Annotated in this window: 55 protein-coding genes (1 of these 55 running past the window's edge); 41 read left to right on the top strand and 14 right to left on the bottom strand. The window is 62.6% G+C overall.

Annotation, left to right across the window (positions count from 1 at the left end; all coding sequences use genetic code 11):
• Positions 1–133, bottom strand: the beginning of a protein-coding gene (locus tag AC0VX3_RS18480) for a fumarylacetoacetate hydrolase family protein (RefSeq protein WP_475521737.1). Its footprint begins 737 nt before the window's first position; the window shows 133 of its 870 coding nt (coding positions 1–133); its start codon is at positions 131–133; its stop codon lies beyond the left edge, outside the window.
• 106 nt (positions 134–239) lie between these two features.
• On the opposite strand from AC0VX3_RS18480, the gene AC0VX3_RS18475 reads away from it, so the two are divergent.
• From AC0VX3_RS18475 to AC0VX3_RS18400, 16 genes are all read left to right on the top strand, one after another.
• Positions 240–1,007 carry an FCD domain-containing protein gene (locus AC0VX3_RS18475; RefSeq protein WP_475521736.1) on the top strand — a complete coding sequence of 256 codons (768 nt, stop codon included), beginning with the start codon at positions 240–242 and terminating at the stop codon, positions 1,005–1,007.
• Positions 1,004–1,750: a sulfite exporter TauE/SafE family protein gene (locus tag AC0VX3_RS18470; protein ID WP_475521735.1), complete on the top strand. Its 747-nt coding sequence runs from the start codon at positions 1,004–1,006 to the stop codon at positions 1,748–1,750. Before AC0VX3_RS18475 ends, AC0VX3_RS18470 begins: the two co-directional genes overlap by 4 nt.
• Before the next feature lie 175 nt (positions 1,751–1,925).
• Complete coding sequence (locus AC0VX3_RS18465; RefSeq protein ID WP_475521734.1) at positions 1,926–2,342, top strand: VOC family protein; 417 nt, start codon at positions 1,926–1,928, stop codon at positions 2,340–2,342.
• Positions 2,343–2,752: 410 nt separating this feature from the next.
• Positions 2,753–3,742, top strand: coding sequence for a sugar-binding transcriptional regulator (locus AC0VX3_RS18460; RefSeq protein ID WP_475521733.1), 990 nt, complete (start codon positions 2,753–2,755; stop codon positions 3,740–3,742).
• 27 nt (positions 3,743–3,769) lie between these two features.
• On the top strand, positions 3,770–5,209 hold the full coding sequence (locus AC0VX3_RS18455) for an extracellular solute-binding protein (RefSeq protein ID WP_475521732.1): 1,440 nt from the start codon (positions 3,770–3,772) through the stop codon (positions 5,207–5,209).
• Between the two features lie 75 nt (positions 5,210–5,284).
• The gene (locus AC0VX3_RS18450; RefSeq protein ID WP_475525203.1) at positions 5,285–6,193 is read left to right on the top strand and encodes a carbohydrate ABC transporter permease; all 909 of its coding nucleotides are present in this window, start codon (positions 5,285–5,287) and stop codon (positions 6,191–6,193) included.
• A gap of 3 nt (positions 6,194–6,196) precedes the next feature.
• A complete protein-coding gene (locus AC0VX3_RS18445) occupies positions 6,197–7,054 on the top strand; it encodes a carbohydrate ABC transporter permease (RefSeq protein WP_475521731.1) in 858 nt (285 codons plus the stop codon).
• A 4-nt stretch (positions 7,055–7,058) separates the two neighbouring features.
• Complete coding sequence (locus AC0VX3_RS18440; RefSeq protein ID WP_475521730.1) at positions 7,059–8,156, top strand: ABC transporter ATP-binding protein; 1,098 nt, start codon at positions 7,059–7,061, stop codon at positions 8,154–8,156.
• The gene (locus AC0VX3_RS18435) at positions 8,153–9,262 is read left to right on the top strand and encodes an ABC transporter ATP-binding protein (protein ID WP_475521729.1); all 1,110 of its coding nucleotides are present in this window, start codon (positions 8,153–8,155) and stop codon (positions 9,260–9,262) included. The genes AC0VX3_RS18440 and AC0VX3_RS18435 overlap by 4 nt, the downstream gene beginning before the upstream one ends.
• Positions 9,259–10,812, top strand: a complete 1,554-nt coding sequence (locus AC0VX3_RS18430; RefSeq protein ID WP_475521728.1) for an FGGY family carbohydrate kinase — start codon at positions 9,259–9,261, stop codon at positions 10,810–10,812. Before AC0VX3_RS18435 ends, AC0VX3_RS18430 begins: the two co-directional genes overlap by 4 nt.
• Positions 10,809–11,849 carry a 2-hydroxyacid dehydrogenase gene (locus AC0VX3_RS18425; RefSeq protein ID WP_475521727.1) on the top strand — a complete coding sequence of 347 codons (1,041 nt, stop codon included), beginning with the start codon at positions 10,809–10,811 and terminating at the stop codon, positions 11,847–11,849. Before AC0VX3_RS18430 ends, AC0VX3_RS18425 begins: the two co-directional genes overlap by 4 nt.
• Before the next feature lie 9 nt (positions 11,850–11,858).
• Positions 11,859–12,569: a class II aldolase/adducin family protein gene (locus AC0VX3_RS18420; RefSeq protein ID WP_475521726.1), complete on the top strand. Its 711-nt coding sequence runs from the start codon at positions 11,859–11,861 to the stop codon at positions 12,567–12,569.
• Between the two features lie 2 nt (positions 12,570–12,571).
• Positions 12,572–14,071, top strand: a complete 1,500-nt coding sequence (locus tag AC0VX3_RS18415; protein ID WP_475521725.1) for a glycerol-3-phosphate dehydrogenase — start codon at positions 12,572–12,574, stop codon at positions 14,069–14,071.
• The gene (locus AC0VX3_RS18410; RefSeq protein WP_475521724.1) at positions 14,068–15,093 is read left to right on the top strand and encodes a class II aldolase/adducin family protein; all 1,026 of its coding nucleotides are present in this window, start codon (positions 14,068–14,070) and stop codon (positions 15,091–15,093) included. The genes AC0VX3_RS18415 and AC0VX3_RS18410 overlap by 4 nt, the downstream gene beginning before the upstream one ends.
• Complete coding sequence (locus AC0VX3_RS18405; protein ID WP_475521723.1) at positions 15,090–16,343, top strand: FGGY-family carbohydrate kinase; 1,254 nt, start codon at positions 15,090–15,092, stop codon at positions 16,341–16,343. Before AC0VX3_RS18410 ends, AC0VX3_RS18405 begins: the two co-directional genes overlap by 4 nt.
• The gene (locus AC0VX3_RS18400; protein ID WP_475521722.1) at positions 16,340–17,131 is read left to right on the top strand and encodes a TIGR01459 family HAD-type hydrolase; all 792 of its coding nucleotides are present in this window, start codon (positions 16,340–16,342) and stop codon (positions 17,129–17,131) included. The genes AC0VX3_RS18405 and AC0VX3_RS18400 overlap by 4 nt, the downstream gene beginning before the upstream one ends.
• 48 nt (positions 17,132–17,179) lie before the next feature.
• Here AC0VX3_RS18400 and AC0VX3_RS18395 read toward each other — a convergent pair whose 3' ends face one another.
• The 7 genes from AC0VX3_RS18395 to AC0VX3_RS18365 all read right to left on the bottom strand — a co-directional run bounded on the left by AC0VX3_RS18395 (position 17,180) and on the right by AC0VX3_RS18365 (position 24,537).
• Positions 17,180–18,595, bottom strand: a complete 1,416-nt coding sequence (locus AC0VX3_RS18395; RefSeq protein ID WP_475521721.1) for an FGGY-family carbohydrate kinase — start codon at positions 18,593–18,595, stop codon at positions 17,180–17,182.
• A 6-nt stretch (positions 18,596–18,601) separates the two neighbouring features.
• The gene (gene rhaM, locus AC0VX3_RS18390; RefSeq protein WP_475521720.1) at positions 18,602–18,916 is read right to left on the bottom strand and encodes an L-rhamnose mutarotase; all 315 of its coding nucleotides are present in this window, start codon (positions 18,914–18,916) and stop codon (positions 18,602–18,604) included.
• 3 nt (positions 18,917–18,919) lie between these two features.
• Positions 18,920–19,960, bottom strand: coding sequence for an ABC transporter permease (locus AC0VX3_RS18385; protein WP_475521719.1), 1,041 nt, complete (start codon positions 19,958–19,960; stop codon positions 18,920–18,922).
• Positions 19,957–20,940, bottom strand: a complete 984-nt coding sequence (locus tag AC0VX3_RS18380) for an ABC transporter permease (protein WP_475521718.1) — start codon at positions 20,938–20,940, stop codon at positions 19,957–19,959. The genes AC0VX3_RS18385 and AC0VX3_RS18380 overlap by 4 nt, the downstream gene beginning before the upstream one ends.
• Entirely contained in the window at positions 20,937–22,490 is a 1,554-nt protein-coding gene (locus tag AC0VX3_RS18375; protein WP_475521717.1) for a sugar ABC transporter ATP-binding protein, read from the bottom strand. Before AC0VX3_RS18375 ends, AC0VX3_RS18380 begins: the two co-directional genes overlap by 4 nt.
• Positions 22,491–22,583: 93 nt before the next feature.
• Positions 22,584–23,576, bottom strand: a complete 993-nt coding sequence (rhaS, locus tag AC0VX3_RS18370; RefSeq protein ID WP_475521716.1) for a rhamnose ABC transporter substrate-binding protein — start codon at positions 23,574–23,576, stop codon at positions 22,584–22,586.
• 154 nt (positions 23,577–23,730) lie between these two features.
• On the bottom strand, positions 23,731–24,537 hold the full coding sequence (locus AC0VX3_RS18365; protein WP_475521715.1) for a DeoR/GlpR family DNA-binding transcription regulator: 807 nt from the start codon (positions 24,535–24,537) through the stop codon (positions 23,731–23,733).
• 184 nt (positions 24,538–24,721) lie between these two features.
• Here AC0VX3_RS18365 and AC0VX3_RS18360 point away from each other — a divergent pair, with 184 nt between their 5' ends.
• The 3 genes from AC0VX3_RS18360 (at position 24,722) to AC0VX3_RS18350 (ending at position 29,034) form a co-directional block, all read left to right on the top strand.
• Positions 24,722–26,824: a bifunctional rhamnulose-1-phosphate aldolase/short-chain dehydrogenase gene (locus tag AC0VX3_RS18360; protein ID WP_475521714.1), complete on the top strand. Its 2,103-nt coding sequence runs from the start codon at positions 24,722–24,724 to the stop codon at positions 26,822–26,824.
• A 150-nt stretch (positions 26,825–26,974) separates the two neighbouring features.
• On the top strand, positions 26,975–28,273 hold the full coding sequence (gene rhaI, locus AC0VX3_RS18355) for an L-rhamnose catabolism isomerase (protein WP_475521713.1): 1,299 nt from the start codon (positions 26,975–26,977) through the stop codon (positions 28,271–28,273).
• 164 nt (positions 28,274–28,437) lie between these two features.
• The gene (locus tag AC0VX3_RS18350; RefSeq protein WP_475521712.1) at positions 28,438–29,034 is read left to right on the top strand and encodes an SAM-dependent methyltransferase; all 597 of its coding nucleotides are present in this window, start codon (positions 28,438–28,440) and stop codon (positions 29,032–29,034) included.
• Positions 29,035–29,065: 31 nt separating this feature from the next.
• Here the strand turns inward: AC0VX3_RS18350 and AC0VX3_RS18345 are convergent, their stop codons facing one another.
• From AC0VX3_RS18345 to hemB, 3 genes are all read right to left on the bottom strand, one after another.
• Positions 29,066–29,569, bottom strand: a complete 504-nt coding sequence (locus AC0VX3_RS18345; RefSeq protein ID WP_475521711.1) for an RDD family protein — start codon at positions 29,567–29,569, stop codon at positions 29,066–29,068.
• A gap of 101 nt (positions 29,570–29,670) precedes the next feature.
• Positions 29,671–30,921 (bottom strand): threonine ammonia-lyase, encoded by a 1,251-nt coding sequence (locus AC0VX3_RS18340; RefSeq protein ID WP_475521710.1) that lies wholly within the window; start codon positions 30,919–30,921, stop codon positions 29,671–29,673.
• Positions 30,918–31,913: a porphobilinogen synthase gene (hemB, locus tag AC0VX3_RS18335; protein ID WP_475525202.1), complete on the bottom strand. Its 996-nt coding sequence runs from the start codon at positions 31,911–31,913 to the stop codon at positions 30,918–30,920. Before hemB ends, AC0VX3_RS18340 begins: the two co-directional genes overlap by 4 nt.
• 258 nt (positions 31,914–32,171) lie before the next feature.
• On the opposite strand from hemB, the gene AC0VX3_RS18330 reads away from it, so the two are divergent.
• The 16 genes from AC0VX3_RS18330 to AC0VX3_RS18255 all read left to right on the top strand — a co-directional run bounded on the left by AC0VX3_RS18330 (position 32,172) and on the right by AC0VX3_RS18255 (position 48,423).
• Entirely contained in the window at positions 32,172–33,311 is a 1,140-nt protein-coding gene (locus tag AC0VX3_RS18330; RefSeq protein ID WP_475521709.1) for an isobutyryl-CoA dehydrogenase, read from the top strand.
• A gap of 54 nt (positions 33,312–33,365) precedes the next feature.
• Positions 33,366–34,403 (top strand): enoyl-CoA hydratase/isomerase family protein, encoded by a 1,038-nt coding sequence (locus AC0VX3_RS18325; RefSeq protein ID WP_475521708.1) that lies wholly within the window; start codon positions 33,366–33,368, stop codon positions 34,401–34,403.
• Between the two features lie 25 nt (positions 34,404–34,428).
• Entirely contained in the window at positions 34,429–34,848 is a 420-nt protein-coding gene (locus AC0VX3_RS18320; RefSeq protein ID WP_342894074.1) for a DUF6163 family protein, read from the top strand.
• Positions 34,849–34,942: 94 nt separating this feature from the next.
• Complete coding sequence (mmsB, locus tag AC0VX3_RS18315; RefSeq protein WP_475521707.1) at positions 34,943–35,836, top strand: 3-hydroxyisobutyrate dehydrogenase; 894 nt, start codon at positions 34,943–34,945, stop codon at positions 35,834–35,836.
• 153 nt (positions 35,837–35,989) lie between these two features.
• Entirely contained in the window at positions 35,990–36,505 is a 516-nt protein-coding gene (gene ldtR / locus AC0VX3_RS18310; protein WP_342894076.1) for a transcriptional regulator LdtR, read from the top strand.
• A gap of 427 nt (positions 36,506–36,932) precedes the next feature.
• Complete coding sequence (locus AC0VX3_RS18305; RefSeq protein WP_475521706.1) at positions 36,933–38,180, top strand: L,D-transpeptidase family protein; 1,248 nt, start codon at positions 36,933–36,935, stop codon at positions 38,178–38,180.
• Between the two features lie 174 nt (positions 38,181–38,354).
• The gene (locus tag AC0VX3_RS18300) at positions 38,355–38,582 is read left to right on the top strand and encodes a DUF6898 family protein (protein ID WP_342894078.1); all 228 of its coding nucleotides are present in this window, start codon (positions 38,355–38,357) and stop codon (positions 38,580–38,582) included.
• A 279-nt stretch (positions 38,583–38,861) separates the two neighbouring features.
• On the top strand, positions 38,862–40,163 hold the full coding sequence (gene glyA, locus AC0VX3_RS18295) for a serine hydroxymethyltransferase (protein ID WP_342894370.1): 1,302 nt from the start codon (positions 38,862–38,864) through the stop codon (positions 40,161–40,163).
• A 28-nt stretch (positions 40,164–40,191) separates the two neighbouring features.
• Positions 40,192–40,668, top strand: coding sequence for a transcriptional regulator NrdR (nrdR, locus tag AC0VX3_RS18290; RefSeq protein ID WP_342894079.1), 477 nt, complete (start codon positions 40,192–40,194; stop codon positions 40,666–40,668).
• Between the two features lie 13 nt (positions 40,669–40,681).
• The gene (ribD, locus tag AC0VX3_RS18285; protein WP_475521705.1) at positions 40,682–41,806 is read left to right on the top strand and encodes a bifunctional diaminohydroxyphosphoribosylaminopyrimidine deaminase/5-amino-6-(5-phosphoribosylamino)uracil reductase RibD; all 1,125 of its coding nucleotides are present in this window, start codon (positions 40,682–40,684) and stop codon (positions 41,804–41,806) included.
• Between the two features lies 1 nt (position 41,807).
• A complete protein-coding gene (locus AC0VX3_RS18280; RefSeq protein WP_475521704.1) occupies positions 41,808–42,419 on the top strand; it encodes a riboflavin synthase in 612 nt (203 codons plus the stop codon).
• A 330-nt stretch (positions 42,420–42,749) separates the two neighbouring features.
• Positions 42,750–43,199: a 6,7-dimethyl-8-ribityllumazine synthase gene (gene ribH, locus AC0VX3_RS18275; protein WP_475521703.1), complete on the top strand. Its 450-nt coding sequence runs from the start codon at positions 42,750–42,752 to the stop codon at positions 43,197–43,199.
• A gap of 5 nt (positions 43,200–43,204) precedes the next feature.
• Positions 43,205–43,726: a transcription antitermination factor NusB gene (gene nusB, locus AC0VX3_RS18270; RefSeq protein ID WP_475521702.1), complete on the top strand. Its 522-nt coding sequence runs from the start codon at positions 43,205–43,207 to the stop codon at positions 43,724–43,726.
• A 2-nt stretch (positions 43,727–43,728) separates the two neighbouring features.
• Complete coding sequence (gene thiL / locus AC0VX3_RS18265) at positions 43,729–44,727, top strand: thiamine-phosphate kinase (protein WP_475521701.1); 999 nt, start codon at positions 43,729–43,731, stop codon at positions 44,725–44,727.
• Between the two features lie 119 nt (positions 44,728–44,846).
• A complete protein-coding gene (locus AC0VX3_RS18260) occupies positions 44,847–46,070 on the top strand; it encodes an MFS transporter (RefSeq protein ID WP_475521700.1) in 1,224 nt (407 codons plus the stop codon).
• Positions 46,071–46,287: 217 nt separating this feature from the next.
• Complete coding sequence (locus tag AC0VX3_RS18255) at positions 46,288–48,423, top strand: sodium-translocating pyrophosphatase (RefSeq protein WP_475521699.1); 2,136 nt, start codon at positions 46,288–46,290, stop codon at positions 48,421–48,423.
• 162 nt (positions 48,424–48,585) lie between these two features.
• On the opposite strand, the gene AC0VX3_RS18250 is transcribed toward AC0VX3_RS18255, so the two are convergent.
• Positions 48,586–49,023, bottom strand: coding sequence for an outer membrane protein assembly factor BamE (locus AC0VX3_RS18250; protein WP_342894087.1), 438 nt, complete (start codon positions 49,021–49,023; stop codon positions 48,586–48,588).
• 131 nt (positions 49,024–49,154) lie between these two features.
• Here AC0VX3_RS18250 and AC0VX3_RS18245 point away from each other — a divergent pair, with 131 nt between their 5' ends.
• From AC0VX3_RS18245 to AC0VX3_RS18220, 6 genes are all read left to right on the top strand, one after another.
• On the top strand, positions 49,155–49,703 hold the full coding sequence (locus AC0VX3_RS18245; protein WP_348148382.1) for a ubiquinol-cytochrome C chaperone family protein: 549 nt from the start codon (positions 49,155–49,157) through the stop codon (positions 49,701–49,703).
• Positions 49,704–49,745: 42 nt separating this feature from the next.
• Positions 49,746–50,336, top strand: a complete 591-nt coding sequence (locus AC0VX3_RS18240; RefSeq protein WP_475521698.1) for a YceD family protein — start codon at positions 49,746–49,748, stop codon at positions 50,334–50,336.
• A 222-nt stretch (positions 50,337–50,558) separates the two neighbouring features.
• The gene (gene plsX, locus AC0VX3_RS18235) at positions 50,559–51,623 is read left to right on the top strand and encodes a phosphate acyltransferase PlsX (protein ID WP_348148376.1); all 1,065 of its coding nucleotides are present in this window, start codon (positions 50,559–50,561) and stop codon (positions 51,621–51,623) included.
• Positions 51,620–52,597 (top strand): beta-ketoacyl-ACP synthase III, encoded by a 978-nt coding sequence (locus tag AC0VX3_RS18230; RefSeq protein WP_475521697.1) that lies wholly within the window; start codon positions 51,620–51,622, stop codon positions 52,595–52,597. Before plsX ends, AC0VX3_RS18230 begins: the two co-directional genes overlap by 4 nt.
• A 144-nt stretch (positions 52,598–52,741) precedes the next feature.
• Entirely contained in the window at positions 52,742–53,056 is a 315-nt protein-coding gene (locus tag AC0VX3_RS18225) for an integration host factor subunit alpha (protein WP_342894371.1), read from the top strand.
• A 9-nt stretch (positions 53,057–53,065) separates the two neighbouring features.
• Entirely contained in the window at positions 53,066–53,677 is a 612-nt protein-coding gene (locus tag AC0VX3_RS18220) for a MerR family transcriptional regulator (RefSeq protein WP_475521696.1), read from the top strand.
• Positions 53,678–53,820: 143 nt separating this feature from the next.
• Here the strand turns inward: AC0VX3_RS18220 and AC0VX3_RS18215 are convergent, their stop codons facing one another.
• Positions 53,821–55,020, bottom strand: a complete 1,200-nt coding sequence (locus tag AC0VX3_RS18215) for a glycerophosphodiester phosphodiesterase family protein (protein ID WP_475521695.1) — start codon at positions 55,018–55,020, stop codon at positions 53,821–53,823.
• A 66-nt stretch (positions 55,021–55,086) separates the two neighbouring features.
• Positions 55,087–56,322 (bottom strand): cytochrome P450, encoded by a 1,236-nt coding sequence (locus tag AC0VX3_RS18210; protein ID WP_475521694.1) that lies wholly within the window; start codon positions 56,320–56,322, stop codon positions 55,087–55,089.
• Positions 56,323–56,442: the final 120 nt, after the last annotated feature.

The raw sequence follows: 56,442 nt of genomic DNA, 5'->3' as shown, positions 1-56,442 counted from the left end.
CTGCGTCTCCTCCGGCGATCACGTCAAGAACGGCGTGCCGGGCGGTCTCGCCCTCGGCGCATATTACGGCCTCGCCGCCGTCCACATACCCGGCGGCCAGTGTGCCGGCGGTCTCAAAGGTGATGATCTTCATTTTCTCGACACTATCAATTTTTATCGATAATAATTACCATCATAGAAAATCACGACTGTCAAACGGACATCTTCCCATTCGAAATTTCCCCGTTTAAGAAATGCCGATGAACACACAAGCCAGAACAGAAAGCCCGGATGACGGCTCCCTCGACGGGGAGACCCTTGTCGATGCCGCCTACCGCCGGCTGCGCCGCGACATCATCACCTCGGCGCGCCTGCCCGGAGAACGCCTCAGGATCGAGAAGCTGAAGGCGATCTACGGCATCGGGCCGACGCCCTTGCGCGAGGCGATGCAGAAGCTCGCCCAGGACGGACTTGTGGTCGGCGGCGGCAATCGCGGTTTTGCCGTGGCACCGCTCGATCCGGCGGAGTTCCGGGACCTGAACCTGGCCCGCACCGTGATCGAGAAGGAGGCCCTGCGCCTGGCGATCGAAAACGGTGGCGACGACTGGGAGGCCGGGATCGTGGCCGCAGCCTACCTGATGGCCAAGGAAGACACGGCGCTGGCGCAGGCACAGGGCCAGGTGCCCGACAGTTGGGAGCGGGCGAATTCCGGTCTTCACCTGGCGCTGGTCTCCGCCTGCGGCTCGAACTGGCTGTTGAAGATGCGCGGCGGCCTGCACGACCTGTGCGAGCGCTACCGCCGGGCCTCGGTCTATCGCAGGATCGGTGACCGCGACCTGAAGGCCGAGCACGCCGCCATCGCCGATGCGGCGCTGGCCCGGGATGCAGACCTCGCCTGCCGCCTGATCGTGGATCATTTCGCGCTGACCGCCGAAGCACTGACAACCGGGCAGACGAGTTGCAAGGCGGACGGTGAGGCGAGGGGCGATGCACCGGACAGCGAAAATCGGCCGGGCGGCATCGCATGACCATGGACGTGCTTCTGTTTCTGGCTGCCGGCCTTGTCGGCGGCGCTATCAACGCGGCTGCGGGCGGCGCCAAGCTGTTCGTGTTTCCAATGCTGCTGGCCACCGGTCTGCCGCCGATCGCCGCCAATGTGACGCAAGGGGTCGCCCTGTGGCCGGCGCAGCTTCCGGCAATCTGGATCTACCGGCGGGAACTTGCCGGCGACATGAAGCGCCTGTGGCGCCAGATGATCCCGGCGCTCGCCGGTGCGCTCATCGGCGCTCTGGTGATGGTCAATTCCAGCAACGAGGCCTTCGTCAAGGTGGTGCCGTTCCTCCTGATTGTCGCCGTCGTCGCCATTGTGCTCGGGCCACGCACCACGGTGCTGATGCGCCGGGCCTTTCCCGGCGAGAGGCTCGACACCGCCGTTGCCGTGCTTCTGGCCGTGTTCGGCTTTTACGGTGGTTTCTTTGGCGCCGGCCTCGGCTTCATGCTGCTCGCCGTCCTGTCGGTTTCCTCCGGCCTCGGCGTTTCGCAGGTCAACGGCGCCAAGAACCTCTTCGCCTTCGCCATCCAGTCGGTTGCCGTGGTGCCGATGGTGCTGTCCGGCCTCGTCGACTGGCTCGCTGCCTCCTGCGTGCTGGCCGGCGGCATCGCCGGCGGTTACGTCGGCGCCAGCCTCGTCCGCAAACTGCCGGAAAAGCTGGTACGGATCGGCGTGGCCGGTCTGGGGCTGGTGCTGACGCTGTCGTTCTTGTTGAGGTGACGGGGGTAGGGGGGGGCTGGGGCGCGTGAAAACCTTGAGCCCCTGGCCGCAATGCACCCGAATGATCGTTGCTGCGCCTTAGGGTTCAGGTTGGATCGAGCCGAATGGCGTGTTGATCTGTTGTTAGGCAGCAGGTGCGCCGCAATGATCGAGATCCCGGAAAGGAAACCGCTGCATGATTGCCTATGTCACCGTCGGCGCTGACGACATCGCGCGTGCAAGGCGATTTTACTGTGCATTCCTGCCGGCTCTCGGTTACAGGCTGGAGGAGGGGCCCGAGGGCCTGAGTTACGTGTTGCCCGAACAACCGGGTCAGTCCGCCGCTCTGCCGGATTTCTATGTCAAGCCAACCTTCGACGGACATCCGGCCTCGGCCGGCAACGGTACCATGATCGCATTCCAGGCCAGCCGTCAAAAACAGGTTCGCGACCTTCACGCCGCCGCGCTCGCGGCAGGCGGCCTTGACGAGGGCCTGCCCGGCTTCCGTGTTTCCTACGGACCTCATTTTTATGTCGGTTACCTTCGAGACCCTCAAGGCAACAAGATCGCTCTGTTTTCCGAAGATCCGGACGAACCCGGGCGGGAAGGATAAGACGGACGACCCCAACGCATTGTCCGCATGCCGGAGCCAGGTAGCGGGAGCGGCCTCAAGAAGGCCCGACATGCCGCTGCAGCCGGTTTGTCCGCGAGCCCTGTTCGCTAATTTTTCAGGCTGATGCCAAGCCGGTTCTTCATTGAGGCGAGTGAAAAACTGCTTTGCAATCCGGTGCGGCCGATCTCACCTATTACGTTATGACATCAGTCGTTTAGCGGATGGTTCCAGACTGCAGCCCGCGGCTCGTTCACTCTCGAAATGACGGAAACCCTGGGTATTTAAGGTCCCGGTCGGCAAGGCTGCACGTGCGGTGCACAACGGAAAAATATTGACGCACGACCAATTTTGCAATTAATTTCACTTATGGATTAATTTGCAAAAGCAAGCAGAGCGCTCGGGAGGAGCCCTTGGCAAAAGGTGCGTCGCACTTAAAACTTCAGGAAGAAATCGAGCTCACCGCAAGGGCGGCGTGGCTGCATTTCATCGGTGGTCTGACTCAGTCGGAAGTCGCCGTGCGTCTTGGTGTCTCGGGGACGCGTGCGCACAGGCTGATCGCGAAGGCTCAGGACCTGGGTCTTGTGCATATTTCCGTCGATGCAACCGCTGCCCCGTGCGTTGAGCTGGAAAACACCCTGATCAAGGCTTTCGGCCTGTCCATGTGCCGGGTCGCGATGGACCTCGGCGAGCCGGGGCCGATCCCGCTGCGTGCATTGGGAGCGCTCGGTGGGCACTGGCTGGGCCACCTGCTGGAGACCGGAGCCCACAAGGTCATCGGTGTCAGTCATGGACGGACCATTGCCGCTTCGGTCGAGGCGATGCAGCGCCGGAAGGCCAACGGCACTGTTTTTGTCTCTCTTCTCGGCGGGCTCACACGCTCGCTTGCCGCCAATCCCTATGACGTGATCCACCGGCTGGCACAGATAACGGGGGCGGAATCCTACCTGATGCCGGCGCCGCTGTTTACCAATTCGCCGGAGGACAAGGCGGTGCTGGCCTCCCAGTCGATGCTGCGCGAGGCGTTCTCCCGGATGCAGGAATGCGATCTCGCGATCGTCGGTATCGGCGATCTCGATACCTCGGGAGGTTCGGTGGCGATCGGCCGGCAGGATGTCAGGGCGGAACTGGAGGGACGGGGGGCGGCGGCCGAGATCCTCGGCCAGTTCCTGGATCGAGAGGGACGGCAGATCGAGACATCGCTCGACGGCCGGACAATGGCCATGCCGCTCGAGGAACTGCGCGGCCGGGAGGTGGTCGCGGTTGCTGGAAGTCTCGGCAAGGTCGAGGCGATCAAGGCCGCATTGTCCAGCGGCCTTCTAACTGGATTGATCATCGATGAGGCGGCAGCCCGTAGTCTTGTCGAAGGTCTGGGCGGCAGTCGCGCTGCCGGAGCTGCATGAAACGCGGGCGATTTGGGAGGAAAGTCCATGTATGAGAAAGAGAAAGATCTCGTAGGCGCATATATGAGGGGGCAGATGAGCCGCCGGAGCTTGCTCCGGTCCCTGTCGGCGCTGGGTGTGACGGCTGCAAGCGCCAGCGTGCTGGTGAACGCCGCCGCAACGCGTGCGCTTGCCGCGGATTTCGACTGGAAGAAGCATGCCGGAAAATCCGTCAAGCTGCTTCTCAACAAGCATCCCTACACCGATGCAATGATTGCCAACCTGGACAATTTCAAGGAATTGACGGGGATGGAGGTCACTTACGACATCTTCCCGGAAGACGTCTATTTCGACAAGGTGACCGCCGCGCTGTCGTCGGGTTCCAGCGAATATGATGCCTTCATGACCGGCGCCTACATGACCTGGACATACGGTCCCGCCGGCTGGGTCGTCGATCACAACGAGTGGATCAACGATCCGTCCAAGACCAATCCCAACTACAATTGGACGGACATGATCGAGGGCGTGCGCAAGTCCTGCGCCTGGAACGGCAAGCCGGGCGGCGCGCTCGGCTCCGACGACGCCAAGCAGTGGTGCATACCCTGGGGATACGAGCAGAACAACCTGACCTACAATGCCGACATGCTGGAAAAGTCGGGCGCGTCCCTGCCGAACAATCTCGACGAACTCATCGAGCTGGCAGCGAAGCTGCAGGGCGACAATGACGGCGTTTACGGTATCGGTGTGCGCGGTTCGCGCAGTTGGGCGACCATCCATCCCGGTTTTCTGTCCGCCTACGCCAACCTTGGCGAACAGGACCTGAATGTCAGCGCTGACGGCAAGCTGTCGGCCGCCATGAACACGGCCGGATCCAGGGAATTCCATGCCAAGTGGGTCAAGATGATCCAGCAGTCTGGTGCCTCCGACTGGTCGACCCACACCTGGTATCAGGTCGGCACGGACCTTGGTGCCGGCAAGTCCGCCATGATCTACGACGCCGATATCCTCGGCTATTTCATGAATGGCGGCGACAACGCGATGGCCGGGAAGCTTGCTTACGCGCCCTTCGCGGCGTCCGGTGACGGAATGCCGACGCCCAATATCTGGATCTGGTCCCTGGCCATGTCGAAATTCTCCAGGGATCACGACGCGACCTGGTACTTCATGCAGTGGGCCTCCGGTCCCGAGCATGGGCTCTTCGGCGCCTCCAAGATGGATTTCGTCAATCCCGTGCGCACCTCGGTCTGGGAGGACGCGGGCTTCCGCGACCGTCTGGCCAAGTCCTATCCGGGCTACGTGAACATGCACGACGTGTCCGCTCCGGGGGCTTCGATCAAGTTCACCGCGCAACCGTTGTTCTTCGATCTGACCACCGAATGGGCGGCGACCTTGCAGAAGATGGTGGCCAGCGAACTTTCGGTGGACGAAGGGCTCGACCAGCTCAGCAACAACGTCAACCGGCAGCTCAAGGAAGCCGGGCTCGGCTAAGCATCACTCATTGGCGGGCCGGACACGGCCCGCCTCCCATTTCCCCATCAGGTTTTTGACATGGCCAACGAAACCATGGCCCGTGTTGCGCCCGCGCGCTTCCGGGTTCCGAACAAGCTATTCCCGTATCTGCTGAGCCTGCCGGCTCTGCTGGTCTGCATCGGCATCCTGATCCCGTTCTTCACGGCGGTCTGGTTCTCCCTGCAGCGCTACCGGCTGTCCCAGCCCTGGAACCGTGGCATGAACTGGGGGGAGAACTATCTGAATTTCCTCACCGATGCCTCGTTCTGGAACACGTTGCAGGTCAGTCTGGTCTATGCGGGCCTCACGGTCGGGCTGGAACTCCTGCTGGGGCTCGGCATCGCGCTGCTGCTGCAGAAACGGTCCAGATCCAACAACTTCATTTCCATCATGCTGCTGATGCCGCTGATGACCGCTCCCGCGCTTGCCGCCCTGATGTTCAAGTTGATGACAAACCCGAATTTCGGGATCCTGAGTTATTTCGCCCAGGTCCTGGGCTTCCAGGACATGAACTGGGGGTCGGATCCGTCCACGGCGCTGCTGACCGTCGTCCTGGTCGACATCTGGGTCTATACGCCCTTCATCATGATACTGCTGCTGGCGGGATTGAGGTCGCTGCCGAAGCAGCCCTTCGAGGCTGCCGCGCTCGACGGCGTGCCCCGGCTGCAGCAGTTCTGGCGCATCACGTTGCCGATGCTCCTGCCCTACATCCTGACGGCATCTCTTTTCCGCCTGCTCGACTCCATCCAGCAATTCGACATCATCTACGCCATGACCCAGGGCGGGCCCGGCGACCGGCTGATGGTGTTCCAGGTGGAAGCCTATCTGAACTTCTTCCAGTCAACGAATGTGGGCCGCTCGGCCGCGTTGCTGCTGATCCTGTGGGCCATCACATTCATGCTGTCCAATCTCTTCATCAAGAACTGGCTCCGCCTGCGCGAACGCGCCAGAGGGGAGGGTTGAACCATGCACCATTATTCGCCACTTGAACGGTTCCTGCGGGGCGTTGCCCTCAGCGTCATCGTTGTCTTCTTCATGTTTCCGATCCTGTGGATCGTGCTCATGAGCCTGCAGACGAACGAGACGATCCTGCGCTCGCCGCCGTCCGTCGTCTTCGAGCCGACCTTTTCGAACTACGCGGCGATCATCGCCGGCCGTCTGGACAGCAACGTTGCCTCCATGGACATACAGTTCATGCGCAACCTGATGAACTCGGTCATTCTGTCCGTGGGCTCAGTTGCCCTTGCGCTGATCCTCGGGGTTCCCGCGGCCTATGCATTTGCCCGGCACAAGTTCCGCGGAGCGGAGGACATCGCCTTCACGCTGCTGAGTTTCCGCTTCGCGCCCCCCTTGCTCGTGCTGTTGCCGCTGACCCTTTATTTCCATCAGATCGGCCTGGCGGACACGTATTTCGGGCTTATCTGGGTCTATCAGCTGATCTGTCTGCCGCTGATCCTGTGGATCGTGCGCGGTTATTTCGAGGATATTCCCCAGGACATCGAGCATGCCTACCGGATCGCGGGACACACCTGGTGGTCAACGTTCCGCAAGATCGCCCTGCCGCTGGCGGGGCCGGGGATTGCCGCGGCGGCCTTGCTTGCCTTCATTTTCGCCTGGAACAATTTCATCTTCGCCCTTGTCCTGGCCAGCGCCGACAAGCAGCCGGTCACCGTCGGCGCTCTGGCGTTCGTGACGGCGAGCGGCATCCAGTACGGTCAGATCGCTGCCGCGGTCGTTCTGTCGATCACCCCCACGCTCGCTCTCGCGCTCTATGCGCAGCGCTACCTCGTCGAGGGGCTTTCCCTCGGTGCCGTGAAAGGATGATGCCATGAGCGGTATTGAAATCAGGTCCCTGACCAAGGTCTACAAATCGGAAAAGGTCCTCGACAATCTCTCGCTCGAGGTCCCGAAAGGCGAAACCCTGGCCTTGTTCGGCCCGTCCGGAGCCGGCAAGACAGTGCTGCTGCGCTGCATTGCCGGAGCCGTCGACCCGGAAGAGGGCCGCGTCTTTCTCAATGACGTGGACGTCACCGATCTGCCTCCGGAAGCACGCAATCTGGGCATGGCGTTCCAGAACTTCGCCCTGTTTCCGCACATGTCGGCGGAAGAAAACATCGCCAGCCCGCTGAAGGCCCGCAGATTGACCCGGGATCAGGTCGGCTCCGGCGTCCGGAAGGTCGCCGAGCTGCTCAAGATCGGTCATGTCCTCGGACATGCGCCCAAAGAGCTTTCCAACGGCCAGAAGCAGCGCACCGCGCTGGCCAGGGCGCTGGTGGCCGAGCCCGAGATCCTGCTTCTCGACGATCCCCTGCGCAATGTCGATGCCAAGCTTCGCTTCGAAATGCGGCTGGAGCTGCCGCGGCTTCTGGCGGGAAGGGGAACCACCGTCATCTATGTTACCCAGGACTACAAGGAAGCCATGGCGCTTGGACATACGATCGCCGTGCTGGACGGTGGCCGGATCAGTCAGATCGGGACCCCGGAAGATATCTATCTGCGTCCGGCCAATACCGCCATCTCCAAGCTCTTCGGGGACCCGGTGATCAATCTGCTGGATGTGAAACCGGAACGCGACGAGACCGGCGTGTTCGTGCGCCTTTCCGACCAGAAGGTCCGGCTGGAAGCGGGTTACGATGTGTTTGTCGGGCAGGAGGCCATCATAGGCCTCAGACCGGAAATGCTGCGCTTTGCCGACGCCGGCATACCGGTCGACATCGAAGCCGAGACGCCCTTCAACGAGAAGATCGTCACGCTGACCCAGACCAAGCGGGGCCGGGAAATCTTCGTGTCGCGCCCGGCCGGAACCCCCGCGCGTTCGACAGGCAGGGCACATCTGGCGGTGGACGGCACCGGCGCGGTCCTGTTTGACCGGGCCACGGGCGAACGCATTGTACCGGCGCCGGATGCGAAGGAGCAGGCAGCATGAGTTATCTTGATCTGTCCGGCGTCAACAAGGTCTATGGTGGTGTCGTACACGCCGTGAAGGATCTGGAACTGCGCATCGAGAAAGGCGAGATCGTCGCGCTTCTGGGATCGTCGGGGTGCGGCAAGACATCGACCCTGCGGATGATTGCCGGCTTTGAATCGGTCAGCGGCGGATCCATCTCCCTCGACGGTGCCCGGATCGACACCCTGCCACCGGCCAGACGCGGCGTCGCGATGGCCTTTGAAGGCTATTCGCTCTATCCGCCGCTGACCCTTTACGAAAACATCGCCTTCGCGCTCAAGCGCGAGCGTCTGCCGGTCGCCGAAGTGGACAGGCGTGTGCGGGAAGTCGCGCATCTTGTGGAAATCGAGGCGCTTCTGGACCGGTACCCGTCGTCGATTTCCGGAGGCCAGCAACAGCGCGCCTCGCTGGCGCGGGCCCTGATCCGGGATGCGACCCTCCATCTTCTCGATGAGCCCATGGGACAATTGGAACCGCAATTGCGGGCCTTGCTGCGTGGACGGATCAAGCACTTCATTCAGGAGCGCGGCCTGACCGCGATCCTGGTCACCCACGACCAGACCGAAGCCAACGCGCTCGCCGACAAGATCGCGGTGATGGAGGACGGCGAACTGCAGCAGTTCGACAGTCCCGCCGCGCTCAAGGACCGTCCCGCGAACCTCTTCACCGGGACCTTCATCGGCGAACCGCCGATGAACGTGTTTCCGGCGCGGGCCGGCATGAAGGACGGACGAATTGAATTCGCCCTGGAAGGCGGCGTTGCCTTCGACTTCGACAGCGCTGATTTTTCTGACGAACTGCGCGGGTCGCTGAACGCCGGTGCGGACGTGACGATCGGCATCCGGCCCGATGCCGTGAAACTGGCCGACACCGGCCTGCAGGCCAAGGTTCTGGTCAACCAGTGGCTTGGCGACCAGACCCATATCGCGGCGGAATTCGCGGGCGGTTCGATCGTCTCCGTGGAACATCAGCGCCTGGCCCTGGCCGAAGGCACCCCGGTCTGCATCAGCATCTCGCCCGCCGACCTGCATTTGTTCGACAGCGGCAGCGGCCGGGCCATCAGTCATGGAGGCAAGCCTGCATGAGTGGCGATGTTCTGATCGGCGTCGACGCGGGAACCTCGGTCATCAAGGCCGTGGCCTTCGATCTGGACGGGCGGGAAATCGCATCGGCCAGCCGGCGCAACAGTTACGAGACCTTGCCGGACGGCGGTGTGACCCAGAGCATGCACCGGACCTGGACGGATACGGCCTCCGTGTTGCGTGAAGTCGCGCAGAGTGTCGGTCCGCACAGGGTCCTGGCGCTCGGCATCACGGCCCAGGGAGACGGCACCTGGCTTGTCGACGCTGACGGCGAACCGGTCCATGACGGCTGGCTGTGGCTTGATGCCCGGGCAGCTGCCGAAGCCCGAGAGCTCGCCGACTGCGACGGCATAGACACCATCTACCGCAACACCGGTGCCGGGGTGAACGTCTGCCAGATGCGCACCCACCTCCTGTGGATGACCCGCCACGCCCCCGAGTTGCTGGAGCAGGCGGCAACCGCGTTGCATTGCAAGGACTGGCTGTATTACAGGCTGACCGGCGTGCTTGCGGCCGACCCGACCGAAGCGGTGTTCACGTTCGGTGACTTCCGGACACGCGATTATTGCGAGGATGTGCTGCAGGCGCTCGGCCTGTCGCATCTGCGCAAGCTGCTGCCGCCGATCCTGGACGGTGCACGGCAGACCCACAGGCTGACGAAACAGGCCGCCGAACAAACCGGCCTGCCGGAAGGCCTGCCGGTGTCTCTGGGGTATGTCGATGTGATGTGCACCGCGCTCGGGGCGGGGTTGCACGACGCGCAGGCGCGGCCGGGTTTTTCCGTCATCGGCTCGACCGGGATGCATATGCGCTTCGTACCCGATGCCGACAGCGTCTCCTTCAATGCCGACCGCTGCGGATATACCATGGCATTTCCCGGTAAGGCCTACGCCCAGATCCAGACCAACATGGCGGCCACGCTGAACATCGACTGGCTGCTGGATGTCGCCCTGGAACTGCTGGCATCACAAGGCGTGACCCGAACCCGGGGGGATCTGCTCAACGGGCTCGACGACAAGGTCATGGCGGCCCGGCCGGGCGCCGCACTCTACCACCCCTATATCTCGACCGCCGGAGAGCGTGGGCCCTTCGCCAATTCGCAGGCGCGGGCCGGATTCACGGGACTGGACCGGACGAGCGGCTGGTTCGACATGGTCCGGTCCGTTTTCGACGGTCTCGCGCTCGCCTCGCGCGACTGCTACACGGCGCTGGGCGAAATGCCCGCCGAGATCCGTCTGAGCGGCGGGGCGACGCGATCGTCCGCGCTGGTCCGTATTCTGGCTTCCGCGCTGAACAGGCCTGTGCGAACCGTCGCCCAGCCGGAGGCCGGGGCTGCGGGCGCGGTGATGATCGCCGGTATCGCCCTTGGCATTTTCGAGGACGCGGCCGACGCCACCCGCCGCTGGGTTTACCCGCTTCTGCAGGAACCGGAGCAGCCGGACAGCAGCCTCGTGGCGACGTATGACGCCCTGTTCGGCGGATATCTGGCGACGCGTGAAGCCATGGTGCCGGCCTGGGCGGCCCAGACAACCATGCGGGAGGCACTCCGATGACTGTAGAAATCGCCATCATCGGCGACCGTTTCATGCTGCCCGACATCTTCGAGCATGCCTTGCAGCAGGCTTGCGGCGACGCTGTTGTCTGCCGCAAACTTCAGCAGCCCTGGCCGGACGAGCCGATGCAGCACGGCTATGCGGTCGCGGGCATGGACGGATTGAAGGAATATATGGGAACCGCCGACGAAGTGATCGGCCATATCGGCGACGCGCCGGTTCTGGTAACCCATCTCGCGCCGCTGTCCCGGCTGATGTTCGACAGCCTTCCCAATCTGAAACTGGTTGCGGTGTCCCGGGGTGGTCCGGTCAACATCGACATGGCGGCGGCCCGGGAAAACGAGGTCACGGTGGTGAACACTCCCGGCCGCAACGCCTCTGCTGTGGCGGAGTTCACCATCGGAGCGATCATCGCCGAGACCCGCAATATCACCAGGGGCCATGAAGGCCTGCGGCAGGGCGACTACCGGGGCGATCTCTATCGCGCCGATGTCACTGGAGACGAACTCTCGGATCTCACCGTCGGGGTGATCGGCTACGGCAATGTCGGCACTCTGGTCGTCAGGCTGCTCAGGGCGTTCGGGACCCGGGTTCTGGTCTGCGATCCTTATGTGCAGCTCGATCCGGCCGATGCGGCCGACGGCGTTGAAAAGGTGGATCTCGACACGCTTCTGGGGTGCTCCGATATCGTCAGCCTGCACCCTCGGGTGAGCGATGAAACCCGCAACATGATGAACGCGGAGACCTTGCGCGCCATGAAGAAGGGCGCGGTACTCGTCAACACCGCCCGCGGCCCGCTGATGGATTACGACGCACTCTACGACGTGTTGAAGGAAGGGCACCTGCGCGGTGCGATGCTGGAAACCTTCGCCGTCGAACCGACCCCTCCCGACTGGCCACTTCTGCAACTGCCCAACGTGACACTCACCCCGCACATCGCGGGGGCATCCCTGAAGACAGTTCGGATCGCCGCTGCCAAGGCCGCTGAGGAAGTGCGCCGCTGGATATCGGGTGAACCGCCGCTCAATCCCTGCTGAGGAAACGACATGAAAAAAGACGAAAGAGATCTGCGCCAGGCCATCATCGACAAATGCAGGTTCATGAACGCCTCCGGCCTGAACCAGGGCACGTCCGGAAATATCTCCGCGCGCTATCAGGACCGGATGCTGATCACTCCGTCGGCAACGCCCTACGAGGCGATGACGCCCGAAATGATCGCCTCCATGCCCTTTGATGCCGAGCACGGAACCTGGGAAGGCCCCCTGAAGCCGTCGACCGAGTGGCGGTTTCATTTCGATATTCTCAAGGGCCGGCCCGATGCGGGCGCGGTTGTTCATGCCCATCCCACCTATTGCACGACCCTGGCCATTGCCCGCAAACCGATTCCGCCCGTCCACTACATGATGGCGGCTTTCGGCGGCACCGATGTGCGCTGCGCGCCTTATGCAACCTTCGGAACCGCCGAGCTTTCCGAATTCGCCCTGGAGGCTCTCAAGGACCGCTGCGCCTGTCTGCTTGCCAACCACGGCTCCATCGTCGTCGGCGACACCATCGACAAGGCGATGTGGCTTGCGGTCGAACTGGAGACCATCGCCCGCCAGTACTACAACACGCTGCTGATCGGTGGCCCGGTGCTCTTGTCGGAGGCCGCGATCGCCGAAACCGCCAGGGCTTTCGGCTCGTACGGTCTCCAGGACGATCACGAGGGTGTCGGCAAGGCCACCTCGAAACGCAAGAAGACGTCCAAGAAGGCCTGACCATGGAGACCCCCTACGACCTTGTTGTGATCGGTGGCGGCATCAACGGAGCCGGAACCGCGCGCGATGCCGCCGGGCGGGGCCTCAAGGTCCTGCTTGCCGAAAAGAACGACCTGGCCCAGGGCACCTCTTCGAGATCGGGAAAATACATCCACGGCGGCCTGCGGTATCTGGAGTATTACGAGTTCCGACTGGTGCGCGAGGCCCTGATCGAGCGGGAAGTCGTGCTGAAGGCGGCGCCGCATCTTGCCTGGCCGCTGAAACTGGTTCTGCCGCACTCTCCCGAACAACGTCCGCGTTGGCTCATCCGGCTGGGATTGTTTCTTTACGATCATCTGGGTGGCCGCAAGACGATACCCGCCACGGCGGCCCTGAGGCTTGATCGGGAACCGGAAGGGCAGATGCTCCGCGATGCCTATACCCACGCCTTCGCCTATTACGACGTTCGGGTCGACGATTCCCGTCTGGTCGTGCTCAACGCCGTCGACGCGGCCCGGCGGGGAGCGGAGATCGCGACCAGGACCAGGGTCACCTCGGCCCGGCGCGAAAACGGGCTCTGGCGGCTCGCCCTGGACGGCCCGGACGGCCGGCGCGAAGTGACGGCCAGGGCCATCTTCAACGCGGCCGGCCCCTGGGTCGAACAGGTCATCGGCACCGTCGGCGGCGTGAATTCGACCAAGAGCATTCGCCTGGTCAAGGGCTCTCACCTGATCATGAAACGCTGGTGGTTGGGCAAACACGGTTATGTCCTGCAGGCGCCGGACAAGCGGCTGATTTTCGTCAATCCCTATTTCGACGACCTGGCTCTGGTCGGCACGACGGACATACCGTTCAACGAACGGCCCGAGGATGTCGAGGTGGAAGCGGAGGAGGCCGGTTATCTTCTGGATATCCTGAACGGCTACTTCAAGGTGGACCTGACCGCGCAGAATATCGTTTCTTCCTACTCCGGCGTGCGCCCCCTGTTCGACGACGACAGTTCCAAGGGCGCCTCGGCCGTCACCCGGGATTACACGTTCGAACTGGACGGCGGTAACGGGCAGGCCCCCATGTTGTCTGCCTTCGGCGGAAAACTGACGACCTACCGCAAGCTTTCGGAGGCGGCGCTGGACCGGTTGCAGCCGTTCCTGCCGCAAATGCAGCCCCCCTGGACCCGGGACGCAGCACTTCCGGGCGGCAACCTGCCGGAGGGCGGCTTCGAGGCCTGGCTGGCGGAGTTCCGGCGGAAGGTGCCGTGGCTGCCGCCTGAACTGGCCGCGCATTACGCTCGCACTTATGGTAGCGAGGCGGAAACCCTGCTTCAGGGAGCTGAGAGCCTTGCCGATCTCGGCGAGCATTTCGGGGGATTGTTCTATGCCCGCGAAGCGGAATGGATGATGGAAAACGAGTGGGCGATGAGTGCCGATGACATGCTGACACGGCGTTCCAAACACTATCTTTTCATGTCCGGTGACGAACGCCGGCGTGTCGAGGACTGGCTGAACCGGAGGTGCGCGGCATGACCATCGAGGACCTTCGCGGCAGTGCTGAGTTTTCGGCACTCGAAGCCGCCGCCGCCCGTCTCGGCACAAATCCTCTGCAGATCCAGGGACCGGGCGGCAACGTCTCGCTCAAGGCCGATGGAAAGATGCTGGTGAAGGCATCCGGGACGTGGTTGGCCGACGCGCGTCAGCAGGACATCTTCGCCCCGGTGGATGCCGAAGCGATGAAAGCGGCGCTGACGTTGGGCGATCCCGTCGCGGAAAAGCCGGCCGAATTTCTGTTGTCCGGCAGTCTTCGCCCCTCCATCGAGACCACCTTTCACGCGGCTCTGGACGCACCGGTGGTGCTGCACACCCATTGTGTTGCCACGCTTGCGCGCTCGAGCGCACCGATACCGTCTGCCGAACTCGATGCGCTCGGGCTGGTTTTTGTTCCTTATCGAAAGCCCGGCGCCGAGCTGGCGCGTTCGGTGCTCGAGGCCTGGCGCCCAGGTGCGAAGGGCGCGGTCCTCGGCAATCACGGTCTCATCGTCATCGGCGAAACCGTTGCCGAGGCAGAGGCCAGGATTGCGCAGATAGCCCGGCACTTCGACCGTGGACCGGTTCCTGTTTCAGGTCCGGACCCGGATCTCGCCGGCGACCTGGAAGGCAGCGGCTGGACCGCCTTGCCGGAAGGGGCGACGACCGCGCTGGCCTTTGATTCCGAAGCACTTGCCAAAGCGGTGCGGCCGGCTCTGTTCCCCGATCAGGTGATATTCCTCGGACCCGAACCCGTCGTCAGCGGTATACCCGTGGATGTCGTCGACGGGTCACCGGTCAGTCTCGCTTTCTTTCCCCGGCGCGGGGCCGCCGTCCCGGTCGGGGCGACGCCGGCCTGCGTTGCCCTTGCGAAGATGATGGGCGAGGTCGTTTTTCGATTGCCGGACAATCCCACCCGGCTGACCAGGGAGCAAACTCTCGATTTGCTCGGCTGGGACGCGGAGATACACCGCCAGGCGCTGGAAGAGGCGCGCACCCGCCGTCTCGCGGGTGACCCGCAATGAGCGAGCGGCTGGCGCTTGGCCTGGATATCGGCACGTCAGGCATTCGGGTTGCCCTCTTGAATCCGAACGGCTTGGTTCAGGGAAAGGCCTCTGAAAAAATGTCCGACCACGGCGACAATTTGCGCTCGCCGGACGTTTGGCATGCGGCCTTGCAGGCGCTCCTGGACCGGTTCCGCCAGGAGCACGATCTTGCCGAAGTCGGCGCTCTGTCCATAGACGGTACGTCGGGAACCGCCCTTGCCCTGGACGGGGCAGGGGCACCGGTCGGCGATGCGCTGATGTACAATGATACGGTGGGTGACCCGGGCATTCCCGAGGCGATTTCAAGGGTCGCGCCCCGGCAGAGCGCCGCCCATGGCGCGGCGTCGGCACTGGCCCGAGCGCTGCTGCTGCAACGGCGGCCGGGCGTTGCGCGCATCGTCCATCAGTCCGACTGGATCGCAGGTCTGTTCGCGGACGCGCCGGTGCCCACGGATGAAAGCAATGCCCTGAAGACAGGCTATGATCCGGTTGACCGCAAGTGGCCGGACTGGATCGCACAGACAGGATTGAACACGGCTTTGCTGCCGGATGTGGTTCCCGCCGGCAGCCGATCCGGGACGCTTTCGGGTGCCTTCGGTCTTCCCGCAGGGGCTGCGCTGGTGGCCGGGGTGACTGACGGCTGCGCCTCTTTCCTGGCAACGGGCGCCTGCGAACCGGGCGACGCGGTTACCGCGCTCGGCACCACCTTGACCATCAAGCTTCTGTCCGACCGGCCGGTTTTCGCGCCTGAATACGGCATCTACAGCCACCGCATCGGCGACATGTGGCTGGCGGGCGGTGCGTCCAACACCGGGGGCGGTGTTCTGGCTGCGTATTTCACACCGGAAGAACTTGAGCGCTTGAGCGCGAAAATGGATCCCGGCAGTCCGACGGGACTTGATTATTACCCGCTGACAAGACCGGGCGAGCGTTTCCCGGTATCTGACCCGGATCTCGCTCCAAGGCTTGAGCCGCGCCCGGAACAGGATGAGACATTCGTAAAGGCCATGCTGGAGGGCATGGCCCGGATCGAGGCCACCGGCTACCGCCGCCTGACGGAACTCGGCACACCCGCGCCCGCAACGCTGCGCACGGTCGGGGGCGGAGCCCGGAATCCCGTGTGGCGGGCCCTGAGACAGCAAGCACTTGGGCTGGAAGAAACGCCGGCAAGCTCGGAAGACGCCGCGGTCGGCGTCGCCCGGCTGGCACTGGACTGGTTGCGAGCATGACACGAGAGATCACCGGGCTCGAAGAAATCGCAGGCGAATTCGAGGCGGTCATTGTCGACCAATATGGTGTTCTGCATGATGGCGAGACGCCCTTCGAGGGCGCGCAGGCCGCCTTGCTGGCCCTGAAACAGAGGGGCGTTCCCGTTGCGGCACTGACGAACTCCGGAAAACGCGCGAAGACCAATCTGGACAGGCTGGCGCGCCTGGGGTTCGCCGCGGAGCTGTTCCATCACGTGGTCAGTTCCGGGGAACTTGCCCGAGACACGATCGCCGGCCTGCCGTCCGGCGCGGCCCTGCTGCTGATCGCCCGGGACGGTGAGACCGAACTTGCCGACGGGCTGGATGTGCGGCTGTCCGCAGCGGGGGAACCGGCGGAAATGGTTGTGATCGCGTCGGTCGACCCCTTTCAGGTGAGCCGCGAGGACTACGCCAGCCGGCTGCGTCCCTATGCGCATGGCAAAACGCCGGCGCTTCTGGTCAATCCGGACTTGCTTCTGACACAGGCAGGACAGACCGCCTTCGGTCCGGGGGCAGTTGCCGAGGATTACCGGCGGATGGGAGGACCGGTGGAGGTTCTGGGCAAACCCGCCCCCGCAATGTTCGAAACCGCTCTTCGCGCCATGGGCAACCCTGCTGCGGAAAAGGTGCTCATGATCGGCGACAGCCCGCACCACGATATTTCCGGCGCCGCGGCCGTCGGATTGAAAACCTTGCTGATCCGCAGCGGCGTGCAATCGCGCCTCGAAGGCGCAGCCCCGGACTTCGCCATGACCAGGTTGAGCTGGTGATCCATCGCAGAAGGACGGCACTGCCGGCCGGCAGTTTTACGCCGCTTCTCAGAGGGTCTTGTAAACCTGCGACCGCCAGATCTCGGCATAGGCCCGGAAAGCCGGATTGAACGGGGGCTCGAGGTCCGAAGCAGCGTCTTGGGCAATTGAACCCGAGCGGGAACCAGCCTCCGGCGGCCGGGTGCTGCCGGAAACCAGCAGGGCGGCGCCGATGCTGGTGCCGGTCGCAGAGCCTTCGGAGGCGATGACAGGCCGGCCCGTCGCGGCCGCCAGCATCTCCAGGTAACCGCTGTTGCGGGCAAACGGACCTTCCACCAGTGTCGGTCCGTCGGCATCGGTCATCGCCAGGCATTCCGCCGTGACCAACGCCAGGTAGAACGACACCGCCGCGAAACGCTCCCCGTCCGTCAAGCCGGTTTCGTCCACGCTCCAGTGGGCATCGCGGCCCTGAAACGGCCCCGAAAGGGGCTCGGCCGCCGGAAACAGCATGACCTTCCGGTCAAGCACATCGGCTTGCTCGGCCTCGGTGCAGGAGTTCGCCCTGCCGCCCATGAGCCGGTCGAATTCGCGTCCGCCCATGAACCTTGCGGAGGGGACCGGGTTGCCGAAAGCATCGGTGTTGATCAGCGTGTCGCGCGCCGGATCAAGGTCAACGCTCTTGCCGCCGATGGAAAGCACGATCACCCAGGTGCCGGTGGAGACGACCGAAAAAGGCGCCTGGCGCTGCAAGAAGTGCGGGTAGAGAGAGGCATTGGAATCGTGAATGCCGCAGGCAACCGCCACCGTGCCCGGCAATCCTGTCCTTGCGGCAATTTCCGGCAACAGCAGGCCTGCGCAGTCTGCCGCCTGTTTGACCGGCGCCATCTTCCCGCTCAGGCCCAGCCGCTCCACAAGCGGGGAAAAACACCGCAGGTGCGGGTTCCACAGGTCGGTGTGACAGCCGAGCGAGGTGACCTCGCAGGCGCGCTGTCCCGTCAGCCGGAAGGCCCAGTATTGCGGATAGGTCAGGACTGCGGCGACGCGCTGCTGCAAGCCGGGGTTGGACCTGAACTGCCAGAAAAGCTGCGCCCCCACGTTCAGTCCCATGGCGAGCCGCGGCGATCCGGTTTCGCTGAAACCCGGCCGGATCGCGTCATAGTCCGCCGCGAGACAGTCCGGGCCGTCGCATTCATAATCGAGCACCGGGGCGGCGAGGCCACCCTCGGCGTCCAGAAGGACGATGGAAGCCCCGTGGGTGGTGACGGAAATCGCGTCGATGCGGTGCACGAGGTGCAATTCGGCCAGGCTGTCGCAGATGAACCGCCACAGGCCGTCCACGTCATAATGGGGGTAGGGTGGTCCGGGCAGCACCGTGTTGGCGCGCTTCAGGACGCCGATCTCAGTCCGGTTTTCCAGATCGACCACGGCGACCTTGGCGTTGGTCTTGCCGATGTCGATCACGCCGACATGTGTGACGGGGACCATCGCGCATCACTCCATGTGAAAGACGGTTTCAAGCGGCGTGACGACCGGAGTGTTGTCCGGCCCGCTTGCCATGATATCGGCCATGTGCGCCCACCATTTTTGCATCACCGGGTGATCCGGCAGATCGTCCATCCTGTGCCCGTCATCGCGCCACAGAACGCCGAAGAGAAGACTGGTTTCCCTGTCGAGATGGATGGAATAGTCGCGGATACCGGCCGATTTCAGCAGGGCCACAAGCTCCGGCCAGATGGCGTCATGGCGCTTTTTGTATTCGGCTTCCATGCCCGCATTGAGCTTCATCTTGAAGGCGTATTTTTCCATGGTTCAGGATCTCCTCCCAGCAAGCAGCTGGCGGGCGATCTTCGGCAGGGCGATGACCGCGATCAGGAGCAGACCGATGAAGATCGACATGACGATGCCGGGCACGTTCAGCAGGCCGAAGCCGAAGGTCACCATGCCCATGACGAAGGCAGCGATGACCACACCGGGGATCGATCCCGAACCGCCCAGAATGCTGACGCCGCCGAGCACCACCATGGTGACGACTTCCAGCTCCCAGCCGAACGCGATCGACGGCCGTGTCGCTCCCAGCCGCGAGGTCAGGCAGATCGCGGCGACGCCGGACATCAGCCCGGTCAGGAGAAACAGCGCGAACTTGACCCGTGCCACCTGGATCCCGGAAAACAGCGCGCCGACCGGATTGTTGCCGATGGCGGTGACCGCGCGGCCGAAACTGGTGCGGTGAAGCAGCACGGCAAAGACCAGCGCGACCAGCGCGAACAGCACGAACTCGAACGTGATCACCCACCAGACGTAGCCCTGGCCGAAAAAGGCGAAGTCGGCAGGGTAGCCGGTATAGGCCTTGTCGCCGAGAACGATATACGAAAGGCCCCGGAACAGGCTCATTGTGCCGATCGTCACCACGATGGACGGCAGTCCGAAGCCCGTCACCAGAATGCCGTTGAAGGCGCCGCAGGCCAGGCCGACACCAAGACCGATGGCGATCAGCATTCCGGTGTCCGCCCCCAGTTGCACGGCAAAACCCATCGCGGTGGAGGTCAGTGCGATGATCGATGCCACGGACAGGTCGATTTCACCGGAAATGATCAACAGCGCCATGGCGAAGGCGATCATCGCCTTTTCCGTGAAATTGAACGTCGCGTCCGACAGGTTCCATGGGTCCAGAAAGTAGGGCGACGCGTTGCTGTTGATCACGAACACGGCTGCCGCGACGATCAGCAGCAGCAGTTCCCAACTGCCCAGAAAGCGGCTCAACGGCGATTTCAGCCGGTCCGGCAACGACCGGCCGGACGCCTTGACCGGACCCGGGGAGGGGGGCTGAGTGTGCGGCGGGGAGAGGCTCATGACGCGTGCTCCGCTTTTTTCAGGATGACGCGGCCCTTGGTCCGGTTCGAGGTGGCGTTGAACGCGACCGCGATGATGATCGCCGTACCTGAAATCGCCAATTGCCAGAATGGTGAGATGTTGATGACCGGCAGGGCGTTCTTGACGATGCCGAGGAACAGCGCCCCCAGCAGCGCGCCGCCCACGGATCCGATGCCTCCCGCGATCGAAATGCCGCCGATGACACAGGCGGCAACCACTTCCAGCTCGAAACCGCCTGCAATGTCGACATAGGCGACCGCGTAGCGGGCGACCCAGAGATAGCCGGTCAATCCGGCCAGCGCGCCCGAAAGAACGAAGGCGGCGCATTGGGTCCGGCCGACATCGATGCCGGTATAGACCGCGGCATGGGGATTTCCGCCAACGGCGAAAAATGCCCGCCCCAGCGACGTGCGGCCGATCAGCACCATGAACAGCCCGGTGACGGCAATGGCGATCCAGGACAGCACGGGCAGGCCGAGAACGATCCCGCGCGGGAAGGCCTTGAACGCGTCGCTCATTTCATGGGCGTTGATCCACTGGCCGTCGGAGATCAGGAAGATCAGGCCGCGATAGATCGTCATCGTGCCGAGCGTGACCACGATCGGCGGGATCTCGAGCTTCCAGACCAGAAGCCCGTTGATCAGCCCCATCAAGGCACCGAGGCTGACCGCGATCAGCAGGATCGCGGCGATCGGAAGCTCCGGCATGACCATGTTGAGCATGGCGACGATCATTCCGGTCAGGGCCAGATTGGCGGCGACGGAGAGATCTATGCAGCGCGTCAGGATCACGGCCATCTGCCCGAGGGCAAGGATGATCAGGGGGGCGGTGTCGTTGAAGACACCGGCGAGGTTCGACGGGGAAACAAAGGCGGGAAAACGCACCGCGATGGCCAGGACGAGCACCAGGATTGCAGCGGCCAGCACGCTCTCCCGGGATCTGAACAGGGATGCGGTCACGGTTTCGTCTCCTCGATGCCGGCTGCCGTGCGCACCAGGTGTTCCGGCGTCAGCGCATCGCCTTCGAATTCACCGGCGATACGGCCTTCGCGCATGACGATCACCCGGTCGGACATGCCCAGGATCTCCGGTATTTCGGAGGACACCATGATCACGGCCAGGCCTTGCGCTGCGAGTTCGGCCATGAATTCGTGAACCGCCGCCTTCGAACCGATGTCGATGCCTTTTGTCGGTTCGTCCAGAATGATCACCCGGGGTTGCGTTGCCAGCCATTTGGCGATGACGACCTTCTGCTGGTTTCCGCCGGACAGTTCGCCGATGTCCTGATCCAGCGCCGCGGCTCTCAGATCGAGCCGCCGGGTGTAGTCGCGGGCCAGCTTGAATTCCTCGGCGAGCCGAAGAAATCCGTTCTTCGAGGTGGTTCCGAGCGAGGGCAGCGACACGTTCTGAAAAATGGGCAGACCCTTGATGGCGCCCTGTTTGCCCCGGTCTTCGGGCACGTAGACGATGCCGTGGCCGATCGCTTCGTTCGGTGTCCGGATGACAGCGATGCGATCGTCTATCCGGACCGCGCCCTTGGAGGGTCTGGTCACGCCGAAGAGCGCCTGCATGAACTCGCTGCGGCCGGCGCCGACGAGGCCGTAGAAACCGAGGATTTCGCCCTCGCGAAGGGAAAAACCGATATCCTCGAACTCCGTCGGATGGCTGTAGCCGACGACTTTCAGGACTTCCTTGCCCGGTGTGCTTGTGCGTTTCGGAAAGACCTGGTCGACCGAACGGCCGACCATCATCGTGACCAGATCCTGCTCGCTGATGTCGTCGATCTTGCCGTCGCCGACCTTCTGCCCATCCCGGAAGACGGTATAGCGGTCCGCGATCCGGAAGATTTCATCGAACTTGTGGCTGATGAAGAGGATCGCGCGGCCCTCCGCCTTGAGCTGTTCGACGAGCTCGTAGGTTTCCTCGATTTCCTTGTGGGACAGGGAGGCGGTCGGCTCGTCCATGATCACGATCCTGGCGTCGATAGAGAGCGCCCTCGCGATCGCCACCAGATGCTTGCTCGCGATCCCCAGTTCCTTCAGCGTCACATTCGGATCGATCCTGGCGCCGATCCGCTCAAGGAGGCTTTCGGCTTCACGAATAACTGCCGCGCGGTCGATCAGGCCGAACCTGGTTCTCGGGGCATGACCGATGAAGATGTTCTCGGCGACGGACAGATCGTCGAACAGAACCGTTTCCTGGTGGATCGCGGTGACGCCCGCCTTTCCCGCATCCTGCGCGGTGGCGAAGCGGACCGGTTTACCGTCGATGACGATCTCGCCTTCTTCGGGCTGATAGATGCCGGTCAGAACCTTGACGATGGTGGATTTTCCGGCACCGTTTTCGCCGACAAGGGCGGTGACCTGGCCGGGATAAAGGTCAAGGGCGACGTCTGACAGCGCCTTGACGCCGGGAAATGATTTCGAAATGCCCCTGAGGGACAGCAGCGGTCTGTCGCTTCCGGCGGTTGTCGGGTGCGCGTCTCCGATGCCCTGCGTGGTCGCAAGCATGTGCAGGTTCCCGGTGCTGATTGGTTCCTGGGGTCCGAAACGGCCCGGCGGGGACGCCGCCGGGCCGCATGCGTGTCTTCTCGGCGGATGCGCCTAGAAGATATCCTTGAAGTCGTCGATGTTGGAGCTGTCATAGACAAACGGATCCGCCATGGCGCCTTCGTTGCTGTCGTTCAGCGTGAGCGCGCCCATGCGGCCCATGGGGATTTCCGCGCCCGGCTTTGCCTCGGCGGCACCGGTGGCCAGGTTATAGGCCAGCATGGTGGCCGAATAGCCCAGGTCGATCGGGTTCCAGATCGCGAAGGACTTGGAGGCGCCCGTTTCGATGTGGCCGGCCATTTCGGACGGCAGTCCGAGGCCGGTCACATTGACCTGACCGGCTTTTTCCGCGTCCGAGACAGCCTGCGCGGCGGCCACGATGCCGACGGATGTCGGGGCGATGATGGCCTTCAGGTCGGGATAGGTCTGCATGAGGCCCTGGGCCTCGCGGTAGGACTTGTCGGCAAGGTCGTCGCCATAGACGGTGGCGACAACGTTGATGCCCGGATAGTCGCCCTTGACCTTGTTCATTTCCTCGATCCAGATGTTCTGGTTCGTGGCGGTCGCCGAGGCGGAGAGCACCGCGACATCGCCGCCATCGGGCAGGTGATCGGCGGCGAGCTTGATGATCATGTTGCCGATCAGGGGATTGGACGACGGATTGAGATGAAGCTGGCGGCCTTCGGGGGCCACGCCCGAATCCCAGGAAACAACGGTGATGCCGCGTTGCATGGCTTTCTTCAGGGCCGGTACCAGCGCGTCCTGGTCATTCGCCGAAATCGCGATCGCGTCGACCTTCTGGGCGATCAGCGCATTGATCACCTCGATCTGGCCTTCCGCCGTCGTATCGGTCGGACCGGTATAGATGATTTCCACGTCGCCGAGCTCTTTTGCGGCTTCTTCGGCGCCCTTGGCGGCCGCTTCAAAGAAGCCGATACCGAGCGCCTTGACGACCAGCGCGATGCGTTTGGTTTCCGCCTGGGCCGGTCCGGCCAGGCAGACGGCGGCAACAGCCGATGCCGCCAGTAGCGATTTGAAGAGTTTCATTGTTTCTTCCTCCCAAGGGCATCGCCTGTGCATTTGAACGCGCGATGCCCTACCACTTTTGGATCGATCAACTTGTTGATGCTCGAGCGTTTCCCATTGAACATCCGTTGATCTCGATAGCTGCCGGTCCTCCTCGGTGCCGGCAGGATGCCGGCTAACCGCTTGAGGTCGCCCTTGCCTGTGCTGCACCCGAAGGCGCCACGATAAGTTTGATATCCGCCTGTTCCAGCATCTTCGCCGCGCTGTCGGGAATGCCGTCATCGGTCACGACCGTGGAAATCCGATCGAGCGGACACAGGATCAGGCTGGAGCGCGCGCTGAATTTCGATGAATCCACCAGAACCACCAGTTCGTCCGCCTGGCCGATCAGCTTCTGTTCGGCCTGGATCAGCAACGGATCCGCTTCCATGAGACCCAGCGGCCCGAGACCCTGGGCCCCCATGAACATGCGTTTGGCGTAGAAGTTCCGGGTCACGTCGTTGTCGAACGGGCTCAGGATGATGTTCTGTTCGCGGTAGATCACGCCGCCGGACAGCATGATCGTGTTCTTGGAATTCTTCAGAAGATGCTCTGCGATGGGGAACGAATTGGTGAAGACCTGGCAGCGCTTGGTTGCCAGCGGATGCACCATCTGAAAGGTGGTGGTGCCGCCATTGACGATGATGGCATCGCCGTCCTCGCACAGCTCGACGGCCTTTTGCGCGATCGCGCGTTTCTGCGCGATGTTGATTGTTTCATTGACACTGAAGGGGCGTCCGGCGAGACCGACGAACTGCGGTGGATGAATGGACTCCGCCCCGCCGCGCACCCGGCGCAGCTTTTTCTGAACATGCAGTTGGGCGATGTCCCGGCGGATCGTCGCCTCGGAGGAATCCGTCAGCGCCACCAGCTCCTGAACCGTCACGACCGGACGATCCTGGACTGCGGATAAAATGATCCTGTGGCGTTCTTTCTCGTGCATCTGGTCCTCCCGTTGATCAGAAGTTTCCACCGATACCGGTCATTGTCAATCATAAAAAGTCAGAAATGATCATATCGCAGCGCAATATGATTGATGTTGATTGTTTTTGATTGACAATACGCGTTGTTCGAGAGAGTTTCCTGTCAACGAGACGTGAGCCGCCAGGCTTTCTTGGGAGGAAAAGATGTTGAATTCTGCTGCCGGCACCCGGCTTGCGAACCTGTGGGATGCCCGGAAGGTGTCCGGCATGAGCGAACCCGAGCTGCTGCTCTACCGGTCCAACCTCCTCGGCTCCGACAAGCGTATCACCAACTACGGTGGCGGCAACACGTCCGCCAAGGTTCTGCAAAAGGATCCGCTGACCGGAGAAATGACCGAGGTTCTGTGGGTCAAGGGGTCGGGCGGCGATGTCGGCACCATCCGGATGGATGGTTTCGCGACGCTCTACATGGACAAGCTGCGCGCCCTGAAGGGGCTCTATCGCGGCGTTGACCAGGAAGATGAAATGGTCGGCTACCTGCCGCATTGCACCTTCAACCTCAATCCGCGCGCGGCCTCGATCGACACGCCCCTGCATGCCTATGTGCCCCGGAAACATGTCGATCACATGCATCCCGATGCGGTCATCGCCATCGCGGCTGCTGCCAACAGCCAGGCACTCACCCGCGAGATTTACGGCGATGACATCGGCTGGTTGCCCTGGAAACGGCCCGGATATGAACTCGGCCTCTGGCTGGAAAAATTCTGCGTGGACAATCCGAAAGCCCGAGGGGTGGTCCTGGAAAGCCATGGCCTGTTCACCTGGGCTGACGATGCGGAAACCTGCTACGACACCACGCTCGACATCATCAACAAGGCCATTGAGTGGTTCGAAACAAAGAGCGCGGACAAGAACGCATTCTCCGGCGCGCGCCACACGGCCTTGCCGCCGGCCCGGCGTCAGAAAATCGCCGCGGACCTCATGCCCGCCATCCGGGGCATGGTCAGCGGCAAGCATCACATGGTCGGCCACTTCGACGACAGCGATGCCGTTCTCGAATTCGTCTGTTCCCGTGACATGGAAGCGCTTGCGGCTCTGGGCACAAGCTGCCCGGACCACTTCCTGCGCACCAAGATACGGCCCCTGGTCGTGGATCTTGATCCGGAAAATCCGGATGTGGCGGCAACTCTCAAGGGACTGCCCGACGCCGTGGCCGCATACCGCGAGGGATATGCGGCCTATTATGAGCGCTGCAAGCACGAAGACAGCCCGGCCATGCGCGATCCGAACGCGGTCGTCTACCTGATCCCAGGCGTCGGCATGATCACCTTCGCCAAGGACAAGGCGACCGCGCGCATTTCCGGTGAATTCTACACCAACGCCATCAATGTGATGCGCGGAGCGTCCAGCGTTTCGACCTATTGCGGCCTGCCGGAGCAGGAGGCCTTCGACATCGAATACTGGCTCCTGGAAGAAGCCAAGCTGCAACGCATGCCGAAACCGAAAAGTCTGGCGGGCCGGATTGCCCTGGTCACGGGCGGCGCTGGGGGGATCGGCTCGGCAACGGCTGAACGCTTTCTGCGTGAGGGCGCCTGTGTCGTGCTGGCCGATATCGACGCCGACGCGCTGGCCGCCGCCGCCGACAACCTGCGCGGCCGCTATTCCGCAGATGTCGTGCGCGCGGTCACCATGGATGTCACTAGCGAGGACGCCGTCGCGGACAGTTTTGCCCGCGCCGCACTGGAATTCGGCGGCGTCGATATCCTGGTCTCCAATGCGGGGATCGCGTCTTCCGCCCCCGTGGAGGACACCACGCTGGAGCTCTGGAACAAGAACATGTCGATCCTTTCGACAGGCTATTTTCTGGTGTCCCGCGCCGCCTTCCGCATGATGAAAACGCAGGGCATCGGCGGATCGATCGTCTTTATCGGTTCCAAGAACGGACTGGCGGCGTCCCCCGGCGCGAGCGCCTATTGCACCGCCAAGGCGTCGGAGCTGCATCTGGCCCGATGCCTGGCACTCGAGGGCGCCCCTGACGGCATCCGGGTGAATGTGGTCAATCCGGACGCCGTGCTGCGTGGCTCGAAGATCTGGTCCGGCGACTGGCTGAAGGAGCGCGCCGAAGCCTATGGCAAGGACACGTCCGAGCTGGAAGAGCATTACCGTCAGCGCTCGCTGCTGAAACGCTCCGTTCTGCCGGAGGACATCGCCGAGGCCAGCTATTTCTTTGCCTGCGAGGCATCGGCGAAATCAACCGGCAACATCATCAATGTCGATGCCGGCAACGTTCAGGCCTTCACGCGGTAGCAGGTTTCCTTCAAGACCGGCCTCATTCCGGGGAGCGAGCCTGCTTGCGTCTCCTGGGATGGTCGGCAGACACCGGACAAGCGGCCCGTCCTTCGAGACGGGCCTGGCGGCCCTCTTCAGGACAAGGGGGCTTGTGAAAAGGACCTTCTCATGTTGATCGACACCTCTGTGATTGCCGGGGAAAACCAGACGCGGGCCGGCAGCCTGGAACGGGACTACGAGACCCTCGGCGAACGGCTCGACCGGCGGGGCATCGCGATTGACGCGATCAAGGCGAAAGTCGCGGCATATGGCGTCGCCATCCCCTCGTGGGGCGTCGGCACCGGCGGCACGCGTTTCGCGCGCTTTCCGGGCCAGGGGGAACCGCGCAACATTTTCGACAAGCTCGAGGACTGCTCGGTCATTCAGCAGTTGACCCGCGCGACGCCCGACGTATCGCTGCACATCCCCTGGGACAAGGCCGATCCGTCGGAGCTGCGGGAAAAGGCAGGCGCGCTCGGGCTTGGCTTCGACGCGATGAATTCCAACACATTTCAGGATCAGCCCGGTCAGGATCAGAACCGCCAGCCTCTTTCCTACAAGTTCGGCTCGCTGTCCCACACTGACCCGGCCACACGGCAGCAGGCCATCGAACACAACCTGGAATGCATCGAGATCGGCAAGGCCATAGGGTCGAAGGCCCTGACCGTCTGGGTCGGCGACGGATCGAACTTTCCCGGCCAGAGCCATTTCGCACGGCAGTTCGATCACTACCTGAAATCCGCGCAGGAAATTTACGCAAATCTGCCGGACGACTGGCGGCTCTTCACCGAACACAAGATGTACGAACCGGCCTTCTATTCAACCGTCGTGCAGGACTGGGGATCCAACTACATGATCGCCAGGGAACTGGGTGACAGGGCCTATTGCCTGGTCGACCTCGGCCATCATGCCCCGAACGTCAACATCGAGATGATCGTTTCCCGGCTGATCCAGTTCGGCAAGCTCGGCGGTTTCCATTTCAACGACAGCAAATACGGCGACGACGATCTCGATACGGGATCCATCGATCCATACCGGCTGTTTCTGGTCTTCAACGAGCTGGTGGATGCGGAAATGCGCCGCGTTCCGGGCTTCAACCCGGCCCATATGCTCGACCAGTCGCACAATGTTACCGATCCGGTCGAAAGCCTGATGGTGAGCGCCATGGAAGTGCAGCGCGCCTATGCCCAGGCTCTTCTGGTCGACCGGGACAAGCTCACCGGGTACCAGCAAGACAACGATGCCCTGATGGCGACCACCACCTTGAAGACCGCCTTCCGCACCGACGTTGAACCGATCCTGGCCATGGCCCGGCAGGAAACGGGCGGCGCCGTCGATCCGGTCGCAACCTACCGGTCAGCCGGCTACCGGCAAAAGGTCGCGGCCGTCCGCCCGGCGGTCACGGGCGCAGGGGGTGGCATCGTCTGACCGGCTGGGGCCGGCTGGGGAATGGCCGGGACGGCCCGGCAGTCGTGCACGGCTGCGACGAAAGGGCCGCGCACCGTCTCGGTCGCCCTGTTGGCTCAGGGGTGAATTTCGAATATCGCTGATGGGGACCAGGCAGAACCTGGCCGGAGCGAAGGAACACCGCCATGTGGGATGAGCGCTACACGACGCCGGACTATGTCTTCGGCACGGAGCCGAGCGGCTTTCTGGTTCGCAATTCAGGATTTCTGGAGCCTGGGGCGAAGGCGCTCGCCGTGGCGGACGGCGAGGGGCGGAACTCCGTTTTCATGGCGGAAAAGGGCCTGCGGGTCACCGCGATGGACAGTGCGGCGACGGGACTGGAAAAAGCCCGCCGGCTTGCTGCCGAACGCGCGGTCGCGGTCGACTTCAGGCTGGCCGACCTGAAGAGCTGGACGTGGGAGCCGGAAGCCTACGATGTGGTCGCCGCGATCTTCATCCAGTTCGCTGCGCCGGAATTCCGCGAAGAGATCTTCAACGGCATCGAGCGGACACTGAAACCCGGAGGGCTGCTGCTTCTGCACGGCTACACGCCGCGCCAACTCGAATTCGGCACCGGTGGACCGTCCGCCGTCGAGAATCTCTATGAGCCGGATATGCTTGCAAGACGGTTCGGCACCTGGGAGATCGTGCGTCTTGAAGACTATACCGCTGAGCTTGCGGAAGGCGTCGGCCACAGTGGCACTTCGGCGCTTGTCGACCTGATCGCCCGCAAGCCCGGTTGAGCAGGAGGCGGCGACCAGGAAAGCTGCTCTATCAGCGACCGTCCGGAATATCGCGCAAACCGGCCGAATTGATCACCACCGTGCCCAATATGATGTCGTGCAACAGCCGCTTGCGGTCGGAGAACAACGACACCATAAGGACCAGCGGCGTCAGCAGCGAGATCGAGAACCAGAACAGCAGCGCGTGGACGGCTGCCAGAAGTGGATAGGGCTTTGCCCCGTACCACAGGCGCATTTCCAGGCCCATCGCCCGCATTCCGGGCGTCGCGGCCTGTGGGCCGCCCAAAGTGAACGCGACATAGAGCAGCGCAACCGCGGTCGGCAGGATGGCGTAGAGCAGAAATCCGAGGCCGAGCGTGAAGACGCCGAGGAAAAACACGACGATGCCGGCGAAGAAAGTCAGCAGAGCGATCGCGATCACGTCGATCAGGAATGCGAAGATCCGGCGGCTGCGCACACCCGAAAACAGTTCCGGCTGGAGGGCGGCTTCGAAGAGGTCCCGACGGGCGTACTCCGATGAAGTTTCAGCTGACATGGTCCGGCTCCCGTGATTGTGACCGCTTCTATGTGGGTATTTTCACGCGATTCGCAAATTTCCGGCTTCGGCGCCACGGAGGAGGTCCGTGAAGCAACGGTTCAATCCATGCGCTCCCCGATTTCCAGATAGCGCACGCCGTAGCCGCGTTCGCGCAGGGCGGCAATGATACGTTCGCCGTGGGGTCGGTCGAAGGCCTCGAAGGTGACGTTGAGGGTCGCGCCCTTGGCGGGCACATTGAGGAACAGGCGGTGGTGTTCGACATCGACCACGTTGCCCTGCATGTCGCCGATCACCGTGGCGATTTCGCCGAGGACACCCGGGCGGTCCGGGGTATCGATGCGGATGGACACGAGGCGCCCGTCGCGGGCCAGTTCCCGGACCACGATCTTTGACAGGAGCCGGGGGTCGATGTTGCCGCCGCACAGCACAAGGCCGACGCGTTTTCCGGCAAAGCGTTCCCGGTTGGTCAGCAGCGCGGCAAGCCCGGCCGCGCCGGCGCCCTCGGCAATCGTTCGCTGCAGGGTCAGATAGGCGTTGATCGCCTGCTCGATGCTGCTTTCGGAGACCAGCAGGATGTCATCGACCCGCTGCCTGACCACTTCGGTGGTCAGCAGGCCGATGTCGCGCACGGCGATGCCCTCGGCAATGGTCGCGCCCTCGCATTGGACTTCCTTGCCGTAGAAGGCGCCCCACATGCCCGGGTAGAGCGTCGTTTCGACGCCGATCACTTCCACGGACGGCTTGATGGCCATTGCAGCCGTCGCGATCCCGGCGATCAGGCCGCCGCCGCCGACCGGCACCACCAGAATGTCGAGATCCGGTTGCTGCGCCAGCATTTCCAGCCCGATCGTGCCCTGGCCGTGGATCACGTGGACATCGTCGTAGGGGTGAACCCAGACGAGGTTGCGCTCCGCCGCCAGCCGGTCGGCTTCCGCCTTTGCTTCCGCCAGCGTGTTGCCCGCCAGCACCACCTCGGCGCCGTAGCCCCTTGTCGCGGCGATCTTCACGAACGGCGTCAGCACCGGCATGACGATCGTTGCCGGAATGCCGAGACGGCCGGCATGATAGGCGACGCCCTGGGCGTGGTTTCCGGCCGAGACGGCGATGACGCCGCGCGTCTTTTCCACTTCCGTCAGGCTGGTGAGCTTGACGAGGGCACCGCGTTCCTTGAACGCGCCGGTGACCTGCATGTTCTCGTATTTGACAAAGACTTCCGCACCGGTGATCTGCGACAGCCTGGGCGCCGGCAGGCAGGGCGTTTCCAGAACAGCGCCCTTGATCAGCGCGGCGGCGTCCCTGATCCTGTCGAGTGTGACCTGTGCGGGATCGTTGGCCGCAAGCGGCGTCATTTGCCGTCCGCCAGAATCCGCGCGACCGCGGGCGCGAAATAGGTCAGCACGCCGTCGGCCCCGGCACGTTTGAACGCCAGCAGGCTTTCCAGCATCGCCTTGTCGCCATCCAGCCAGCCATTGGCGGCGGCGGCCTGGATCATCGCGTATTCCCCCGACACCTGATAGGCGTAGGTCGGCACCTGGAAGCCGTCCTTGATGCGCCGGACGATGTCGAGATAGGGCAGGCCGGGTTTGACCATGACCATGTCGGCGCCCTCGGCGATGTCGAGTTCGGTTTCCCGCAGGGCCTCGTCCGTGTTGGCCGGATCCATCTGGTAGGTGCGCTTGTCGCCGACCAGCGTGCCGGAGGACCCGACCGCGTCGCGGAAGGGGCCGTAGAACGCCGAGGCGTATTTGGCCGAATAGGCCATGATCTGGGTGCCGCGATGGCCTTGTGAATCGAGCGCCTGACGGATTGCGCCGATCCGCCCGTCCATCATGTCCGACGGGGCGATCACGTCGGAACCGGCATCCGCCTGGACCAGGGCCTGACGGCAGAGCTGGTCAACGGTTTCGTCGTTGAGGATCGTCTCGCCTTCCATCAGCCCGTCATGGCCGTGGCTGGTGTAGGGATCGAGCGCGACGTTGGTCATCAGGCCGAGGTTGAGCCCTTCAGCCTTGACGGCGCGCAGCGCCCGGCAGGTCAGGTTGTCCGCATTGAGGGCTTCCGAACCGGTGTCGTCACGCAAGTCCGGGTCGGTATAGGGAAACAGCGCCATTGCCGGAATGCCGAGAGCTGCCGCTCTTTGCGCATCGCGGACCGCCTCGTCCACGGAGACACGAAAAACGCCGGGCATGGACGACACGGGCTGCCGGACATTTTCGCCGTCGACCAGAAAAATCGGCCAGATCAGGTCGTCGACCGTCAGGGTGTTCTCGCGCACGAGGCGGCGGGACCAGTCGGTCTGGCGGTTGCGGCGCATGCGCGTGCCGGACAGAAGCGTGTCCATATGGTCGGAAGTGATCGGCGGAAGCGGGGATTTGGACGGCATGGACCCTGACTGTTCGGTGAGCATGAGGTGAAAACGGCATTGTCGCGCACGAGAGCTGTCAATCTATCACGCAGATTGACGCAGTCCAACATTCTGTAAAACAACTGAAAATAATGACAAAAAAGAGTTTGTTTGACGTTCGCGTCAAATATGCTTTAGTGCAGCCGCGCGCAGGTTCCCAAGTTCCGGTCTGCGGTGCTATCGGGAGGAAACCAGGTGGACTTTGCACTCAACGAAGATCAACGCGCCTTTCAGGACATGGCCGCGAGTTTCGCGCGCGAAGAACTCGCGCCCCACGCCCGGCAGTGGGACGAGGACAGCCACTTCCCTGTTCCGACCTTGCGCAAGGCGGCCGAACTGGGCTTTGGCGGCATTTATGTGAAAGAGGACGTTGGCGGCTCCGCATTGACCCGGCTGGACGCGGCGCTGATCTTCGAGGAACTGTCGAAGGGCTGCACGTCGACGGCGGCCTATCTGTCTATCCACAACATGGTCTCCTGGATCATCGACCGCTACGGCTCCGAAGAGCTGCGGCAGAAGTTTCTTCCCAGACTGTGCACCATGGACCTTCTGACCAGCTACTGCCTGACCGAACCCGGGTCGGGATCGGATGCGGCCAGTCTCAGGACCAGCGCCAGGGACGATGGCGACCATTACGTCCTGAACGGCTCGAAGGCCTTCATCTCGGGTGGCGGTGTCAGTGATCTTTACGCGGTCATGGTGCGCACCGGCGGCGAGGGACCGTCCGGCGTCTCGTGTCTGCTGGTGGAAAAAGGCACGCCCGGCTTGAGCTTCGGCGCCAACGAGGTCAAGCTCGGCTGGAAAAGCCAGCCGACCGCACAGGTCAATTTCTCCGATTGCGTCGTGCCGAAATCCAATCTGGTGGGCGCCGAGGGGCAGGGCTTCAAGATCGCCATGGCGGCGCTCGACGGCGGCCGGCTCAACATTGGAGCCTGTTCGCTGGGGCCGGCCCAGGCCTGCCTCGACCTGGCGCTTGCCCATGTGAAGGAGCGCAAGCAGTTCGGCAGGCCGATCGCCGATTTTCAGGCCCTTCAATTCCGCCTTGCCGACATGGCGACCGATCTGGAGGCCGCACGCCTGCTGTTGCACAAGGCCGCCGCCGCGGTGGATGCCAAGTCCGTTGACGCGACCAGACTGGCGGCCATGGCCAAGCGGCTGGCGACCGACACCGGCTTCAAGGTTGTCAACGAGGCGCTGCAGCTTCACGGCGGCTACGGCTATTTGCGCGACTACCCGATCGAGCGTTATTTCCGGGATGTCCGCGTGCATCAGATTCTGGAGGGCACCAACGAGATCATGCGTGTGATCATCGCGCGGCAGCTCTTGAAGGACTGATTGAACTTTCCGCAGCCATCCCCTGAAACGATTCCCTTTTCATGAGGCGCCTCAGTGAGCGACGACATTCTGTTTCAAAAACGCGGCAAGGCCGGGTTCATCACACTCAACCGGCCGAAGGCGCTCAACGCACTCAGCTTCGAAATGGTCAGGGCTCTTGCCGTCCAGCTCGGGCGCTGGGCCGACGATCCGGGCATTGCCCATGTTGTCATCACCGGCGCCGGCGGCAAGGCTTTCTGCGCGGGCGGGGATATCCGCAGCATCTATGATGCGCGCCAGGCCGGCGAAACGGAGGGGCTCGGGCGGTTTTTCCGCGACGAGTATCTGCTCAACGCTCAGATCAAGGCGTATCCCAAGCCCTATGTCGCGCTGATCGACGGCATCGTCATGGGCGGCGGTGTCGGCGTGTCGGTTCACGGCAGCCACCGGGTCGGCACCGACAAGACGCTGTTCGCGATGCCGGAAACAGGCATTGGCTTTTTCCCCGATGTGGGCGGGACCTTTTTTCTGCCGCGCATGCCGCAGCACAGCGGGGTCTATTGCGCCCTGAGCGCGGGCCGCCTGAAACAGGGGGACGCGCTGGCCACGGGCGTGCTGACCCACGCGGTTTCGGCGGCCGATGTCTCCGCTCTGGAGCTGGCGCTTGAAACCGCGGACGACATCGATGCGGTGCTGGCTCCTTTTCTGGTCACGCCGGAGAGCGGACCGGTGACGGAAAATCTGGATCTGATCGACACGGCCTTTTCCGCTGACGCGGTGGAGGAAATCCTTGCCCGTCTCGACGCATCGAAAAGCGTGTTCGCGCAAAAGGCAGCGGCGGCGATTCGCGGCAAGTCGCCGACCAGCGTGCTGATTGCCCTGGCGCAGATGAAACGGGGCGGGACGCTGTCCTTCAACGAGTGCATGAAGCTGGAATACCGGATTGTGTCCCGGATCGTGCAGGGCACGGAGTTCTACGAGGGCATTCGCGCCGTGCTTGTCGACAAGGATCAGACACCGAAATGGTCGCCTTCTCTGTTCAGCCAAGTGGACAGCGCCGGTCTGGCGTCGTATTTCGAGGAACCGGCCGACGGAGACCTGCCGCTCCCATAAGACCAACACCGAACCCGGACTGCCCATGATCACCAGCTTTCATGATCTCATAGAATCGCGCCCGCCCTGGAGCACCGTCCTGACGTGGTACCTGCGTGTCATCGCGGTCATACTGATCGGTGGCGGCATGATCTACTGGGCACGCATCGTCGGCATTGTCGAATGGCGTGGGCTTTGGTTCTGGGACATGCCGGTGTCCATGCAGGTGGCGATCGTCTTTTTCGCAGTGCTGGACCTGGTCGCGGCCACGGGTCTCTGGCTGACCGTGTCCTGGGGAACGGTCATGTGGCTGTTCCGCTGTTTCTGCCAGATCGTCATGCACACGGCGTTTTCCGACATCTACGGCCGGCGGCCTTACGAGATCACCTTCTATCTTCTGACGATCGCGATCTACGGCCTGCTTGTCTACCTGATGGAGAAGGAAAACAGGGCCGACGGCGGCTGATCCGGCTTGACTCGGTTTCTGAAGCGCCTGGGAAGATGCTTCAACCGGTCAGGGCAAGCGATTCAAAAACAACACGTATTTCTGGGAGACAACAATGGCGAGCACAATCGGATTTATCGGCCTTGGCAACATGGGCGGCCCGATGGCCATCAACCTTGTAAAAGCGGGGCACCGCGTGCTCGGCTTCGACCTGTCGGAGACGGCGCTGGCGGTGCTGGAGGAGGCGGGCGGCGAACGGACGGCCGGCATTGGCGCGCTTGCTGCCGCGGCCGACATGATCGTGACCATGCTGCCGGCCGGAAAACATGTGCGCCAGATCTACATGGGCGAGGGCGGCATTCTGGAGAATGCCAAGCCCGGCACGCTTCTGATCGATTCCTCCACGATTGACGTCGACAGCGCCCGTGCGGTCAGCGAAGCGGCCGCGGACAAGGGCATGAAGATGGTCGATGCGCCCGTCTCCGGCGGCGTTGCCGGCGCGGCCGCCGGCACCCTGACCTTCATGGTCGGCGGTCCCGACGAGGCCTTCGCGGCGGCCATACCCTTTCTCGACATCATGGGCAAGACCATTGTCCATGCGGGCGGGCCGGGGACCGGACAGGCAGCCAAGATCTGCAACAACATGATTCTGGGCATTTCCATGATCGGCGTGTCCGAGGCCTTCGTGCTGGCGGAAAAACTCGGCCTGGATGCGCAGAAGCTGTTCGACATTTCCTCCACTGCATCCGGCCAGTGCTGGTCGCTGACATCCTATTGCCCGGTTCCGGGGCCGCTGCCGTCTTCTCCGGCAAACCGGGACTACCAGCCCGGTTTCGCCGCGGCAATGATGCTGAAGGACCTGAAGCTCGCCCAGGAGGCAGCCAATTCATCGGGCGCGGCAACGCCGCTCGGCGCGGAAGCCGCAGCGCTTTACGCGCTGTTCTGCAACACGGGTGGAGAACAGCAGGACTTCTCCGGGATCGTTAAATTCCTGCGCGGGACTTCATGAATGAAATCTTAATCAGGTGCCTCAAACACCCTTCAAAAGTTAACGGATGATTCAGCGTGTCTCTTAAGCGGATTTTAGAAACACTCGGTTAGATTGCGTATCAAGGCGGGAAAATATCCGTCGAACGACAGGTACAATTAGAGGCGCAATCACATGATCACCGCAAGTAGGGCAGTCGACGCTGTGGCACCGAGCGAAGGGGAAGAGGCGGAAATCAAGCCGCTCTACCTCGAAGCTCTGACACTTGTTGAGCGACTGCATCGTCGTCTTCTCGACGTCATCAAGGACGAATTCGACCGTATGGGCCGGTCCGATGTCAACAGCGTGCAGGCTCTGCTGCTGTTCAACATCGGCGACAGCGAGCTCACTGCAGGAGAGCTGCGCACCCGCGGCTATTACCTGGGGTCGAATGTCTCCTACAACCTGAAGAAGCTGGTCGAGACCGGCTACATTCACCACCAGCGCTCCCGCATGGACCGCAGGTCCGTCCGGGTGAGCCTGACCGACAAGGGCCAGGAAGTGGCGCAGATCGTCAACGATCTCTATGAGCGTCACATTCTGTCCGTCGAACAGGTTGGCGAAATCGGGCCGAAGGACTTCGTTGTTCTCAACAAGTCCCTGCGCCGGCTGGAGCGTTTCTGGACCGACCAGATTCTCTACCGCCTTTAAGCTCTCCGCGGTACATCCAGATGACAAGGCACCGCCCAGTGGGCGGTGCTTTCTTTTGTGCATCCGTATTTGCTCACCCATGTTTGCTCACGCAGAATTGCTCGATACGGACAGGTCTGGGGCGGCAATTGGAGTTATTATGACCATGCGGCGCGTCTTCCTGCGGCAACCGACATCTTGTGGTCACAATGGAATGGCTCATAACGGTGTTTCGGACGCCTGAATGGTTAAAAGATCTTGCGATTTGTTAACATTCGTTCTCTAGGATTTGACGCTGACATGCGCGACACGGCCTTCGGGACGAGGACCGCGCCGCTGGTGATTTGAGAGAATTTGCGCATCTGACGCAGCAATTTTGGGGTCGGCTATGAACCTTTTATCCGGACCGGTCGGGTTTAAGCTTCGCAAAACTGGGACTACAGGACACATGCTCAAGCGTCTTCTCGCATTCGGCTGCGCCATGCCTCTTCTGGCAGCGGGCCCGGCTCTGGCACAATCGGCTCTGCAGTCTCTTCAGCAGAACCGTCAGAAAGTCGAATGGGTGGACAATTTCGACATTGCCACCGAAAACATCACGGAAGTGAAGTCGTCCGCGCCGACCCTGTCTCCGCAGACGGCCGACTATATCGCAGCGGCCATCAACCGGTATCAGCGCATCGTTCAGGCCGGTGGCTGGGGAACCGTTTCCACCGGCGGCAAGGCCCTGCGCATCGGCATGAAGGACCCGCGTGTTGTCGAACTGCGCCGCCGCCTGATCGCATCGGGCGATCTGGAACAGCAGGCAGGCCTGTCCAACACGTTCGATTCCTACGTCGATGCCGCGCTCCGCCGGTTCCAGCTTCGCCATGGCCTGATCCACGATGGCGTGATGGGCGAGGGCACTGTGGCCGCTCTGAACATTCCCGCGAATGTCCGTCTGCGCCAGCTCGAAACCAACATGATCCGCATGCGCTCCATGTCCGGCTTTCTGGGCGACCGCTATGTCATGGTCAACATCCCGGCAGCCGAGATCGAAGCGGTCGAGAACGGCAATGTGCGCTCCCGGCACACCGCCGTTGTCGGCAAGATCGACCGGCAGACGCCGATCCTCAACAGCAAGATCTACGAGTTGAACTTCAATCCGTACTGGACCGTTCCGGTGTCGATCATCCGCAAGGATCTGATTCCGAAGATGAAGGAAGATTCCGAATATCTTGCCAAGAACAATATTCGCATCTTCGACTGGAGCGGCAACGAGCTCAACAGGCAGCAGATCGACTGGAACACGGACGAGGCGACCCAGTATCGCTTCACCCAGGATCCCGGCTCCGACAACTCGCTGGGCTCCGTGCGCATCAATTTCCACAACAAGCACCAGGTCTACCTCCACGACACGCCCTCAAAGACCCTGTTCGGTGAAGCCAACCGGTTCCATTCGTCGGGCTGTGTCAGGGTGCAGAACGTGCGGGAACTGGTCACCTGGATGTTGCAGTCGACCACACCGGACTGGACCCGCAGCAGGGTCGATTCCGTTATCCGCACCGGCGAGCGCGAGGACGTGAAGCTGAAGGGCTCGATCCCGCTTTACCTGACCTATGTGACGGCCTGGGCGAATGCCGACGGTGTGGTTCACTTCCGCGACGACATCTACAATCGCGACGACCTTTACGGAACGGGGGCGCAGGCGCGTCTGTGAGGACGCTTCTTGCCTGACCGTTCCGGATCAATCGAAACGGCGAACGCCAGCCTTGGAACGCCAGCCTTGATCGGGCTGGCGTTTCGTGTTTCCAGGCGCCATGATTGCGCGCAATGCCCTCAGGCACGTTCTTGTTCCTGTCGGTTGGGTTAAGGCGTTTCACGGAGAACCTACATGAGCCGCGCGCCGCAGCACGGAGAGATCTATCTCGAGTTCCGCTCGATCGGGAAGCAGGTCAAGGTGATCGCGATGGATTCCCGGACCGGTATCGAGGTGTCGGTGTTCGGTCCCGCTTCGACCGCCCAGGAGGATCTGCGCCGGCTGGCCGTCCGCAAACTGATGCGGCGCCTGGAGCAGGAACAGGCAAGGAATACCGGGAAAACCGATCCGGCCCTTTACTGACCGCTTCGAATTGACTGCTGCCCAAATGACCGCGCCCAAAAGACCTTGCCTGAACGGCCGCGCCCTGCGCTGGCAAGCGAGGGGAGGCGAATGCGGCGATTTCCGCGTAGCGATGGTGTCGCATTCCGGTCCGGGCGCGTCGGTATGCCTCTTGGTTCTGTCCGGACGCTGTGCTAATTCCTCGCGTCATGTCGGCCCGGCGGCTGATGACCTTCAAGGGTGTGCGGGCGCCGGCGCCAAATTCTTCGACAAGAATACAAGGATGGTGCCATGTCTTTGATGGAAAACTCCGGTCAGTCCCTGCAGTCCGGTTTCTTCACGCGCGGTCTTTCCGAAGCCGATCCGGACATTTTCGGCACCATCGAAAACGAATTGGGCCGCCAGCGGCACGAGATCGAACTGATCGCGTCGGAAAACATCGTTTCCCGCGCCGTGCTGGAAGCGCAGGGCTCGATCTTCACCAACAAATACGCCGAGGGCTATCCGGGCAAACGCTATTACGGCGGTTGCGAATTCGCGGACGTGGCGGAAACCCTTGCGATCGAACGCGCAAAAGAGCTGTTCGGCGCGGGCTTCGCGAACGTTCAGCCGAACTCCGGCAGCCAGATGAATCAGGCGGTCTTCCTGGCGCTGCTGCAGCCCGGTGACACCTTCATGGGTCTGGACCTGAATTCCGGTGGCCACCTCACGCACGGATCTCCGGTCAACATGTCCGGCAAGTGGTTCAATGTCGTTTCCTACGGTGTGCGCCAGGAGGATCACCTGCTCGATCTGGACGAGGTCGAGCGGCTTGCCAAGGAACACAAGCCGAAGCTGATCCTGGCGGGCGGCACCGCCTATTCCCGCGTCTGGGACTGGCAGAGATTCCGCGAGATCGCCGACAGTGTCGGTGCCTACCTGATGGTCGACATGGCCCATATCGCCGGCCTCGTCGCCGGCGGTGTGCACCCGTCGCCCGTGCCCCATGCCCATGTGGTCACGTCGACGACCCACAAGTCCCTGCGCGGCCCGCGTGGTGGATTGATCCTGACCAATGACGAGGCCCTCGCCAAGAAGTTCAATTCGGCTGTCTTCCCTGGCTTGCAGGGCGGTCCGCTGATGCATGTCATCGCGGCCAAGGCGGTTGCCTTCAAGGAAGCCCTGCAGCCGGAATTCAAGGCCTATGCCCGCTCCGTCGTCGAGAATGCCAAGGTGCTGGCGGAAACCCTCAAGGAGCAGGGGCTCGACATCGTTTCGGGTGGAACCGACAACCACCTGATGCTGGTCGACCTGCGCCCTAAGAACGCCACCGGCAAGGTCGCCGAGAAGGCGCTCGGGCGGGCCAACATCACCTGCAACAAGAACGGCATCCCGTTCGACCCGGAAAAACCGTTCGTGACCTCCGGCATTCGTCTCGGCACTCCGGCGGCGACCACGCGCGGTTTCGGCGTGGCGGAATTCCGCGAGGTCGGCCTGCTGATCACGGAAGTATTGGACGGTTTGAAGGTCTCGAACAGCGAAGAAGGCAACGCGGCAGTTGAAGCCGCGGTCAAAGCCAAGGTAGAAGCACTGACGGCCCGCTTCCCGATCTACGGGGGATAACAGGCGGCTCGCCCAGGAGCTTTGAAAGATGAGATGTCCGTTTTGCGGCGGTGATGAGACCCAGGTCAAGGATTCCCGCCCGACCGAGGACAATACCGCCATCCGCCGCCGCAGGGTTTGCAACACCTGCGGCGGACGGTTCACCACATTCGAAAGGGTGCAGCTGCGCGAGCTGATGGTGCTGAAACGCTCCGGGCGCAGGGTTCCCTTCGACCGCGAAAAACTCATGCGCTCCGTCCAGATCGCCGTTCGCAAGCGGCCGGTGGATCCCGACAAGATCGAACGCATGGTCAGCGGCATCGTTCGCCAGCTTGAAAGCTCGGGCGAAAGTGAAATCACCGCGGAAACCATCGGCAATCACGTCATGGAAGGTCTGAAGGCGATCGATGACGTCGCCTATGTCCGCTTTGCGTCCGTCTACCGGAATTTCCGTGAGGCCAAGGATTTCGAGGCGCTGCTGGACGAACTCAGCGATCCGGACGGCCAGCCGTTGAAAAACTCCTGACGAGCCGGGTTTCATGACATCCATCAGCGAAATCGACATGCGTTTCATGGCGGCGGCGGAACGTCTGGCCCGGCGCGGCTTCGGGCGTGTCTGGCCGAACCCTTCGGTTGCCGCCCTGATCGTTCGCCAGAAGGACGGCCATGCGGTCGTGGCAGGGCGCGGCGTGACCTCGCGCCCGGGCATGGCCCATGCGGAAGTCAATGCCCTGGCACAGGCCGGAGCGCTGGCACGCGGGGCAACCTGCTATGTCACCCTGGAGCCCTGTTCTCACTATGGCAGAACGCCGCCCTGCGCCAACGCGCTGATCGAGGCCGGGATCGGCCGGGTGGTGATCGGCATGGCGGACCCGAATCCGCGGGTGTCGGGGCGCGGGATCGCCATGCTGCGCGAGGCGGGCGTCGAGGTCGTCGCGGGGGTTCGAGAACAGGCGTTTGAAGCCCTCTACCGGGGGTTCACGCTGCGCCAGTTGCAACAACGCCCGCAGGTGTTCCTGAAACTGGCAGTCTCGAGGGACGGGTTCATAGGCCGGGCCGGTGAGGGCCAGGTAAAGATCTCGGGGCCGCTGTCCATGCGCAAGATGCACGGCTTTCGCGCCGAATGTGATGCGATCCTGGTCGGCGCGGGGACAGCGCTTGCGGACGACCCGCAACTGACCTGCCGCCTGCCGGGCATGGCCGACCGGTCACCGGTCCGGGTCATCGTCGACCGCCGCGCCCGCCTGCCGCTGGTGTCCAGTCTGGTGGGCAGTTGCGCCGACGTGCCCGTGTGGCTCATCTGCGGCAATGATGCCGATCCGGACCGGGTGGCGCAACTGGCCTCCGCCGGCGTCAATGTCATTCGGGTTCCCGCCGGCGAAGACGGCGTCCGGCCATCCGTCATTCTCAGCGCTCTGGCGACCCGGGGCATAACGCGGCTGATGGTCGAAGGCGGCGCAAGGATGGCGGCCTCGTTCCTGAAGGCGGATCTGGTCGACGAGCTGTGTGTCGTGACCGGAACGCTGGTGATCGGCGCCGGTGGCATACCGGCCCTGAACGGCCTTGCCCTTGCGGACGTCCTCAAAGACCCCAGATTCGAGCGGGTCAAGGCCGGCATGTTCGGCCCTGACAAATTCATCTACCTCAGACGGCGCGGAGCCTGACATGTTCACCGGTATAGTGACCGATCTCGGCGAGATCCTTTCGAGTGACGATATTCCGGCGGGAAAACGGACCCGGATCCGCACGGCCTATGACACGGACACGTTCGACATCGGCGCTTCCATATCCTGCGGGGGCGTCTGCCACACGGTCACCGCGAAACGGAACTGTCCCGACGGAAACTGGTTCGAGATTGAATCGGCCGCTGAAACGCTCGCCCTGACCAACGTGAAGGACTGGAATGCGGGCCAGAGGATCAATCTGGAACGCTCGCTGACCATGGGAGCGGAACTGGGCGGGCATCTGGTCCTCGGACATGTCGACGGCCTTGCGAGGGTGACGGAACGCCAGGATCATCCGGATTCGGTCCTGTTTCGCTTCGAGGCGCCGCCGGAAGCCGCTCCGTTTATTGCGAAAAAGGGATCGGTCGCGCTCGACGGCACCTCGCTGACGGTCAATGACGTTGACGGGCTCCTGTTCTCCGTTTTCCTCATTCCGCATACGCTTGAGGTCACCACATGGTCCGCCAGACAGGTGGGTCACATGATCAATCTCGAGGTGGACATGATGGCCCGCTACGCAGGGCGTCTTGCGGAATTCTCCAAGAGCGGATAGGGACGGGGCGGAGCCCTTCGCATCTGGCGCCTGTAGGCTGTCGCCATCAGGAAAGTGCAATCGCCTTGACGGGGTCGGCCAGTGGTGCCCCAGGCGTCATTGGCGCGCACCTGGGGTGGAAGACATCATTGCGCCGGGATGCGCGCGGACCGCCTTGCGCGGGACCGGACTGTCCCGGGCAAATGAAACGCTGTTGATGAGACACGCTCAGAACCGATTTCTCAAGCTCGAGCGTGTTGGCCGCCCGGAATGGCCGGTCTGCACGAATGGCACTGGACAAACCGGGGCGGACGTGGTTCCTGTCGCGGCCTTACACAGGATTTGACAGCTATGAGTGCAGCACCGAAACTGCTGATCATCGAAGCCCGCTTCTATGCGGATCTGGCGGATGCGCTGGCCGACGGCGCGATCAAGACGCTTCAGGCCGCCGGCGCGACGTTTGACCGGATCGGGGTTCCCGGCGTTCTGGAAATTCCGGCCGCCCTGTCCATGGCGCTGACCGCGATGGAAGGCGACGGCGAATTATACGACGGTTTCGTTCTGCTCGGCGTCGTGATCCGCGGCGAGACCACGCATTACGACATTGTCGCCAATGAATCGAACCGTGTGATCATGGATTTGATCGTCGATGCGGACCTGGCGGTTGGAAATGGTATCCTGACCGTTGAAAACGACGAGCAGGCATGGGCCCGCGCGAAGGCCGACGACAAGGACAAGGGCGGTGCGGCAGCCCGCGCGGCCCTCGACATGATCGCCCTGCGCGCCCGTCTTGGAGTATAAGAAGAATGACCGGTAAGGCCGATCCGGAGAACCCGGCAGGAACGACCGTTCGTCCCGCCAACAAGCGTGGCGTGGCACGGCTTGCCGCCGTCCAGGCGCTTTACCAGATGGATGTCGGCGGGGCACCGCTCACCAGCGTGATCAGCGAATTCACCGCCTTTCGCCTCGGCAAGGAAATCGATGGCGCCCAGTACCGTGATGCGGACGAACAGTGGTTCAAGCAGATCGTCGCGGGCGTGGTCGAGGACCAGAAGTTTCTCGACCCCTATATTCACACTGCGCTTGAGAAAGACTGGCCGCTGAAGCGGATCGACAGTCTGCTGCGCGCCATTCTGCGGTCCGGTTCCTATGAGCTGCTGCGCCGCAAGGATGTCCCGCCCAAGGTGATCATTTCCGAATATATCGATGTGGCCAAGGCCTTCTTCGAGGAGGACGAGCCCGGTCTCGTCAATGGTGTGCTCGATCGTCTCGCCCATGAGTTGCGCGGACCGGATTTCGAGACCCGCAAAGCGGACGGCGCCTCCTGACCATGGGCGCGGACCGGCCAGGCGAGTTTGAACTGATCAGCCGGTTCTTCGCACCCTTGGCGCAGGATCCCGGCAGTCTTGGCCTGAGCGACGATGCGGCGGTGATCACACCGGCAGCCGGCCGTGACCTGGTGCTGACCAAGGACCTGCTTGCTGCGGATATCCACTTTTTCAGCGATGACGCGCCCGAGGCGATCGCCGCAAAGGCGCTTCGGGTCAATCTCTCCGATCTGGCCGCCAAAGGCGCGCGTCCACGCGGTTATCTTCTGGGGCTCGCTCTGCCCGATGCCTGGACGACCGAATGGCTGGAGCGGTTCTGCAAGGGTCTCGCCGCAGACCAGGCGGCCTATGATTTTCCGCTGCTTGGCGGCGACACCATCCGCTCCGGCAACGGCCTGCAGGTTTCCATTACCGCAATCGGTGAAGTGACCAGGGGCAAGGCCGTCCGCCGCTCCGGTGCGCGGCCCTCGGACCTCATCTTCGTGACCGGAACGATCGGGGATGCGGCCGCTGGTCTTCAGGCACGGCTCGATCCGGATTTCCGCAGGCGTCATGGCGTGAGCGCGGAACAGCAAGCCTTCATTCTGGACCGCTACCTGCTGCCGAGGCCGAGAACCCGGATCGCCGGTCTGCTCACCGAATGCGCCAGCGCGGCGCTGGACGTGTCCGACGGACTTGTCGCCGATTGTGGTCATCTGGCCGTGGCATCGGCAGTGGATGTCACGCTCGACGTTGGCAAGCTGCCCCTGTCTGATGCGCTGCGGCATCTGAGGGACAAGGCGCCGCCGGTCTTCAGCCGCTTTCTCAACGGCGGCGACGACTATGAGGTGCTGGCCAGCATCCCGGAGGAAAGAGCTGCCGCATTCGCACAGGACGCGGCGCGTCTCGGCTGCCCGGTCACTCAGATCGGGCATGTCACGAAGGGAAACGGACAGGTCGTGCTGACGCGGGACGGGCAGGAACTGGCCGTGAAGGAAGACGACGGCTTCCGGCATTTCTGATTGTACCCTATACCGTCTTGAGTTTGCAGCAGAGAGCGTGTTCGTGAACCCGCTGTTCTGCATCACCTGTGCGTTCCGTCCCGGCCGAACGCGCCGATAGCCGAGATCGAGACTTGCCGATGACCGCCCATCCGATGGACACCTTCGTTGACGACAAGATGGCCAGGCGCAATGCGCTTCTGCTCGCGTTTGCCCAGGCCCTTGGCGGGGCGTCCGCCTCCATCGTCATCGCGACGGGGCCTCTGGTCGGCTACATGATGCTGGATGAGGACAAGGCACTTGCGACGCTGCCAGTCTCTACCATGGTCCTCGGAACGGCCTTCGGCACCATCCCGGCGGGAATGATCATGCGCCGGTACGGCCGCCGTGCCGGCTTCACCGGCGCCTCGCTGCTGGGCGCTGCGTCCGGTGTGCTCGCGTCCTTCGCTGTCTTTCAGGATCTCTTCTGGCTGTTCGCGCTTGCCTGCTGCCTGGGTGGTTTCGCCGGCGCGTTCGTGCAGCAATACCGGTTCGCCGCCGCGGACACGGCCAGCGACTCGTTCAAGCCGAAGGCCATTTCCTGGGTTCTGGCCGGTGGCGTGCTCGCGGGTGTGGTCGGACCGCAGACGGTCATCTGGACCAAGGATCTGTTCGTGCCGATCCTGTTTGCAGGGACCTATCTGGCGCAGGCGGTCCTGGCGCTGATTGCATTCTGCCTGCTCATGTTCATCAAGATCCCCAGGCCGCCCCGCATCAGCCACGCCCAGGCGGGCGGCCGGCCGTTGCGCGAGATCATGGCCCAGCGCCGGTTTATTGTCGCGGCCGCCTGCGGCATCTGTTCCTATGCTCTGATGAGCCTCGTGATGACGGCAACGCCGCTGGCCATGATCGGATGCGGCTTGTCGGAGACCGATGCCGCCCTCGGCATTCAGTGGCACGTCCTGGCCATGTTCGGACCAAGTTTCTTTACCGGCAACCTGATCGCCCGCTTCGGCAAGGAGCGCATCGTCTCGATCGGGCTCGCCCTTCTGGCAGGGTGTTCGATTGTCGCCCTCATGGGGGTCGAGCTTGCCCATTTCTGGACCGCGCTGGTCCTCCTCGGACTCGGCTGGAATTTCGGCTTCATCGGGGCGACCGCGATGCTGACCGATGCCTATAGGCCCGAGGAGCGGAACATGGTGCAGGCCGTCAACGACTTTCTGGTGTTCGGGTTCGTCGCGACCGCCTCGTTTTCCTCCGGCGCGCTGCTGAACACCTTCGGCTGGGCAACGATCAACATGCTGGTCTTTCCCTTTGTGGTCCTGAGCCTCGGGCTGCTGGCATGGCTCGTTCTGGCAGAAAGAAAAGCAGGTACAATCAGTTAAAGTGTCTGTTGAATTCCATTTCGTCAGCGCAGCATATTTACTGCACTGCATCAAAAAATACCGCAGCGGAACTATGAAATTAAACAATGTGAGAGCTTGACGAAGCGCTCCGAATTGCTGCTATCGTGTGCTTCCTTCACGCCGGGGAATTGGGGTGGAGGCCAGTCAGGCGGAAAAACGACAAGAAAATCAGTCCGCCACACCTTTGGGAGGAAGCATGATCGAGCTTGTCGTCATCATTTGTGGCCTACTGTCTCTCGCCTATGGCGCGTGGGCCATCCAGTCCGTCATGGCGGCGGACGCCGGAAACGCGCGCATGCAGGAGATTGCCGAGGCAATCCAGGAAGGCGCCCGCGCCTATCTCAACCGTCAGTACACAACCATCGCCATCGTCGGCGCCGTTGTTTTCGTGATTGCCTGGCTGCTGCTGGGCGGGCCTGCGGCCATCGGCTTCGCGATCGGCGCGATCCTTTCGGGAGCCGCCGGCTATATCGGCATGATGGTTTCCGTCCGGGCCAATGTGCGCACCGCCCAGGCGGCCAGCCAAAGCCTTGGAGCAGGACTGGAAATCGCGTTCAAGTCCGGCGCGGTCACGGGCCTTCTGGTTGCCGGACTGGCGCTTCTCGGCGTGGCTGTCTACTACACGCTCCTGACCCGTATGATGGGCTTCGCCCCCACGGACCGGACGGTGATTGACGCGTTGGTTGCCCTGGGCTTCGGTGCCTCGCTCATTTCCATCTTCGCCCGCCTCGGCGGCGGTATCTTCACCAAGGGGGCCGATGTCGGCGGCGATCTCGTCGGCAAGGTGGAAGCCGGCATTCCGGAGGACGATCCGCGCAACCCGGCCACCATTGCCGACAACGTGGGCGACAATGTCGGCGACTGCGCCGGCATGGCGGCCGACCTGTTCGAAACCTATGCGGTGACGGTGGTCGCAACCATGGTTCTGGCGTCGATCTTCTTTACCGGATCGCAGGCCATCGACCTGATGATGTTGCCGCTCCTGATCGGGGCAAGCTGTGTGGTCACGTCCATTATCGGCACGTTCTTCGTCAAGCTGGGCAGCAACAACTCGATCATGGGCGCGCTCTACAAGGGCTTCATCGCAACGTCGGTCCTGTCCGCGGTCGCGCTGGGTGTGATCATATTCGGCTGGATCGGTGCCGATACCCAGTTCACCACATCCGGCAACGTCACGTTCACCGGCTTCGACCTGTTCGTCTGCGGCCTTGTCGGTCTGGTGGTTACCGGTCTGATCATCTGGGTGACGGAGTATTACACCGGGACGGAATACCGTCCGGTGAGATCCATCGCCCAGGCTTCCGTGACCGGTCACGGCACCAACGTGATCCAGGGTCTGGCCGTGTCTCTTGAGGCAACGGCCCTGCCGGCGATCATCATCATCACCGGGATCCTGGTCACCCATGCCTTTGCCGGTCTGTTCGGCATCGCCATCGCCGTCACCACGATGCTGGCGCTGGCGGGTATGGTGGTCGCGCTCGATGCCTTCGGTCCGGTAACGGACAACGCCGGCGGCATTGCCGAAATGGCCGACCTGCCGGCCGAGGTGCGCAGCACCACGGACGCGCTGGATGCGGTCGGCAACACCACCAAGGCTGTGACCAAGGGCTACGCCATCGGTTCCGCGGGCCTCGGTGCCCTGGTGCTTTTCGCCGCCTACACGGAGGATCTGAAACACTTCTCCAGTACGGCGACGGAAGGCTCGATCTTCTTCGGCATCAATGTGGAGACCCTGTTCTCGCTGTCCAACCCCTACGTGGTGGCGGGCCTGCTGTTCGGCGGTCTTCTGCCCTATCTCTTCGGCGGCATCTCCATGACCGCGGTCGGACGGGCCGCCGGGGCGGTGGTGGAGGAAGTCCGCCGCCAGTTCAAGGAGAAGCCCGGTATCATGGAGGGCACCGAGCGGCCGGATTACGGCCGGGCGGTGGACATGCTGACGAAGGCCGCGATTCGCGAGATGATCGTGCCGTCGCTGCTGCCGGTCCTGTCGCCGATCTTTGTGTTCTACGTCGTGCGCGCTGTCGCCACTCCGGCGGATGCGTTCGCGGCGCTCGGGGCGATGCTGCTCGGTGTGATCGTCACGGGACTGTTCGTGGCCATCTCCATGACCGCGGGCGGTGGTGCCTGGGACAACGCCAAGAAGTCCTTCGAGGACGGCTTTACCGACAAGGACGGTGTCGTTCACCAGAAAGGCAGCGAGGCCCACAAGGCCTCGGTCACCGGTGACACGGTCGGAGATCCCTACAAGGACACGGCCGGTCCGGCGGTGAACCCGATGATCAAGATCACCAACATCGTCGCCCTGCTGCTGCTGGCGATCCTGGCGCATTGACGCGGACCAAAGGACCGGACCCGATCGACTGAGATCGGGCCGGTGCTCCGAAGCGACCCGGCAAATAGAAACACCCCCGGACCATCAGGACCGGGGGTGTTTCAGTTTGCGGTGCCGGCGCTGTGATGCAGTCTGCCAGGCACCGTATTGCGGGAATGGCTGTTAAAGGCCGAGGCTCGGGCTTGCAGCGCCTTTCAGGATCTGCGTCAGGAAGCCGTAATCCGCACCGCCCGTCCGGGTCTTGCGGCTGACGATGTCCACGATCTTGCCGTCCTGCAGGGAATAGTTGCCCATGTCCTTGACGAACCCGTCATCGTCGAAATAGACCGCAACGACCCGTTGCTCGACGATGCTGGGTGCCATGAAGGCCGTGGTCGCCGTCTTCTGGGAGATGTAGTAATAGGCATCGCCCGCAAGGCTCGATGTCGTTGAGGGCGAGCCAAGGACCAGTTCCACCTGTTCCCGGCTGGAGCCCACCTGCACCTGGTTCAACATGTCACTGGTAATGACATGGCCATGAGTATAGGTAGAGGTAAAACAGCCGCCGAGCGGTAGCGTGACCAGAAGCGGAAGGATCAGGGCGCTTGCCTTGAAGTTCATCTAAGAATTCCCGTTACGCCAGACCGGACTGACTGCTTTTGCCGGACTGACTGCTTTTGAATGTCATTGCTTCGCAGAGTCACTATCGTGGGATAGGGCGCAAGGCAACACCTGACTTTGAAGGAGACGCCATGTTCTTTGGCCTGTTCCGCCGCCGGTCCCGCGATGCCGAGCACAAGATTTATTGTGAAATCGTGGCTCAAGCGCGGCAGCCTGTCTTTTACACGGACTTTCTTGTGCCCGACACCATCGATGGCAGGTTCGACCTGATCGTGCTCCATGCCGTGCTCTTTTTCCGCAGAATGCGCGGCGAGGGCGCGGAAGTCTCGGAGTTTTCGCAGGCCGTGTTCGATATCTTCTTCAATGACATGGACGGGTCCCTTCGTGAACTGGGCGTCAGCGACACGCGTGTTCCAAAGAAGGTCAAGGTCATGGGCGAAGCCTTTTATGGCCGCGCGGACGCCTACATTCCGGCAATCGAGGCCGGTGACGCCGCGCAGCTCGCGGACGCCCTGGGACGCAACATCTACCCCGACACGCCAGAACCGGTCGCACAGATGCGCCTGGCGCACTATATGCTGAGCGCGGCGGACAGGCTGGATGCACAATCGGTCGAGACCCTCATGGCAGGGCCGGTCGCCTGGCCCGACCCGGAGCTTTTCAAGGCGTTGGAAGTCTGATCTAGAATTGGCCGCAAAACGGCCCCAAGGACAACAAGAGCAATGACAGCAGACACGTTCCCCTATTCCTACAAGATCAATGCGGTCTCGGTCGTCGACAAGGATGGTCAGGTCACGGTCGCGCCCGATGCGGACGGGCGCAAGGCGATCGCCGACGCCTTCAATCTTGTCGGCGTCGACGATCTCGTGGCCGATTTCCTCCTGAAGCCCTACAGGAAGGCCGGTCTCAGGGTCGTCGGACCGGTGACGGCCGACATCCGGCAGACATGCGTCGTGACGCTCGAGCCCTTCGAAAGCCGCCTGGGGATAGCTGTCGACCGGACGTTCGAACCGCATTCAAGCCGGCCGCGCAAGACCAGGGATCTCAATGACGACGGAGAGATCGAGATTGATCTGGAAACGCTCGATCCGCCTGATGTCATTCTCGACGGCGTTCTGGATCTGGGGGCGGTCATCTGCGAGGAACTGGCCCTTGCGCTCGACCCCTTTCCGCGCAAGCCGGGTGTGGCGTTCGAGGAAAGCGCCGGTTTCAGCGGCGGCACCCAGGGGGAGGCGGCCGAAACGCCGGAAGACAAGCCCTCGCCATTTGCCGCGCTGCAGGCCCTCAAGGAAAAACCCGTCAAGGGGAAATGAGATGTGCTGTGGGCCGTTTATCCCCGACACACGGAGCTGTGGAGCGGGTTTTCAACGTCAGAACCGTGTCCGTTCAGGAAAACGGTTGTCAGCCCTGCCAAAAGCGTTATGTTCGCGCCCGTTCTTGGCACTCCAGCCTGGGCTTGTGCTGAGCGGGCAGCACAATTTTGGAGGCTCCGATCGGTGCTGTTCCTGGTAGTCAAACCACAAAAGACATTCTAGATGGCGAAAACCATTCCGATTTCTCTGGATGCCATGGGCGGCGACAACGGGGCTGAGGTCGTCATTCCCGGGGCGGAAATCGCGCTTGTCCGCCATCCGGATATCCGCTTTCTTCTGTTCGGCAACGAGAACGTCATCAAGCCTCTTCTGGAGCAGTATCCGCGCGTTCGCGATGCCTCGACCTTCCATCATTGCGAGGTCTCCATTGCGATGGATACCAAGCCAAGCCAGGCCTTGCGCCAGGGCCGCTGGCGTTCGAGCATGTGGCGCTCGATCGAGGCAGTGAAGACGGGGGATGCATCCGTCGCCGTCTCGGCCGGCAACACCGGCGCGATGATGGCCATGTCGAAATTCTGCCTGCGCACCATGGCCAATATCGACCGGCCTGCCATCGCCGCCATCTGGCCGACCATGCGCGGCGAATCCGTCGTTCTGGACGTGGGCGCCACCATCGGCGCGGATGCGCAGCAACTGATCGATTTCGCCATTCTCGGTGGCGCCATGGCGCGCGCCCTGTTCGGCGTTCAGCGTCCGAGCGTCGGCCTTCTCAATATCGGTGTCGAGGAAGTCAAGGGACTGGAAGAGGTCCGCACGGCCGGTCGGCTTCTGCGCGAAACGCCGCTGCGCTCGCTTCGCTATGCCGGGTTCGTGGAAGGCGACGACCTGGGCAAGGGCACCGTTGATGTGGTCGTGACCGAAGGTTTCGCCGGCAACATCGCGCTGAAGACCGCAGAGGGGACGGCCAAGCAGATCGGCAGTTACTTGCGTTCCGCGATGAATCGCACCTTTATGTCGAAAATCGGCTATCTCTTCGCCAAGGGTGCCTTCGATCTGCTGCGCGAGAAAATGGATCCGCGCAAGGTCAATGGCGGCGTGTTCCTGGGACTGAACGGCATTGTCATCAAGAGCCATGGCGGCACCGATGCCGAAGGTTATGCCTCGGCCATCGATCTTGCCTACGACATGGTCAAGAACGAACTGACCCACAAGATCGCCCAGGATCTTGTTCATTACCATCGTGGCCGCTTCGCTGAAGCCGCGCCGACATCGGAAGGTGATTTGTGAGCGTAATCCGTTCAACAGTGACTGGCTGCGGGAGCTATCTTCCGGAAAAAATCCTGACCAACGAAGACCTGGCGAAATCGGTCGACACGACCGACGAATGGATCGTCCAGCGCACCGGCATCACGCAGCGCCACGTCGCTGCCGACGGCGAGGTAACGTCCGATCTGGCTCTGGAGGCCGCTCGCAGGGCACTGGAAAGTGCCGGCCGGGACGCCCAGGACATCGACACGATCATTCTGGCAACGGCGACACCCGACAACACCTTTCCGGCAACGGCGGTGACGGTGCAGTCGCGGCTCGGCATCTATCACGGCGCCGCCTTTGACGTGCATGCCGTGTGCTCGGGCTTCGTCTATGCACTGACAACAGCCGACGCCTATATCCGGGCCGGCCTGTCCAGGCGCTGCCTCGTGATCGGTGCGGAAACCTTTTCGCGTATTCTCGACTGGACCGACCGGACCACCTGCGTCCTGTTCGGCGACGGCGCCGGAGCCGTGGTGGTGGAAGCTTCCGAAGGCGACGGCACCAATGCGGACCGGGGGGTGCTGACGTTGCATCTGCGCTCCGACGGCCGCCACAAGGACAAGCTCTATGTGGACGGCGGCCCGTCCACGACGCAGACCGTCGGTCACCTGCGCATGGAAGGCCGCGAGGTCTTCAAGCATGCGGTCGGCATGATCACGGATGTCATCGAGGACGCCTACAAGGCCACGGGCCTGACCTCGGACGACCTCGACTGGTTCATTCCGCACCAGGCGAACAAGCGCATCATCGATGCGAGCGCCAGGAAACTTGGCATCGCTCCGGAAAAGGTCGTGACCACGGTTCAGTGGCACGGCAACACCTCCGCGGCCTCCATTCCTCTGGCTCTGGATGTGGCCGTCAGGGACGGGCGCGTCAAGAGGAACGACCTCCTGATGCTCGAGGCCATGGGCGGAGGGTTTACCTGGGGCTCGATGCTTCTGCGCTGGTAAGGTTCCTTTCCGCCGGTGCACGACAATTCGTATGACGGCATCTAGTTCCGGTTGACCGACCCGCCTCAAGGCCGTACCGTGTGGTATTGCATTGGAGTTCTCTTGCAAAATCAGCCAGATCGCTGGCGTCCTCGAGGAGGGGTTATGGGCAATCGGACTATTACCCGGGCGGACCTGTGTGAAGCCGTCTATCAGAAAGTGGGCCTCTCGCGTACGGAATCGTCCGAATTGGTCGAACGTGTACTTTCTGAAATTTCCGACTGTCTTGTGACCGGAGAATCGGTAAAATTGTCAAGCTTCGGTTCATTTGTGGTCCGCTCCAAGGGGGAGCGTATCGGCCGCAATCCGAAGACCGGCGAGGAAGTGCCTATTTCACCGCGCCGAGTGATGGTGTTCAAGCCATCCAACGTTTTAAAGCAGCGGATCAATGATGCGCTGACGGGTCAGACCAGCAAATAACAAGACCGTATGAGCTCGCAGGACAAAAGCCCCGACGCCTTTCGCACCATAAGCGAAGTCGCTGAAGACCTGGACTTGCCGCAGCATGTTCTGCGCTTCTGGGAAACCAGATTTTCCCAGATCAAACCGCTCAAGCGGGGCGGAGGACGGCGCTATTACCGGCCCGATGACGTCGAATTGCTCAAGGGAATTCGCCATCTTCTCTATGGCGAGGGCTACACCATCAAGGGCGTCCAGCGCATCCTGAAAGAGCAGGGGCCGCGCTTCGTCATGCAGATCCGGCACGAACCCGTCCCTTCGGTGCCGGCCGTCGCTTCCCGGACAGATCCTTCCGAAATGGCTTCTGCTGCAGGCACGCGCGAGCAGGCCGCCGCGGCGCATCCGGTGCCGAACGGCCAGCAGGAAACGCTTCCGAGCGGTGTTCTGGCGGAGGAGACACTGGACGCGGCGGAACATGCCCAGCCAGGCAGTTTCAATATCCTCGGCCGGTTGCGCGGCGAAAAGCCGGCGCCGAACGGACCCGCGGCAGCGTCCGCCGTGACGAAGGAAGATATCCGCCGCCTTCAGGCCACCCTGTTTGAATTGCTTGAGTGCAAGCGCGCACTTGACCAGGCGCGCTGAAGCGGCATGCAGCCTTTGGCCGGCCCCATTGTTCCGGTCATGTGAAGCAAGTCCCGGAATAAATCACGGTTTTTGCCCTGGGTTTTTGCCTTGGGTTTTGGCAAAGCATCCGCGCAGCATCTTCAATGCCGGACCGGTGCATGTCACTCCAGACCCATGCAGGACGCATAGAAACTCGTCGTCGCCGGCCAGTCCGAGAATATGCCACGGACACCGACGTCGCGAGCCAGAACGTCAACGACTTCCAGCATCCTGCCGTCGCCATCGATGGCCTCGCTGATGCTCTGGTAATACCAGCCACCGCCGGAAGTCAGCGGACCCGACCGCTCCAGCGTCCAGGTAATGATTTCGAGATCGGCGGCCTTTGCGGCGCGCGCATAGGCTGACGGAACGATCCGGCCGTCTTCAAGGGTGAGCAGAACGAACAGGGGCGGGGCGATATAGTTGACGCCCATCGTCTTCAGCTCTTCCATCGACGGGGAGAATGTCTCCGGGTCGGCCGGGTCCAGGTCGCGGCGTGCGTCGAGGAACACAGCCTGTCTGCCGAATTCCGGTTCGTTCCCGATCCAGTAAAGCACATCGTCCAGGCTGAAGGACTGCGGGTAAACGTCTTCCGGCGGAACGCCGGCGGCCTTGTAATCGTCGATCAGGGCCTGGGCATAATCGGCTTGAGAATAGCCCTCGAACGGCATCGCGACCTTCGGCGCTTTCAGTTCCGGCATGAACTTCACACCGAGCTTCCTGAATAGATCAATCGATTCCGCATGGGTCATCAGCGTGCCCGTTCCGGCATAAAGCTCGGTGCGCCACGGCGCGGTGCCGTCGAGATAGGCCTTTGCGGACTGTGCGGACGTGTCGGCACCATCCATCTTGCCGCGCAATGACCTGAATTCCTTCAGGCTCAGGTCCGAGGTCCGGCACTCGGCGGAGGCCGGGGTGTCGCCCTTGGCCGGGGTAAAGCCCTGCGTGCATTTGCCGGCCAGATCCGTCACCAGGATATCGGTCGTCGTGTGCAGGTCGTTCTGGGAATGCCTGCAGACCAGTTCCTTGTCCCTGGTGAAGGTGACGTCGCATTCCACGATGCCTGCGCCCATTAGGCTGGCCGCACGGTAGCCTTCTTCCGTGTGCTCGGGAAATTGCAGCGGCGCGCCCCGGTGGCCGATGGAAAACAGCGTGGGTCTGACCGGTTGGCCGATACAGGCCGCGAGCCGGTCCTTAAGCGGTCCGTCTTCCATCTGGCTGACCAGCCAGGCGGGCCGTGGGCCGGGATCGGCAGCTTGCGCAAAGCCTGCACAAACAGGTGCCAGGGCAAGGAAGGACGCGAATGCCAGGGTGAGGCGCATGATGTTATCCAGACTGGAGAGACTTGAGACAGGAATACCGGTGCGCCGGGACCACGGCAAGCATGTTCAGGTGGCCTGCCAGCGAATTCGAAGCGCCTGCGGCCCACGGACCGAAAGTCCGCGTTTATAGCGCACCTCCGGTTCTGCCAGCTCGATGGACCTGAACCGTTTCAGCAGCGTCGTGAAGATGATGTCCATGTCGAGCCGGGCAAGATGGTTGCCAAGGCAGAAGTGGGCGCCGCGGCCGAAGGCAATGTGCCGGTTGGGCGTCCGGCCGGCATCGAAACGGTCGGCGCCGGGAAACTGCGCGGGGTCCCGGTTGGCGGCTCCGTAAAGAACGCCGAACTTGGTGCCACGCTCGAAGGACTGTCCGCCGATCTCGACATCCTCGGTGCAGTAGCGGTGGAAAAAGGGCAGGGGCGCCTCGAAGCGGAACATCTCCTGCACGGCCGTCTTCATCAGGCCGGGGTCGTCGCGCAGGCGTTGCATCTCCCCTGGAAACATCAACAAGGCATGCAGACCGCTGCCGAGCACGTCGATGGTCGAACCGTGTCCCGCCATCAGGATCAGCATGGCGGTGGAGATGAACTCGTCGTGGCTCATCTGACCTGTCCGTTCCGCCTCGATCATCAGCGACAGCAGGTCATCGCGCGGATCCACCGCGCGCGCCGCTTTCAGCTCCAGAAGATAGTGATAGAACTCGGTCGTGTTCTGCTCGGCCAGCGCCTTGCGCGCATCGGAGCGGTCGATGTCGAAATACTGGACGATGTTTTCCGACCAGACCCGCAGTTGCGGGCAGTCCTCGTCCGGCACCCCAAGCACACGGCCGATGATGTGACCGGGCACGTGGGCCGCCAGGTCGTCGGTGAAATCGATCTCCGTTCGCTCGGCCAGGCGATCGAACAGGCCGTCGACATAGGCCTGGATGCCATCCCGGAGCCTGCCGACCATCACCGGCGTGAACAGCCTGAACACCTGCTTGCGCAACCGGTCATGGACCTCTCCGTCGCTGTCCAGCAGGGAAAATTGCACGAACCGGGAATGGTGCGGCATGTCGTGCCAGTTCTGGGCCCGTTTCTGAGCTGCGATCTCGTCCGCGTCGGCAATCTGGTCCATGGAGCGCACCATGCTGTCGTGCAGGACAATCTCCGACACGTCGTCGTAGCGGGCGGCCAGCCAGACATCGAAATCCTCGAACCATGTCAGCCCCTCCCGGTCACGCAGCGCTGCATAATAGCGATAGGGGTCCTTGGCGAAGTCGTCTGAAAGCGGGGTGAAGGAAAGGTCTGTGGACGGGCTCATGAGGGACTCTTGGGGCGGTGCATCATCGGATAGACTTGTGATTCTTGGCAGGGTCAAGGATTTGACCTGCCGGTTGCAAGGCAAAAATCGGTTCCCGGCAACCGGTGTCTGCAATTTTTC

The organism is Roseibium sp. QJM3NY_11 (assembly GCF_056173175.1).
This window is presented reverse-complemented; position numbering and strand designations above follow the sequence as displayed.

Excerpts from the sequence above, each read along its gene's own strand:
- AC0VX3_RS18470 (WP_475521735.1), top strand. The coding sequence starts at position 1,004 with ATGACCATGGACGTGCTTCTGTTTCTGGCTGCCGGCCTTGTCGGCGGC.
- rhaM (WP_475521720.1), bottom strand. The coding sequence starts at position 18,916 with ATGGAAAAATACGCCTTCAAGATGAAGCTCAATGCGGGCATGGAAGCC.
- AC0VX3_RS18435 (WP_475521729.1), top strand. The coding sequence starts at position 8,153 with ATGAGTTATCTTGATCTGTCCGGCGTCAACAAGGTCTATGGTGGTGTC.
- rhaS (WP_475521716.1), bottom strand. The coding sequence starts at position 23,576 with ATGAAACTCTTCAAATCGCTACTGGCGGCATCGGCTGTTGCCGCCGTC.
- AC0VX3_RS18385 (WP_475521719.1), bottom strand. The coding sequence starts at position 19,960 with ATGAGCCTCTCCCCGCCGCACACTCAGCCCCCCTCCCCGGGTCCGGTC.
- plsX (WP_348148376.1), top strand. The coding sequence starts at position 50,559 with ATGGCGAAAACCATTCCGATTTCTCTGGATGCCATGGGCGGCGACAAC.
- nusB (WP_475521702.1), top strand. The coding sequence starts at position 43,205 with ATGACCGGTAAGGCCGATCCGGAGAACCCGGCAGGAACGACCGTTCGT.
- AC0VX3_RS18465 (WP_475521734.1), top strand. The coding sequence starts at position 1,926 with ATGATTGCCTATGTCACCGTCGGCGCTGACGACATCGCGCGTGCAAGG.
- AC0VX3_RS18400 (WP_475521722.1), top strand. The coding sequence starts at position 16,340 with ATGACACGAGAGATCACCGGGCTCGAAGAAATCGCAGGCGAATTCGAG.
- AC0VX3_RS18450 (WP_475525203.1), top strand. The coding sequence starts at position 5,285 with ATGGCCCGTGTTGCGCCCGCGCGCTTCCGGGTTCCGAACAAGCTATTC.
- ldtR (WP_342894076.1), top strand. The coding sequence starts at position 35,990 with ATGATCACCGCAAGTAGGGCAGTCGACGCTGTGGCACCGAGCGAAGGG.
- AC0VX3_RS18280 (WP_475521704.1), top strand. The coding sequence starts at position 41,808 with ATGTTCACCGGTATAGTGACCGATCTCGGCGAGATCCTTTCGAGTGAC.
- AC0VX3_RS18300 (WP_342894078.1), top strand. The coding sequence starts at position 38,355 with ATGAGCCGCGCGCCGCAGCACGGAGAGATCTATCTCGAGTTCCGCTCG.
- nrdR (WP_342894079.1), top strand. The coding sequence starts at position 40,192 with ATGAGATGTCCGTTTTGCGGCGGTGATGAGACCCAGGTCAAGGATTCC.
- AC0VX3_RS18250 (WP_342894087.1), bottom strand. The coding sequence starts at position 49,023 with ATGAACTTCAAGGCAAGCGCCCTGATCCTTCCGCTTCTGGTCACGCTA.
- AC0VX3_RS18320 (WP_342894074.1), top strand. The coding sequence starts at position 34,429 with ATGATCACCAGCTTTCATGATCTCATAGAATCGCGCCCGCCCTGGAGC.
- AC0VX3_RS18260 (WP_475521700.1), top strand. The coding sequence starts at position 44,847 with ATGACCGCCCATCCGATGGACACCTTCGTTGACGACAAGATGGCCAGG.
- AC0VX3_RS18375 (WP_475521717.1), bottom strand. The coding sequence starts at position 22,490 with ATGCTTGCGACCACGCAGGGCATCGGAGACGCGCACCCGACAACCGCC.
- AC0VX3_RS18215 (WP_475521695.1), bottom strand. The coding sequence starts at position 55,020 with ATGCGCCTCACCCTGGCATTCGCGTCCTTCCTTGCCCTGGCACCTGTT.
- AC0VX3_RS18305 (WP_475521706.1), top strand. The coding sequence starts at position 36,933 with ATGCTCAAGCGTCTTCTCGCATTCGGCTGCGCCATGCCTCTTCTGGCA.
- AC0VX3_RS18350 (WP_475521712.1), top strand. The coding sequence starts at position 28,438 with ATGTGGGATGAGCGCTACACGACGCCGGACTATGTCTTCGGCACGGAG.
- AC0VX3_RS18395 (WP_475521721.1), bottom strand. The coding sequence starts at position 18,595 with ATGGTCCCCGTCACACATGTCGGCGTGATCGACATCGGCAAGACCAAC.
- AC0VX3_RS18225 (WP_342894371.1), top strand. The coding sequence starts at position 52,742 with ATGGGCAATCGGACTATTACCCGGGCGGACCTGTGTGAAGCCGTCTAT.
- thiL (WP_475521701.1), top strand. The coding sequence starts at position 43,729 with ATGGGCGCGGACCGGCCAGGCGAGTTTGAACTGATCAGCCGGTTCTTC.
- glyA (WP_342894370.1), top strand. The coding sequence starts at position 38,862 with ATGGAAAACTCCGGTCAGTCCCTGCAGTCCGGTTTCTTCACGCGCGGT.
- AC0VX3_RS18430 (WP_475521728.1), top strand. The coding sequence starts at position 9,259 with ATGAGTGGCGATGTTCTGATCGGCGTCGACGCGGGAACCTCGGTCATC.
- AC0VX3_RS18240 (WP_475521698.1), top strand. The coding sequence starts at position 49,746 with ATGACAGCAGACACGTTCCCCTATTCCTACAAGATCAATGCGGTCTCG.
- AC0VX3_RS18405 (WP_475521723.1), top strand. The coding sequence starts at position 15,090 with ATGAGCGAGCGGCTGGCGCTTGGCCTGGATATCGGCACGTCAGGCATT.
- ribH (WP_475521703.1), top strand. The coding sequence starts at position 42,750 with ATGAGTGCAGCACCGAAACTGCTGATCATCGAAGCCCGCTTCTATGCG.
- hemB (WP_475525202.1), bottom strand. The coding sequence starts at position 31,913 with ATGGACACGCTTCTGTCCGGCACGCGCATGCGCCGCAACCGCCAGACC.
- AC0VX3_RS18360 (WP_475521714.1), top strand. The coding sequence starts at position 24,722 with ATGTTGAATTCTGCTGCCGGCACCCGGCTTGCGAACCTGTGGGATGCC.
- AC0VX3_RS18340 (WP_475521710.1), bottom strand. The coding sequence starts at position 30,921 with ATGACGCCGCTTGCGGCCAACGATCCCGCACAGGTCACACTCGACAGG.
- ribD (WP_475521705.1), top strand. The coding sequence starts at position 40,682 with ATGACATCCATCAGCGAAATCGACATGCGTTTCATGGCGGCGGCGGAA.
- mmsB (WP_475521707.1), top strand. The coding sequence starts at position 34,943 with ATGGCGAGCACAATCGGATTTATCGGCCTTGGCAACATGGGCGGCCCG.
- AC0VX3_RS18420 (WP_475521726.1), top strand. The coding sequence starts at position 11,859 with ATGAAAAAAGACGAAAGAGATCTGCGCCAGGCCATCATCGACAAATGC.
- AC0VX3_RS18220 (WP_475521696.1), top strand. The coding sequence starts at position 53,066 with ATGAGCTCGCAGGACAAAAGCCCCGACGCCTTTCGCACCATAAGCGAA.
- AC0VX3_RS18365 (WP_475521715.1), bottom strand. The coding sequence starts at position 24,537 with ATGCACGAGAAAGAACGCCACAGGATCATTTTATCCGCAGTCCAGGAT.
- AC0VX3_RS18410 (WP_475521724.1), top strand. The coding sequence starts at position 14,068 with ATGACCATCGAGGACCTTCGCGGCAGTGCTGAGTTTTCGGCACTCGAA.
- AC0VX3_RS18440 (WP_475521730.1), top strand. The coding sequence starts at position 7,059 with ATGAGCGGTATTGAAATCAGGTCCCTGACCAAGGTCTACAAATCGGAA.
- AC0VX3_RS18455 (WP_475521732.1), top strand. The coding sequence starts at position 3,770 with ATGTATGAGAAAGAGAAAGATCTCGTAGGCGCATATATGAGGGGGCAG.
- rhaI (WP_475521713.1), top strand. The coding sequence starts at position 26,975 with ATGTTGATCGACACCTCTGTGATTGCCGGGGAAAACCAGACGCGGGCC.
- AC0VX3_RS18425 (WP_475521727.1), top strand. The coding sequence starts at position 10,809 with ATGACTGTAGAAATCGCCATCATCGGCGACCGTTTCATGCTGCCCGAC.
- AC0VX3_RS18245 (WP_348148382.1), top strand. The coding sequence starts at position 49,155 with ATGTTCTTTGGCCTGTTCCGCCGCCGGTCCCGCGATGCCGAGCACAAG.
- AC0VX3_RS18345 (WP_475521711.1), bottom strand. The coding sequence starts at position 29,569 with ATGTCAGCTGAAACTTCATCGGAGTACGCCCGTCGGGACCTCTTCGAA.
- AC0VX3_RS18255 (WP_475521699.1), top strand. The coding sequence starts at position 46,288 with ATGATCGAGCTTGTCGTCATCATTTGTGGCCTACTGTCTCTCGCCTAT.
- AC0VX3_RS18445 (WP_475521731.1), top strand. The coding sequence starts at position 6,197 with ATGCACCATTATTCGCCACTTGAACGGTTCCTGCGGGGCGTTGCCCTC.
- AC0VX3_RS18415 (WP_475521725.1), top strand. The coding sequence starts at position 12,572 with ATGGAGACCCCCTACGACCTTGTTGTGATCGGTGGCGGCATCAACGGA.
- AC0VX3_RS18210 (WP_475521694.1), bottom strand. The coding sequence starts at position 56,322 with ATGAGCCCGTCCACAGACCTTTCCTTCACCCCGCTTTCAGACGACTTC.
- AC0VX3_RS18475 (WP_475521736.1), top strand. The coding sequence starts at position 240 with ATGAACACACAAGCCAGAACAGAAAGCCCGGATGACGGCTCCCTCGAC.